The 44,713-nt window shown below is 36.1% G+C and carries 39 protein-coding genes (1 of these 39 cut by a window edge); 8 read left to right on the top strand and 31 right to left on the bottom strand.

All coding sequences use genetic code 11. The annotated features are described in order from the left end of the window. Positions 1-284: 284 nt before the first annotated feature. The gene (locus ACZIX2_RS06040) at positions 285-1,511 is read right to left on the bottom strand and encodes an ABC transporter permease (protein ID WP_463339188.1); all 1,227 of its coding nucleotides are present in this window, start codon (positions 1,509-1,511) and stop codon (positions 285-287) included. Between the two features lie 30 nt (positions 1,512-1,541). After that, the gene (locus tag ACZIX2_RS06035; RefSeq protein WP_463339187.1) at positions 1,542-2,036 is read right to left on the bottom strand and encodes a YkgJ family cysteine cluster protein; all 495 of its coding nucleotides are present in this window, start codon (positions 2,034-2,036) and stop codon (positions 1,542-1,544) included. A 56-nt stretch (positions 2,037-2,092) separates the two neighbouring features. On the opposite strand from ACZIX2_RS06035, the gene ACZIX2_RS06030 reads away from it, so the two are divergent. Further along, positions 2,093-2,806 carry an SAM-dependent methyltransferase gene (locus ACZIX2_RS06030; RefSeq protein WP_463339186.1) on the top strand — a complete coding sequence of 238 codons (714 nt, stop codon included), beginning with the start codon at positions 2,093-2,095 and terminating at the stop codon, positions 2,804-2,806. A 57-nt stretch (positions 2,807-2,863) separates the two neighbouring features. On the opposite strand, the gene ACZIX2_RS06025 is transcribed toward ACZIX2_RS06030, so the two are convergent. The 9 genes from ACZIX2_RS06025 to ACZIX2_RS05985 all read right to left on the bottom strand — a co-directional run bounded on the left by ACZIX2_RS06025 (position 2,864) and on the right by ACZIX2_RS05985 (position 10,326). After that, positions 2,864-3,259, bottom strand: coding sequence for an energy transducer TonB (locus ACZIX2_RS06025; RefSeq protein ID WP_463339185.1), 396 nt, complete (start codon positions 3,257-3,259; stop codon positions 2,864-2,866). Between the two features lie 163 nt (positions 3,260-3,422). Next, a complete protein-coding gene (locus ACZIX2_RS06020; protein WP_463339184.1) occupies positions 3,423-4,055 on the bottom strand; it encodes a 7-carboxy-7-deazaguanine synthase QueE in 633 nt (210 codons plus the stop codon). A gap of 404 nt (positions 4,056-4,459) precedes the next feature. Next, positions 4,460-6,121, bottom strand: coding sequence for a tetratricopeptide repeat protein (locus ACZIX2_RS06015; RefSeq protein WP_463339183.1), 1,662 nt, complete (start codon positions 6,119-6,121; stop codon positions 4,460-4,462). A gap of 22 nt (positions 6,122-6,143) precedes the next feature. Further along, complete coding sequence (locus ACZIX2_RS06010; protein WP_463339182.1) at positions 6,144-7,061, bottom strand: PstS family phosphate ABC transporter substrate-binding protein; 918 nt, start codon at positions 7,059-7,061, stop codon at positions 6,144-6,146. A gap of 99 nt (positions 7,062-7,160) precedes the next feature. Next, the gene (locus tag ACZIX2_RS06005; protein ID WP_463339181.1) at positions 7,161-7,388 is read right to left on the bottom strand and encodes a hypothetical protein; all 228 of its coding nucleotides are present in this window, start codon (positions 7,386-7,388) and stop codon (positions 7,161-7,163) included. Next, positions 7,388-8,188: an energy transducer TonB gene (locus tag ACZIX2_RS06000; protein ID WP_463339180.1), complete on the bottom strand. Its 801-nt coding sequence runs from the start codon at positions 8,186-8,188 to the stop codon at positions 7,388-7,390. Before ACZIX2_RS06000 ends, ACZIX2_RS06005 begins: the two co-directional genes overlap by 1 nt. 36 nt (positions 8,189-8,224) lie before the next feature. Then, positions 8,225-8,785: an ExbD/TolR family protein gene (locus tag ACZIX2_RS05995; RefSeq protein ID WP_463339179.1), complete on the bottom strand. Its 561-nt coding sequence runs from the start codon at positions 8,783-8,785 to the stop codon at positions 8,225-8,227. Between the two features lie 27 nt (positions 8,786-8,812). After that, positions 8,813-9,424, bottom strand: coding sequence for an ExbD/TolR family protein (locus ACZIX2_RS05990; protein ID WP_463339178.1), 612 nt, complete (start codon positions 9,422-9,424; stop codon positions 8,813-8,815). 65 nt (positions 9,425-9,489) lie between these two features. Next, on the bottom strand, positions 9,490-10,326 hold the full coding sequence (locus ACZIX2_RS05985; protein WP_463339177.1) for a MotA/TolQ/ExbB proton channel family protein: 837 nt from the start codon (positions 10,324-10,326) through the stop codon (positions 9,490-9,492). Between the two features lie 365 nt (positions 10,327-10,691). On the opposite strand from ACZIX2_RS05985, the gene ACZIX2_RS05980 reads away from it, so the two are divergent. The 4 genes from ACZIX2_RS05980 to ACZIX2_RS05965 all read left to right on the top strand — a co-directional run bounded on the left by ACZIX2_RS05980 (position 10,692) and on the right by ACZIX2_RS05965 (position 14,166). Continuing rightward, positions 10,692-12,206 carry a helicase HerA-like domain-containing protein gene (locus ACZIX2_RS05980; RefSeq protein ID WP_463339176.1) on the top strand — a complete coding sequence of 505 codons (1,515 nt, stop codon included), beginning with the start codon at positions 10,692-10,694 and terminating at the stop codon, positions 12,204-12,206. Positions 12,207-12,208: 2 nt separating this feature from the next. Further along, a complete protein-coding gene (locus ACZIX2_RS05975) occupies positions 12,209-12,577 on the top strand; it encodes a DMT family protein (RefSeq protein ID WP_463339175.1) in 369 nt (122 codons plus the stop codon). A 227-nt stretch (positions 12,578-12,804) separates the two neighbouring features. Then, positions 12,805-13,764 (top strand): quinone oxidoreductase family protein, encoded by a 960-nt coding sequence (locus ACZIX2_RS05970; RefSeq protein ID WP_463339174.1) that lies wholly within the window; start codon positions 12,805-12,807, stop codon positions 13,762-13,764. 42 nt (positions 13,765-13,806) lie between these two features. After that, a complete protein-coding gene (locus ACZIX2_RS05965) occupies positions 13,807-14,166 on the top strand; it encodes a cupin domain-containing protein (RefSeq protein WP_463339173.1) in 360 nt (119 codons plus the stop codon). 49 nt (positions 14,167-14,215) lie between these two features. On the opposite strand, the gene ACZIX2_RS05960 is transcribed toward ACZIX2_RS05965, so the two are convergent. Together ACZIX2_RS05960 and ACZIX2_RS05955 are read right to left on the bottom strand one after the other, a co-directional pair. Further along, complete coding sequence (locus tag ACZIX2_RS05960) at positions 14,216-15,559, bottom strand: FAD-dependent oxidoreductase (RefSeq protein WP_463339172.1); 1,344 nt, start codon at positions 15,557-15,559, stop codon at positions 14,216-14,218. Between the two features lie 60 nt (positions 15,560-15,619). Further along, positions 15,620-18,010 carry a penicillin acylase family protein gene (locus ACZIX2_RS05955; RefSeq protein WP_463339171.1) on the bottom strand — a complete coding sequence of 797 codons (2,391 nt, stop codon included), beginning with the start codon at positions 18,008-18,010 and terminating at the stop codon, positions 15,620-15,622. Positions 18,011-18,343: 333 nt separating this feature from the next. Here ACZIX2_RS05955 and ACZIX2_RS05950 point away from each other — a divergent pair, with 333 nt between their 5' ends. After that, on the top strand, positions 18,344-20,143 hold the full coding sequence (locus tag ACZIX2_RS05950) for a hypothetical protein (RefSeq protein WP_463339170.1): 1,800 nt from the start codon (positions 18,344-18,346) through the stop codon (positions 20,141-20,143). Between the two features lie 199 nt (positions 20,144-20,342). Here ACZIX2_RS05950 and kynU read toward each other — a convergent pair whose 3' ends face one another. Next, positions 20,343-21,620 (bottom strand): kynureninase, encoded by a 1,278-nt coding sequence (kynU, locus tag ACZIX2_RS05945; protein WP_463339169.1) that lies wholly within the window; start codon positions 21,618-21,620, stop codon positions 20,343-20,345. 219 nt (positions 21,621-21,839) lie between these two features. On the opposite strand from kynU, the gene ACZIX2_RS05940 reads away from it, so the two are divergent. Next, positions 21,840-22,625, top strand: coding sequence for a hypothetical protein (locus ACZIX2_RS05940; protein ID WP_463339168.1), 786 nt, complete (start codon positions 21,840-21,842; stop codon positions 22,623-22,625). Positions 22,626-22,849: 224 nt separating this feature from the next. Here the strand turns inward: ACZIX2_RS05940 and queA are convergent, their stop codons facing one another. From queA to ACZIX2_RS05870, 14 genes are all read right to left on the bottom strand, one after another. After that, positions 22,850-23,899, bottom strand: coding sequence for a tRNA preQ1(34) S-adenosylmethionine ribosyltransferase-isomerase QueA (queA, locus tag ACZIX2_RS05935; protein WP_463339167.1), 1,050 nt, complete (start codon positions 23,897-23,899; stop codon positions 22,850-22,852). Between the two features lie 191 nt (positions 23,900-24,090). Continuing rightward, positions 24,091-25,323: a 3-phosphoshikimate 1-carboxyvinyltransferase gene (locus ACZIX2_RS05930; RefSeq protein ID WP_463339166.1), complete on the bottom strand. Its 1,233-nt coding sequence runs from the start codon at positions 25,321-25,323 to the stop codon at positions 24,091-24,093. 86 nt (positions 25,324-25,409) lie between these two features. Next, complete coding sequence (locus ACZIX2_RS05925; protein ID WP_463339165.1) at positions 25,410-25,736, bottom strand: nucleotide pyrophosphohydrolase; 327 nt, start codon at positions 25,734-25,736, stop codon at positions 25,410-25,412. 61 nt (positions 25,737-25,797) lie between these two features. Further along, positions 25,798-27,786 carry a DUF3857 domain-containing protein gene (locus ACZIX2_RS05920; protein WP_463339164.1) on the bottom strand — a complete coding sequence of 663 codons (1,989 nt, stop codon included), beginning with the start codon at positions 27,784-27,786 and terminating at the stop codon, positions 25,798-25,800. 2 nt (positions 27,787-27,788) lie between these two features. Then, positions 27,789-29,804, bottom strand: coding sequence for a DUF3857 domain-containing protein (locus ACZIX2_RS05915; RefSeq protein WP_463339163.1), 2,016 nt, complete (start codon positions 29,802-29,804; stop codon positions 27,789-27,791). Positions 29,805-29,806: 2 nt separating this feature from the next. Further along, positions 29,807-31,720, bottom strand: a complete 1,914-nt coding sequence (locus tag ACZIX2_RS05910) for a DUF3857 domain-containing protein (protein WP_463339162.1) — start codon at positions 31,718-31,720, stop codon at positions 29,807-29,809. Positions 31,721-31,858: 138 nt separating this feature from the next. Continuing rightward, positions 31,859-32,311 carry a D-aminoacyl-tRNA deacylase gene (dtd, locus tag ACZIX2_RS05905; RefSeq protein ID WP_463339161.1) on the bottom strand — a complete coding sequence of 151 codons (453 nt, stop codon included), beginning with the start codon at positions 32,309-32,311 and terminating at the stop codon, positions 31,859-31,861. 135 nt (positions 32,312-32,446) lie between these two features. Next, positions 32,447-33,424, bottom strand: coding sequence for a ribosome small subunit-dependent GTPase A (gene rsgA / locus ACZIX2_RS05900; protein ID WP_463339160.1), 978 nt, complete (start codon positions 33,422-33,424; stop codon positions 32,447-32,449). A 118-nt stretch (positions 33,425-33,542) separates the two neighbouring features. Beyond that, the gene (locus tag ACZIX2_RS05895) at positions 33,543-34,625 is read right to left on the bottom strand and encodes a chorismate mutase (protein WP_463339159.1); all 1,083 of its coding nucleotides are present in this window, start codon (positions 34,623-34,625) and stop codon (positions 33,543-33,545) included. 33 nt (positions 34,626-34,658) lie between these two features. Further along, positions 34,659-35,537: a prephenate dehydrogenase gene (locus ACZIX2_RS05890; RefSeq protein ID WP_463339158.1), complete on the bottom strand. Its 879-nt coding sequence runs from the start codon at positions 35,535-35,537 to the stop codon at positions 34,659-34,661. A gap of 102 nt (positions 35,538-35,639) precedes the next feature. Further along, positions 35,640-36,785, bottom strand: a complete 1,146-nt coding sequence (locus ACZIX2_RS05885) for a pyridoxal phosphate-dependent aminotransferase (RefSeq protein WP_463339157.1) — start codon at positions 36,783-36,785, stop codon at positions 35,640-35,642. Positions 36,786-36,790: 5 nt separating this feature from the next. After that, a complete protein-coding gene (locus ACZIX2_RS05880) occupies positions 36,791-37,669 on the bottom strand; it encodes a prephenate dehydratase (RefSeq protein ID WP_463339156.1) in 879 nt (292 codons plus the stop codon). A 343-nt stretch (positions 37,670-38,012) separates the two neighbouring features. Continuing rightward, positions 38,013-38,939: a M28 family peptidase gene (locus ACZIX2_RS05875; protein ID WP_463339155.1), complete on the bottom strand. Its 927-nt coding sequence runs from the start codon at positions 38,937-38,939 to the stop codon at positions 38,013-38,015. 72 nt (positions 38,940-39,011) lie between these two features. Beyond that, a complete protein-coding gene (locus ACZIX2_RS05870) occupies positions 39,012-40,262 on the bottom strand; it encodes a dicarboxylate/amino acid:cation symporter (protein WP_463339154.1) in 1,251 nt (416 codons plus the stop codon). 193 nt (positions 40,263-40,455) lie between these two features. Between ACZIX2_RS05870 and gldA the strand changes: the two genes are divergently transcribed. Then, a complete protein-coding gene (gene gldA / locus ACZIX2_RS05865; protein ID WP_463339153.1) occupies positions 40,456-41,352 on the top strand; it encodes a gliding motility-associated ABC transporter ATP-binding subunit GldA in 897 nt (298 codons plus the stop codon). Positions 41,353-41,414: 62 nt separating this feature from the next. Here gldA and ACZIX2_RS05860 read toward each other — a convergent pair whose 3' ends face one another. The 3 genes from ACZIX2_RS05860 to metH form a co-directional block, all read right to left on the bottom strand. Next, positions 41,415-42,458, bottom strand: coding sequence for a glycosyltransferase family 9 protein (locus ACZIX2_RS05860; protein WP_463339152.1), 1,044 nt, complete (start codon positions 42,456-42,458; stop codon positions 41,415-41,417). A 150-nt stretch (positions 42,459-42,608) separates the two neighbouring features. After that, the gene (gene metF / locus ACZIX2_RS05855) at positions 42,609-43,565 is read right to left on the bottom strand and encodes a methylenetetrahydrofolate reductase [NAD(P)H] (protein ID WP_463339151.1); all 957 of its coding nucleotides are present in this window, start codon (positions 43,563-43,565) and stop codon (positions 42,609-42,611) included. 87 nt (positions 43,566-43,652) lie between these two features. Next, positions 43,653-44,713, bottom strand: partial view of a methionine synthase gene (gene metH / locus ACZIX2_RS05850; RefSeq protein ID WP_463339150.1) — the 3' end only. Its footprint extends 1,615 nt past the window's final position; only the last 1,061 of its 2,676 coding nucleotides appear in the window; its start codon lies off the right edge, out of view; its stop codon occupies positions 43,653-43,655.

Here is a 44,713-nt window from a genome sequence, read left to right as displayed (position 1 = left end):
TCTCCCCTTCAACACACCCACTCTATATTTATAAGTAACATCAAACACTACCTTTCTATACTCTATCCATACTCTAGCTATACTCTATCTATACTTATATATAGTATAGTAAACACTGTATTGATTCCAAAGACTAGGAACAGGAGAAATGAAACCATGACACACCAAACAACACTAATTCTCATTAATCAACAATAAAACTAGCGTCTTAGAAAAAAAGACCTCCATTACAACAGTAAAAAGAGAACAGAAAAACAACCAATCGCAAACGAATAGAAAACTAATTACTGGTAACGAATAGCACGAATTGGTGAAATTCGTGTTATTATAAAAGAAGGAATCAATAACACCAAAAAGCAAACCAAGGTAGTAACAAGATTAATCAACAACACATACCCCCAATTGAAACAGACAGGAGCATGATCTACATAATAATTCTCTGGATTAAGCTGCACTATATTGAAGAAATATTGACACGCCAACAAAGCTATCCCAATAAGGTTCCCCCAAAACAATCCACGCGCAATTAAATATAGAGCATTATATAAAAATATCTTTCGCACCGAAAAACTACTTGCCCCTAAAGCTTTGAGAATACCTATCAATTGTGTTCTCTCAAGAATAAGCACCAATAAAGCCACAACCATATTTATCGTCGCCACAAGAATCATTATCACTATAATGACCACAATATTTATATCAAACAATTTAAGCCAATCAAAAATATAGGTATACTTTTCATGAATAGTCTTACTATCCAAAGTTGGAGGCAATCCTTCGTAGATTGTTGCTCCTATTTCATCTATCCTATCGAAATCACTAACAAAAACTTCAAAAGCCCCCACTTGAGAAGGCAGCCACTTATTTAATTTCTGAAGATGTCTTAGATCACCAAAAATCATGGATTCATCAAATTCTTGAAAACCTGAGCTAAAAATACCAACCACTTTAAAATTACGAACATTATACCCATTTGACTTCATAAAATAAGTATGAAAACTATCTCCAAGGCGCAACCGCAATCGATCTGCTATAATTTTAGAAATCAACACCTCATTAACAACTGCTCCTTCCAAATTAGGCAAACGTCCTTGAATGAGATATTCATTCATGTATTTCCAATTATAATCTACACCCACACCTTTAAAGACCACACCTTCAAAATCAGTTGATGTTCGTATCACACCGGATTTGGTTCCCACAGCCTGAACATGTGCCACTTCGGGAAAGGACTTAAAAAAAGCAATTGTATTTTTATTTTTCTGAATTGGAACCAAAGTAGCCTCTCCTTCATTACTATCGTAATTGGTAACCAGTATATGCCCATTGAATGCCGCAATTTTTTCTCTTATTTTCTGTTGCAGACCAAGTCCTGTAGCCACCGCAACAAGCATCATAATGACTCCTATAGCTATTGCAGCAATAGCTATATTAACAATTGGAGTAGAAATAGTACTTTTTCTATCGGTAGTAACAATTAATCGTTTGGCAATAAAATACTCTAAATTCAAAATAGGATAGGATTTAATATAACTAGTAACTTACAAAGTTATTTTCTTTTTCATTTCTTCTACTATATTATACACAGCAGGACATATAGGTATATTTTTTAATGTTATATCGGTAATTTGATAAAACTTTTTTCGATCGGTATGCGGAAATTCTTTACATGCTTTTGGTCGGACTTCATAAATAAAACAAGTATTATCCGTATCCAAAAAAGAGCAAGGTAATTGCTGTAAAACATAATCATTATCCTCATCAATTTTCAAATACTGCTCGATAAAACGCTGGGGTTTCACTTTCAAATATTTAGCAATTCTTTCAATATCGGCTGCAGTAAAAAGAGGTCCAGTGGTTTTACAACAATTGGCACAATTCAAACAATTTGTTGATTTAAACTCGTTATCATGCAGTTTTTGCATTTCATAATCCAAATTCTTTGGAGGCTTCTTTTTTAGCTTATCAAAATACTTTTTGTTTTCGATATGCTTATCTTTGGCTAACTTTTGTAGGGCCGACACAGCTGGCTTCATGGGCTTTCCTTATTATGAAATACAAAAGTAAACTTTAATACACAAAAACCACCGATATGAAAGACCTTTTTGGACAAGCCATACATGATTACTTCACCAACAATGAGCCGGAAGACCTTTATACCGAGACTTCTATATCCGAAGAAGACATCATGGAAGTTTCCTATTTATTTAGATCTTTTGAAGAAATGCCTAAAATTGAACAACAAGCGCTAGAAGCTTGTACAGGAAAAACATTGGATATTGGATGTGGAGCTGGAAGTCACAGCTTATTTCTTCAAAAAGAAAGATCTTTGGATGTTACAGCTCTTGATATTTCAGAAAAAGCGCTTACTACATGCAGCGCAAGAGGAGTTAAACATACTCTACTTTGTGATGTTTTGGATTTAGATGAAACCACAAAATACGACACACTCTTGTTACTGATGAATGGTACAGGTATTTTTAAAACCTTAGACAAAACACCTCTGTATTTGAATAAACTAAAAAAAATACTAAACAAAAACGGTCAAATACTGATTGACTCTTCAGATATCATCTATATGTTTGACGAAGATGAAGATGGTGGACGTTGGATTCCTGGGATGCATTACTACGGAGAATTAACCTTTACACTTAAATACAAAAACGAAACCGAAGCCCCATTTCCATGGCTGTACTTAGATTTTGAAACTTTAAAAGACCTAGCTAATTCTTGCGGACTAAGTTGTGAACTAGTTGCAAACGGAAATCACTACGACTATTTGGCTTGTCTAAGATTAGAAGAATAACTCAGTCTTATTTCAAGAAGTAGAAGAAACTAATAGAGATTAACAAAATGATTTCCATTAACTATTCCCTATAAGCTTTATTGAAAACTCAAATAACACTCTTGCAGGTTTTCCATTGTGCTCTCCTGGTTTCCATGTTGGACATTTGGCTAAGACTTTTTTCATCTCATTTGAGGCAGTTGGATCAAGATTCTTAAGAATTTTTACGTTAGAAATTTTACCATTCGGCTCAATAATAAAGGCTACTTTTATAACTCCTGTAGGTCCATCATACTCAGGCAAGTTGAAGTTTTTACTAATATAATCCATAAAATTAGCAAATGTATTCGGGAATTCTGGCCTTAGATCAACACGATCATATTCTATAAGATCATCAGAAGCCATTTCCATGTCTTGCGCATTAGTTACTGCAACAAAAAAGATAAAAAAGAAAAGGAAAACGATTTTTTTCATAGTATTATTTTAACCAATATCAATTCGTAATAAATTTTGATTTTGGTAAAAATAGATAAAAAAAATACACTTTTAATAAATAGGAATAGAATAACTGAATATTCAACAAAAAAACAAAAGTGTTAAATAATTAAAAAAAAATTAACACACCTTATTAATGTATTTAAGGAATATTTAAGTATTTGTGCGTTTGCAAAGACACGCGCCATTTTGGATTATTCATAACATAATCAACAATTAAAGGCGTCATTTCTTCCTTTCTACTCCACTCTGGTTGAAGAAACAACAAGGTATTGCCTGATACCCTAGCAGCTTGTTCTTCTGCAAAAACAAAATCATGTTTATTATAGATAATAACTTTAAGTTCATTAGCATTATCATAAACAGTTTGTGTGGGTAGTTTATTCTTTTTGGGCGAAAGACAAATCCAATCCCAACTTCCAGAAAGCGGATAAGCACCCGAAGTTTCAATATGCACTTTTAAACCAGCATTTTTCAACTTAGAAGTTAAATAGGACATATCCCAGGTTAGAGGCTCCCCACCTGTAACTACAACGGTATCTGCGTATCGAATAGCATTTTGAACAATAGCATCTACACTTGTTGGCGGGTGTAACTCAGCATTCCAACTTTCTTTTACATCACACCAATGACAACCAACATCGCAACCACCTATACGGACGAAATACGCAGCAGTACCAGTATACCCTCCTTCTCCTTGAATTGTGTAAAACTCCTCCATTAGTGGCAACATCTCACCTTTATCTACAGCCAACTGTACTTCTTTTGATAGCATATTCAAAATAATTTTTGCAAAGATACTACTAAAACCTAGATTTTACATTAGAAATACACTACAACTGAAATACTTCCATAAAAAATAAAACACAACAGCTTTACATAAAACATCAAAAACCATCAAAGGAAAACCAATATACTTGCAAATACTAAAACTGTTAAACCTCAGGATTTGCAACATCTAATTACGACTACACCTTACCTTCGACCAAACCAAATATCGCGATGGTAAAACAAAACTTGATTCGTTATTCAACTACAGAAAAGAGCATTCAAAAAAATACTCCCCCTTACACTCCACGAACAACAGTACTAGAATCACTTTAAGACAGTAAACTATTAGTCAAAAAAAAAGCGATAACCTATTATGATTATCGCTTTTTCTTATCTGTATAACACTAATTACTTAAGTGTAGCAATAGATTTAGTAGCATACTCGTTTGTTGGATCCACAGCTAACGTTTTATTAAAAAACTCGATTGCTTTTGCTTTATCCTTATTAGCATAACTTGCAGCAAGGTTATTGTAGCTTTCAATTACTTTAGCTTTATGATTCGCATTAGCCAATTCATTCTTCTCCGTCAACTTTGCTAAATATGATTCATAATTTTTGATGATCATTTCTTCATTTTCAGCTAAACGACTTAAACGCGCTTTGTACAAAAAGGCATCTTGGTAAGAAGGTGCAGCAACTACAACCTTATCAAGAGCAACATTTGCAGTTTGTATTTCATCTAAGTTAGCCTTAACATCTTTTTTACTATTTCCGTAATATACAGCCAATGAGTAATAAATATTGTCATCCAGATAATTTTTATCTTCAGGATTTTTTGTTCCTAAATCAAATACAGGAGCAGCTTCTTTATAAAACTTCTTAGTAAATAACTTTTTACCAATTTCATTAAGATCTTCTGTTACTAGAGGCTCTAATTCAATTGCTTTTTTAAGATCTGCAATTGCCGCACTATGTAAGGCAGGATCCATCGTTAATCCATCTGCAGAAATTGCTTTTTTCAATTTGATTTCAGCCAAATACACATAATCTTTAGCAATAATTTTACTGTTAGGATTTTTCATAAAATCCTCTAAAGATTTTAACGCTACATCTACATTTCCGTTTTCAAAAGCAGAATAGGCAAGGTATCTGTAAATTCTTGGATTAATTTTGTCAGAAGCTACCATTTTATTTGCTTCCTTCTCTAATTCTGGCCAATCTTTTAACAACACCAAGAAATCTGCTCTTCTCATACGAGAAGCTAAAGAGTAATCCGTTAAGGACATGTATTTATCATAATTAGCCAAAGCTAATTTCATGTTTTCAGTAGCTTTTGAAGGCTTATTTCTTCCCCATTTATAATACGTTTCAGCCAATTCTCTATAAACTGGTCCGTAGTTCGGGTTTATGGCAATTACTTCATTGAAAGAATTAATCGCTAAATCATAAGACTTGGCACCTTTTAACAATACCCCTAATTGCATTTTAGCACGCAACATCGTAGGATCTATTTGAAAAGCACTTCTATACGCGGCATATGCTTCATTTTGTTTGTTATCCCCAAAATAAGCATCACCTAAAGCCAACATCAACTCTGCGCTAGCATTAGTTTCATTTTTCGCTTTTTCTAGAACAGCAATTGCCTTTTTAAAATCAGGTTTAGCGGCGTTCATATAAGCTCTCGCTATATATGTAGGTACCGTTGCGTCTTTTCTTTTTGCGTCTTTAATGGCTACATCAAAATTAGTTTGTGCAGCGGTGAAGTTATTAGCATCAAGATCCAATTGCCCTAATCCAATATTATTTAGTTTAGCACCTTCACTTCCAGCCAATCCTTTTTGATAAGCAATTTTGGCAGAATCAGCTTCTTTTTGCAACATGTACACATTTCCTAACAAAAATGAAGCAGTCCCATTGGTGCCTTTTGCTTGTAATGCTGATTTTAAAATGGATTTTGCTTTTTCAAATTGCTCAGCATCAATAGCTTTTTTTGCTTGATCTATGTCTTGTGCCGAAGCAAAAGTAAGGCCTCCTAAAAACACAATACTAAAAAATTTCAGTTTGTTCATTTTGTTTTCAATTAATTTGTAATTATTCTTTTTCATTTCCATTATCACTCTCAATAGCATTTCTAATGTTAAACTTTCTACCTGGGGTTCTTACGGGGTACAAACCAGATTTTAAAACTATTCTTTGACCAATATCACCGGCAATAAAGGAAGCAAAACCCATCCCTAGTCCCTGATAACCTTGACAATTAACAACATACAAATCCCGTGCCAAAGGATAGGTGTTTTCAGCTATATCATTTTGACTTGGAGAAACATACTTTTTCGATTGAATGCTTTTAACACTCAATATATTGATTTTATCAATATATTTGATCATGTTGGGCGAAGGTTGTGTTAACCAATTCATTCCAATGACACCAATCATTCCATCGTTTTCCGCAACAAACTTGATTACCTCGGCATTCGATTTGAAGGAATAAATATTTTTCTCAGGCAATGACGATAAATTAGCTAAACCTTTTAAATAAGATACCGTACTAGAATTAGGATTATCAAATACTAAACCTTTAAATTTCGTACTATTCCCTTCTTTCAAAAATTTTACAACATCGTTTATAGACAATAAAGTATCTTTTGAAGCTTTATTATTAATAAACGCAATAGCATCGGTCGCAAAATTAGTAATTTTAGGAATAATTTTCTTTTGAGAAAAGTTAATTTTTTCTTTTTCCGTTAAATTCCTAGTTAAAATCGCAATACCTGTTGTCCCATTATACAAATCATTCAATACTTCTGCTTCAGACTTAGCAATAACTTTAATCTTCGCATCATATTTACTTTGGAAAACTTCGACTTGGTCTTGGATTAAAGGCAACACCGTTTCATCAACCGTAATGGTGGCATTTCCTTTCAGAATAGTTTCTTCATTTCTGTCGTATTTGCATGCAGTTAAAAATAACATTACTACCATTACTATATAGCTACTATACCCTTTCATTTGCAGATATTAATTGTTTTAATTACTAGACAAGAGGTGTTCACTTGTTTCAAAAATGCGTATTGATAATACAAATATGGATCAAGTGATTTCATTATCTTACTTATTTGAGTGATAAAATCTAAAGAAACGTATTATGGCATAAACCACCAATAAAACGCCTAGAGCAATACGGTATTTGTATTCCATATCCAAAGGAAAATCTTTCCAAAAGATAACGGCCAAGCCTAAAAACAAATACAACAAAAAGAACAACAAGCCTATAACGAGAAGAAATCGCTCTTTAGGCGATTTCTTCTTTAAAATATCAACTAAATTCGTTGTCATTATTCTGCTGATTGAATAGTAATTGGTAAAGAGTACAATACCCTTACTTTTTTACCATTTTGTTCACCAGGAACCCATTTAGGGCATTTTTTAAGTACTCTAATTGCTTCTTTACCTGTTCCGTATCCGATATCTCTAAGTACTTTGATATCTGTTAACGAACCATCTTTTTCCACAACGAAAGTAACATAAACTTTCCCTTTCAACCCTTCTTCTTCAGGAGCTTGATAATTATTTCCTACGAATTTGTAGAATTTATCCATTCCTCCTGGGAATTCTGGTTTTACTTCGATACCTGCAGTGTTGTAAACTGTATTATCTTCCTCAACCACTTGAGAAACTGGTCCTGTACCTACTGGTTCTTCTACAGTCAATACAGCATTTGGATCTCCCTTGATTGTTTCAGAACCAATTTTTTTCTCTTTAAGGTCTTTCACCTCTACAATCTCTTCCACAACTTCTTCCGCTTTGGCCACAACAGGCTTCACGAACTTCACTTGATCCACTTTTGGTGGTGGTGGTGGTGGTGGAATATCTGGTTTTACCTCTTCTTGTTTCTTAGGAGGTAATTTAACCGTTTTAATCTTTACGTCAAGAACTTCTTCTTCGTCTGATGAATCAGGCAACAAACTTGCGATAAGTGGTGCACTAACTGCTAAACTGAATACAACTGCACCTAAAATAAGTGCTCTTACAGAAGTTTTGCGATTAGATTTTCTTAATTCATAAGCACCATATAGTTTGTTACGCCCTTCAAAGACGATCTCAAGCCATTGATTTTTTAATAGATCTAATTTCATTTTTTTCTAAATATTAGGTTATCAACTTATAGCGAACTATTTAGTTGCTAACAAATTTTTTTCTTCTGGAAGAAAGTCGTTAACAATAGCATACGTTTTTACATCAACAATTGCCATTTCATCAAGAATATCTACTAAGTTACGATAGGTAGACTTTTGAGTAGGTTTGATAATAACAATAATTCCATTCTTAGGTTTTCCTTTTGCTGCAGAATACTCCAATACTTGGGCTCTTCTTTTCAACAATTCTTGACGAATACCTTCTTTACCGTAAGCAAATGTTTTAGGTGCTACTAGAGGAGAGTTAATCAACCCCATGTAAGAAACTAATTTACCTTGCTCACCTATTAAGATTGTCATTGTACGATTTTCATCAACTTTGATATCCTCAGTCTTTTTGGTATCATCCCCTTTATCTGGCAACCCTAAGTCCATTGCTTTGGGTTTCGATAGTGTAGTTGTCAACATGAAGAAAGTGATGAGCAAGAAAGCCAAATCCACCATGGCAGTTAAATCTACCTTAGAGTTTTGTTTTTTACTTCTTACTTTAGCACTACCTTTTTTGCCGCCACCTCCACCGGTATTTAATTCAGCCATTTATAGTGTGTTTTTTATAATTTATAATTATTTACCTCTTAAACTAGTAATAAGACTAAAATTATTTACTTTCTGATCTTGCAAAATGTCCATAATCTTCTTAATAGTAGCATATTCCTCTTTTGCATCACCTTTGATAGCAATTTGCATTTCTTTGTCGTTTACATCAATGTTAGCACGTCTTGCTTTTAAAAGCCATTCTTTCAATTGATTGTCTAACGAGTCTTTCGGAATTCCAGGTTGGTTTGCTTTTACTCTATCTTCAGATTTCATGTTGATAATTTGCTTCAAGTTTTGGATTGGCACTCCAAAACCGTCCATAATCGCGAAATTAGTCTTATCGTCTTCTGAAAACTCTAATCCGTATTGTGCTCCCATAGCCTCAAGCGTTCTTTTACGAACCTCACGACCTTTTATATCAAAAAACACTTTTCCTTTTCCAATAGTAATCATTGCCAAGTTGTCTGATGGCAAAGGACTTTCTACTGTTGATTGTGGCGTATCCACAGGTAAAACCTCAGGTGCTTTAGCGGTAGCAGTCAAAATAAAGAATGTAAGCAAAAGGAAGGCCACATCACACATCGCGGTCATATCCGTCCCGGGTGATTTTTTTCCACCTTTAGTATTTAATTCTGCCATTTTTTAAATTTTTTATATTAATCAATTATTTTTTGAGCTCATTGGCTCGAATCAATTAATATGAATTATTGTTTTAAAGAACCTCTAAATTTTCTGTAAGTATTAACGATAGTAGTACCAGCCTCATCGATAGAGTAAGTCAATTCGTCAATTTTTGCAGTAAAGAAGTTGTAAGAGATAATTGCAATTACAGAAGTAGAGATACCTGTAGCAGTATTGATAAGTGCTTCAGAGATACCATTTGCAAGTGCAGCAGAGTCAGGAGAACCAGCAGTTGCAAGAGCCGCGAACGCTTTAATCATACCTGTTACTGTTCCTAATAATCCAGCAAGAGTTCCTAAAGATACTAAAGCAGAAATGATAGTCATGTTTTTCTCTAACATTGGCATTTCTAATGAAGTAGCCTCTTCAATTTCTTTGTGGATAGTTTCAGCAGCTTGCTCACTGTTGAATCCTTCTTTTTTAACGTCTTGGTATTTAACTAAAGCAGCTCTAATTGAGTTAGCCACAGAACCTTGTTGTTTGTCACAAGTAACGATAGCTTCGTCAATTTTACCTTCTTTAATTTCAGCTTGAATTTTAGCCATAAAAGTATCTAAATTTCCTTTTCCAGCTGCTTTTGAAATAAACATGAATCTTTCGAAAGAAAACACGATAGTCATTAATAATAATCCCATCAATACTGGTACTACAGCTCCACCTTTATAAACCATTGCTAAATAGTTTCCTGGTAGTGGGTGACCTGTATTAACTCCGCCTTCAAAGTTTGATCCATCCCCCATAATAAAGTTCCATACTAACCATCCTATGAAAATACAAGATGCGATAATAATACCTGAAACCATACCTCCGCTTTTTGAAGTACTTTTACTTTCTTTCTTTTGTGCTTTAACGTTTGCCATTTTTTTTGAATTTAAAAATTTTAATTAATTTATTTTGTTATAATAAACTTGTAGAAAGGCAAATTTATACCTTTCACTTTAATAAAAAAATTTTTTTAGCAGTAAAAATAGAATTTTCTACAACTTATGTAAGCAGTGAAGAATAATTGTTATATTTTTATCAAATAATTACCGTTTTTGTTGTATTTATTTTACATATATCTCAAAAAATACACTTCTTTAATGCAAATACATCAACAATAATCCATACGTTAAAAAAAACTAGACCCTTACAAAAATATGACAAAACCCATTTTTTTGGAGACAAACTACATCGATTTATTTCTAAAAAAGCAATATATTGCAGGGTTAAAACGATTGACGAAATGACAAAAAAAACTGACTTTAAATCTACACTTTCGGCTGGTTATTCCACTCAAGGCGATTACATTATCATTGGAGGCGCTATTTTTGAGAACGAGCCTCTTTCGGATGTTCAGGTAAAAATCCCGTTAAAAACGTTGAATCGGCACGGTTTAGTTGCAGGAGCTACCGGAACAGGCAAAACAAAGACCATCCAAGTGCTATCTGAGCAATTATCCTCCAAAGGCATCCCTGTTTTAATGATGGATATTAAGGGTGATTTCAGCGGAATTGCCCAAGCTGGTGAGGCAAAAACCTTCATAACAGAACGCCATGCCAAAATTGGACTACCTTATACACCGGAAAGTTTCCCTGTCGAATTACTCAGTCTTTCGCAACAAAACGGTGTTCGATTGCGAGCTACCGTTTCAGAGTTTGGCCCAGTATTGTTTTCTAGAATTTTGGAATTAAACGACACGCAAGCTGGGGTTATTTCGGTTATTTTTAAATATTGTGACGACCACCAAATGCCTTTATTAGACTTGAAAGACTTCAAAAAAGTTATTCAATACATTACCGATGAAGGAAAAGAAGCCATTAGCGCTGATTATGGAAAAATTTCCACTGCCACAACAGGAACAATTCTTAGAAAAATTATCGAATTAGAACAACAGGGAGCCGATTTGTTTTTTGGTGAAAAATCATTTGAAATCGATGATTTGATGCGAATAGACCCCAACGGAAAAGGATACATCAACATCTTGCGCCTGACAGACATACAAGATAAGCCTAAATTATTTTCAACTTTCATGTTAAGTTTACTGGCAGAAATCTACCAACAAATGCCAGAAAAAGGAGATGTAGACCAACCCGAACTAGTTGTATTTATTGATGAAGCCCATTTACTTTTTAAAGAAGCTAGCAAAACCCTTTTGGATCAAATTGAGACCATTATAAAACTAATCCGTTCTAAGGGCGTTGGTATCTATTTCATTACTCAAAACCCAATGGATGTGCCAAGTGGAGTACTTGCTCAACTTGGATTAAAAATACAACACGCCCTAAGAGCCTTTACTGCCAATGACAGAAAAGCCATTCAACAAACAGCAAACAACTATCCAACCTCTGAGTTTTACGACACCGAAACACTACTTACCAGTTTAGGAATTGGAGAAGCCTTAGTAACTGCTTTGAACGAAAAAGGAATTCCTACGCCTCTAGCTGCTACCATGATGCGTGCTCCTATGAGTAGAATGGATGTGTTAACGGAAGAAGAATTGGAAACCATAAACTCCAATTCTAAATTAGTCAAGAAATACCAAGACACTTTGGATCGAGAAAGTGCCTACGAGTTGTTGCATAAAAAAATCGAGGCTGCTCAAGAACAAGCCACAACGCTGGAACAAGAAGCTAATAAAAAATCAAATTCCGATTCGAGTACAGCAAACGAAGTTACCAAATCAGTCTTAAAAGTAGTCACCAGCGCCAGTTTCATTCGCGGAGCCTTTGGCATACTAACAAAATTGCTTAAAAAATAACCATGAAAAGCGTTATAACTATTGGACTTTTACTTTTATCTAATATATTCATGACTTTAGCATGGTATGGGCATTTGAAGTTTAAGGAACTCAAATGGTTCGAAAACGCGGGACTTGTTACCATTGTTTTTATTAGCTGGGGATTGGCCTTGTTTGAGTATTTCTTTCAAGTCCCCGCAAACAAAATAGGCTACCAAGGCAATGGCGGCCCCTTTAGTTTAATGCAATTAAAAGTCATACAAGAAGTGATTACTCTAATTGTCTTTGTAATATTTTCGATGCTGTTTTTCAAAAATGAAACTTTCAAATGGAATCATGCGGTGGGAATGCTGTTTCTAGTATTGGCCGTTTATTTTATGTTTAAAAAGTAATCTTTACTCTAAAATATAGAAACTATTATATATCACATAAAATTATGGTATCCGTTTTGTGTGCCATCCCAATCATTTCTCTTCGCAATAAAAATTAAAATCATCCTGAAAACCATCAAGGGAATTAGACTTTAAAAAAATTAAATTATAAGAATTCAAAAATTACAATACATTTACACGCTCAAAAAACCACTATATCCCTTAAAAAAACACCATACCATTAAATCATGAAAGCCTTAACATTTTCAAAATTCGGCAATTCTGATGTTTTAGAATATATCGAAATCCCCAATCCAATCCTCAAAGACCAGGAAGTACTCGTTGAGATGAAAGCCATTGGATTAAACTACGCAGACATTTACCGTAGAAAAGGCAACTATCACTTAAAAGGCAATCCCCCTTATATTGCAGGATATGAAGGTGCTGGCATTGTGGTCGCCTCAAATGTTCCTTCAGTTAAAATTGGAGACCGTGTAGCATTCACCGATGTTCCCTTTGCTAATGCTGAATTGGTAATTGTACCACAAGCTCATATTATACCATTACAAGACACGATAAGTTTTGAACTAGCTGCCACAGTATTGCTTCAAGGTTTGACGGCACAATATCTTGCAAATGACAGTTACCATATAAGCCATAAAGATACCGTATTAATTCATGCCGCTTCTGGAGGAGTAGGTCAACTTCTCACACAGATATGCAAAATGAAAGGAGCTACCGTTATTGGATTGTCTAGAAGTGAAAGTAAATTAGTAGTAATTTTAAATAATAAAGCTGATTATGCTATACCTCTTAACCAAAATTGGAAAGATAAACTATTTGAAATTACCTCTGGTAAAGGAGTAGATGTAGTTTTTGATAGTGTGGGTTCGACTTTACAACAAAGTTTTGAAGTCACCAAAGAATGTGGCACCGTAGTTTTCTATGGTATGAGCGGAGGCGACCCCGCCCCAGTAGATCCAAGAATGCTAATGGACACCAGCAAAACCTTAACTGGCGGAGACCTTTGGAGCTATATCAATTCACATGAAGAACGAATCACTAGATCAACACAATTATTTGATTGGATTTTAAATGGAGCTATTACAGTTGCTGAACCTGTTTGTTTTCGATTAGCTGAAGGAAAAAAAGCTCATGATTATTTAGAAAACGGAAAAAGCACTAGTAAAGTATTATTACTTCCTTAAATAAAAAAAATTAAGCTATTCCACAAACTATTCCTTACAACAATGAAAAAATACACTATACAAAAATCCCCTTTTATTGTTCCTACAACTGATGGAAAAATCATCAAAGAACACCACGGAATTCCGACGACTCAAAACAGCGCCTTATCTATTGCTCATATGATTGCGCCCCCTAAATGGAGTGAGCCCTTTCAAACTCCAGAGTTTGACGAATACACGTTTATTATTAAAGGTAAAAAACAATTTATCATTGAAGGAGAAACCGTAATTTTAGAGGCAGGACAATCCATTCATATTCAAAAGAACACTCGAGTTCAATATTCGAATCCTTTTGATGAAGCTTGCGAATATTTGGCCATTTGCAGTCCAGCCTTTGATTTCAACAAAGTACATAGAGAATAAAAAAGGTCCCAAATAGTGGTAATTTCAACTATTTGGGACCTTTATGCCTTTATTGTGATTCTAGTAATTGTATCATTTTTGCTTCGACTTCTACACTATCCCATTTTTGATGAATATTCGGCATTTGCATGATCTCCTCCATAATTTGGTTTTGAAAATCACCTATAGCCAGGGCTTCGGTGTAAGGACGATTACTAAAGGTAACTCGACTGTACAATGGAATCCATTTTTCGGGATATTTGTCGGAAAAATGTTTTTCGATTCTCTTTTGTAAGAGAAATTTCTCGTCAGCGGTTTTGGTACTCATTTCAACAAAATTCCGATAAGAAAGCTCAGCTATAGCATCGGCATTTGGTTTCCGAGCTAATTCGTATGCTTTAAAAATCGCTTTCCAATCCTGGCCGTATTGAACCATCAATTCATTTAAAACGGTAATATCTTCAAATCCGGCATTCATTCCTTGTCCGTAAAACGGTACAATCGCATGACAAGCGTCTCCAATAAGAGCTACGGTATTTTGATAAGTCCAAGGAAAACATTTCATGGTAACCAAAGTACTTGTTGGGTTTTTAAAAAAATCCTCGGTAAGTTTTGGAATTACTTCTATGGCATCGGGAAAATTCTTCTCGAAAAAAGCAGCCACTTCCTTTTTGGTTTGTAAAGCATCAAAAGCATTATCCCCTTCAAAAGGCATAAACAAAGTACAAGTAAAACTACCATCCAAATTTGGCAATGCGATTAACATAAATGATCCGCGAGGCCAAATATGAAAGGAATTTTTATCTAATTTGTGTGATCCATCTGCATTTGGAGGAATGTTTAATTCTTTGTAGCCAACATTTAAAAATTCTTGAGAATAGTTGAACATACTTTGGCGTTGCATGCGATGGCGAATTCTAGAAAAGGCACCGTCAGCACCAAAAACAACGTCATATTTTTTTTCGTCCCAAGCCCCACGTTCCGATTCACCGATGTGTAAAGTTGCATCCTCTAATGAAACATCCCAAACTTTTTGTTCGAAATAAAAATGCGCGCCAGCTTTTTCAGCCAAATCAATCATTTTTCGATTTAATGCGCCACGAGAAATGGAGTAGATAGCTTCGCCTTCTTGTCCATAATTTTGAAAATTCAACTTATCCACCAAATGAATCGCCCTTTTATCCATCGGGATAGCAATGGCTCTCACGTCATCTCCAACACCTACAGTGTCTAAGGCGTGCCAACCTCTAGTTGACATGGCCAAATTTATGGAGCGTCCAGAGAATTCGATATTCCTAATGTCGGGACTTCGATCATAAACGTGTACTTCATGACCAAATTTCCGCAAATAAATTGCTAATAATGAGCCTACCAAACCCGATCCAACAATAGCAATTTTTTGAGTAGTTTGCATTATATCTATATAAAAGTTGGGCAAAATTACATATTAAAACGGTTTAGTTGTGTTTAAATATTAATTTTTAGTGGTAGAAAATATCAATTGTGTGGACGAAGCCACTATTTCCTTTTTATTCAATTTCATTTTTCTGAATTTTCCAGCATTGTAAAGTTCCGCTTGATCTTTGTAATGTTTGCTCATTGGGTTTCCTGATTGTCCCGTAGGCAAAATACTCCAACTGTTTTCAATATCCGAAAAGTCAATGATTCGTCTTGTAGAAGGTCCTGCAGATACGTTGTATTTACCTGTTTCGTTGAGACTAAAAATCATGTTGTTAATCACTTCGTTATTGCCTGACACCTCAAAAGGTCCTACATTAAAGAAAGGGCGCAGCAATTTGACTTTGCCCAAAGGATGCTGGTGTTCTAAAGTATGTACTTGGCTCCAAGTCCATGTGGCCACCTTATTGCCTAATTGTTGTTCCAAAGCCTTTATTGCTTCTTGATATGATTGTTGCAAAATAAAAGCTTGTAATTCCTTAACACCTTTCGTTTTCACATTATCCCACCAAATTGAATTTGAATGGTAGACAATTTTACGGGCCACTTGTTTCCCGATGTGTGTTTCTATAAACACTTTAAATTTTTCTGTTCCTAACTCGTCTTCAAATGTGTTTTTCAAGATACAGTACTGCCATTTATTGAAAATGGTTGGCGCAACATCCTTAAGATTACTACTACCGTTCCAAGATGTAAGTAGTGCAAAGCTCTCTTTCTCATTTTTAGTCATTGTATTCGGACGAAGCGATTGCAACATTACTTTCAATGCCTCGGTCGCTGTGGAAGAAGTATTGTCGACTATCATTTTACTTACTGCAAGTTTATCCCATTTAGGGCGAGTTTCCAAAAGAGACGTTATACGTTTGGCTCTATCTTCGGGAAGGTAATACCCTGGATACAAAAATCCATCAATAGCTTCCGGTTGATTATTGGCTGAGTACACATAATTCCATGCAGGATTCATAGCTGACGGGTTTTGGTCAAAATCCAAATATTCTTGTATATCCTCTTTTCCTGTGGCACCATTTAAAATAAAATTAGGATTGACGCCTGGTTGATGTTTGTATAACTTACCCGTGGCCCACCATGCGATAGTACCCACCGCATCGCCATACATGACATTCAGTCCAGGGGCAGCAATTAAAGAGACTCCTTTTTGAAAATCGTTACTGTTTTTAGCATGTGACAGCATATACACTGCTTTCAGAATTTGAATAGGTTGTTGGGTATAAATCCAAGAAAGAGCTATTGGTTTTGTTGTTTGTAACCCTTTTAAAACCTTATTGAGAACAGGACCATGTCGACTAATTTTCACATGCAGCGGTATAGGCGTGGAATCTTTAACTTGTATGGTTTTGAAATGCCTTTCATAATTGCGATATCCGTTTGGCGTGCGATACCTATTAGAGTCGTTGGGATGATTCTCTTCTTGATACAAATCCATATCATCATTTTCAAACATAGTCAAACCGTATGCATAATTACGATTATGACCTAATAATGGATAGGGGGTTCCGGCCAAATAGTATCCGTACATTTCATAATCAGGGGTAACAATATGGGCTTCATACCAGGTTGCAGGTTGCGAAAAGCCAATGTGCGGATCGTTGGCAAAAATTACCTTATTCTTTTGGGTCTTTTCTGGAGCAATTACCCAACTATTACTTCCAATAAATGGAGGAACCGGAGATTGACCAAGCAAATCCGCAACTGATTTTGCTATGGCTGACAAGTCCTTATTGCTCTTTTTTGCATTCTTGATTCTTGTGGTACATAATGCTCCGTCTAAACCAAAATCCTTTAGGTATTCCATTCCCAATTGGTCTCTAATATCGGTTAACAAAGGATCCGTTTTTTGGGCCATGGCAAAACTAAAAGACATATAACCAAATATATTATACACATCTTTTAGGGTAAACTTTTGCTGCTTTACCCCAAGTATAGTAAATTCTAATGGCAGTTTCCCTTTCACTACAAATTGGTTGATGCCGTCAAGATATGCCGTAGCTAATACATACTCTGGGCTGCTTTTGTCCAAGCGCTGAATTGCTTGTTCTGAGGCTTCTTCTATACCAAGGCTCGCAAAAAAAAGATCATTCTCTAGTGTCACCTTCCCAAAAATTTCCGACAATCTCCCTGGTGCTATTCGACGCATGACTTCCATTTGCCACAAACGATCTTGAGCATGTACATATCCTAAGGCTACCATCGCATCCTTTTGACTTTCGGCATAAATATGAGGCACCCCAAAATCATCAAAATAAACCGTGGTTTTTTGATCTATGTTGGATAGAGAAATCGTCCCTTCGTAAGTAGGCTTCGTGTAAAAAGCATAACTCACTATTGCTACAATTACGATCAGCAAAATCAATAGTAGAATCCCAATAATTTTTTTAGCTATTTTCATAGTTCACATTTTATTTTTTGCAGCAACATGTTTTATTCACAAGCAATTCTACTTGTGTAACAACACTACGCTTTAATAAGGTACAGTTCTCTTTTTTACTTTTGAAAGAAACAAATATATCAAACGATATAGAATAAATACTACAATATAAGCACAATAATGGAAATGCTTTTTTAGCACGAAACATGAAATTCCCATAAAAGTAAAATTTTACCCTGATGATTCTAAGCTTCTTAATTGAATAAAAAATGACCTAGCAATAGAAGCATATGACAAATATCAGGTTCCAAGCCGATTAATTAACTGATATTTGACAGATATAAATGACAATAGATGACACAAAAAAAATCACCTCATACGTTCCATATTCCCGTTATGGGATTGGCGTACACCATAGATAGTCCTATACGAGTGGCGCAATATGGTATTTCGTCTGTCATTGCTTTAGCTGACGATGAATTAATTGAAAAAATGAACGCTTTTTATAGTGAAAAATTTGAAATCCCGTATAAAGAGATTACGCAAAAAATTCATGATTACAGAGCCAAACGCATTACTTCTTACCTGAATTTGGTAGACGGCATCGTAAAGAAAAAATTTGCCGAATTCAAAACCGAATTGGCAGAAAACAAACAAGCTTTAGAAAACTATATTGCTCAATTGCCCAACACCTCTGATTTGAAAAAAAGTTTATCCGATATATTAGAAGACGGGATAACTTTTAAAGAAAATGCCAAAAAATTCATTGAAAGTCATTTAACTCCAGGGACAATTGATGTCAATATCATGACCAAATTGGACAAAGACAACAAGCAAGGCAAGGAATCGCTACCTGTTGAATTCAATGATGCTCATGCTGCTTTACGAGGGTTTGCAAATAGTTCCTTGGAATCTTCGGTGGTACTAAGCGCTGGAATGAATCCTAGATTATATAGTTATTTTGAAAATTTCGATTGTTTTTACCCTGATGCTCAGCTTCGTCTCAAAAAGAAAATTACGTTGAAAGTAAGCGATTTTCGTTCAGCTATGATTCAAGGAAATTTTCTAGCCAAGAAAGGACTTTGGGTTTCGGAATACCGCATTGAATCGGGGTTGAATTGTGGTGGACACGCCTTTGCCACAGAAGGACATTTATTAGGGCCAATACTGGAAGAATTCAGGTTAAAGAAAGACCAACTTATCCAATCTGCACATGAACTAATGGTCAAAGCACTAGCACAAAAAGGCAAAACAATACCCGAACATCCGCTAGATTTACAAGTTACAGTACAAGGGGGCGTTGGCACCGCTTCAGAACATGAGTTTTTGCTAGATCATTATCAAGTCGATTCTGTAGGATGGGGTTCGCCTTTTTTATTAGTCCCTGAAGCCACCTCTGTAGACCACAACACGAGAAAACTGCTAGCAAACGCAAAAGAAAAAGACTTTTATTTGAGTCATATTTCCCCCTTAGGCGTTCCATTCAACACCTTACACGGCACTAGCAACGAAGCTGTTAAAAAAAGACGAATTCAAGAGAACAAAGCTGGTAGTTCCTGTCCGAAAAAATTCTTGGCCTTACAAAAAGACGCCGATGGCAATGGAATATGTACGGCTTCCAAAAAATACCAAGACCAACAATTAGAGGCTTTAGAAAACCAAAAGAACCAACTTACTCCTGAACAGTATGAAAAACAGCACACAAGCATTACTGAAAAATCTTGTTTATGTGTAGGTTTGGCCAATGCGTCTTATTTAGAAAACAACATTCCCATCAAAGGACAAGATCAAGGCATTGTCATCTGTCCGGGGCCAAATTTAGCCTACTTTGATCAAGAAGTTAGCTTGAAAAAAATGATACAACATATCTATGGCAATGACAATGTGTTGCGCATTTCCAATCGTCCAAATGTATTCATTAAAGAATTGAAAATGTATTTGGATTATTTCAAAAACGAATGGAAAGCCGTAGCTAATGAAGCCACTACAGCTCAAGTAAAAAAATGGCAATCGTTTAAACAAAACATGATAGACGGCATTAGTTATTATGAAAATCTATTGCCCACAACTAATTATTTTACCTCAATCGCCCATGAGTTAAGTTTGCAATTGAATGCTTTCAAACAAGAACTGCTTTTTATTGAAGTAAAATAACCTTTGAATTAGTACCCATTTACGACAATGGCTGTTGGTCTTTATTTTGTTTTGTACCTGAAAAATGAAGTCCAAAACAGCGTTGAAAGTTAGTAATAAAACTCACCCATAATTGTCGTTTTGAGCGTTTTATTGCTAAAAAAGTCGGTTAGATGCCATTCTAACCGACTTTGTTTTTTACTTACTTGATGCTCCGCTTTTATTTTTCAAGAATTCCTTTTTTGAGAATTTGACCAAAACGATACATATCTTCATAAGAGGTGTATAATGGCACCGGTGCCAATCGGATTACATTGGGTTCTCTCCAATCTGTAATTACGCCGTTTTTCATTAAATAATCAAATAAACTGCGGCCCTCTCCATGTAGAAAAACAGAAAGTTGCGAAGCGCGTTCTTTTGGGTTTGAGGGCGTGATTACTTCAAAAGTACTTTCGACTTCTTTGTCGATTTCATTCAAGATGAATTCTAAATAGGCTGTAATATGATCGCGTTTGGCTATCAAGGCCTCCATTCCTACTTCGGCAAAAAGGTGTACCGAAGCTAAATAAGGAGCTAATGACAGAATGGGCAAATTACTTACTTGCCAACCATCCGCTCCATGAACGGGGTCAAACTGAGGTTCCATTTTGAAACGACGTTCTTTATTGTGTCCCCACCAACCGGCGAATCGTGGCAAACTACTGTCATTATGATGTTTTTGATGTACAAAACAACCGGAAGCATTTCCTGGTCCTGAGTTCATATACTTATAACTACACCAAGCGGCAAAATCTACATTCCAATCGTGCAGTTCAAGTTTGATATTACCGGCTGCGTGGGCCAAATCCCATCCTACTTTGGCTCCTACACGATGTCCAGCCGCAGTGATGATTTTCATATCAAAGACTTGGCCGGTATAATAATTTACACCTCCCATTAACACCAAGGCCAACTCCTCACCTACTTCATCTATTGTACTGATAATATCTTCGAGGCGAATGTTGTGCTCTCCTTCCCTACGTTTGATTTCGACTATGGCCTCCTTAGGATCAAATCCGTGAAACTGCACCTGACTTTGCAATAGGTATTGGTCTGAAGGGAAAGCTTTTTCCTCGCAGATGATTTTAAATCTTTTGGAGGTAGGCTTATAAAACGAAACCATCAACAAATGAAGGTTCACCGTTAGGGTATTCATTACTGTAACTTCGCTGGGCAAGGCGCCCACAATTTTACTTAGCGGCTCTGCAAAGCGCTCATGATAATCCCACCAAGGTTTATCGGCATAAAAATGACCTTCTACAGCCAAATTTGCCCAATCGTTCATTACTTCCTCTACATATTTCTGGGCTCTTTTGGGTTGTAACCCAAGAGAATTTCCGGTAAAATAAATAACTTTTTGGTCATTGACTTTAGGAAAAATAAACTCTTTTTGATAGTCTTTTAACGGATCTTGTGCATCTAATTGCTGAGCAAATTCGAGCGTATTTTTAAAATTCATACTAGTTGTTTTGAGGGGTAAATGTAATAAAAAAAGACTTGCTACAAATAGCGGTAACATGCATCGCATTTTTTTTTGAATTCTAAAGTGTTTCCAGAAAAAGTAGCGCATATGCATATATCATTTTCATGCTATCGAAAGAAAAACTAACACTATTCAACTAATTTTCTTACATTAGCCTTTCAATACTTAATAATCACAAATCTTAACTAGTAAAAAATGAAACCCTCAATCTGTTTTTTGTTCTTCTTTTTTGGTTTGCTTGGTTGCTCTTCTTCCGAAGAGAATACCGTAACGCCCAAAGTAATGACTGTTAACTTGCAAGCCTCCAAAACATCGGTAACGGTAGATGAAGCTTTTTCGGTGGTGGTTTCGAGTGACCAAGTTATCAAAACGATAGGGGTAACCACAGACGGGAGCGATCCTGTAGATTTTACTATGACCAATTTTGGCACTTCTACTACCTTGCATTTTAGCTTTGACACCCTAGGTTCCAAAACTATAAAAGTAAAGGTGCAAAATGAGAAAGAGGAAACGGTTATAAAAACCATTGCAATTAATGTAGAGCGAGGCTCAGCGGTAAAGATAACGGGACTACAAGTAAAATCTTTTTACAATAAAGATCAAACATGGGATACAGAGTTTGCCGCTACAGACAATAATCGATTGGCAGATGTTTTTTTTGGTATCGGAAAATTAAAAGTAAAAGACCCTTTTTCTAGTAATCCAGCGCTTTTAGGAACTTGGTACCGATCTGCCACCAAAGAAAATCAAGGAGATCTGACTTGGGATTTAACGGCGGCGAACTTATATGTTCAACCCTCTTCCAATTTGTATTTTTCATTAGTGGATCAAGATGGGCAGGTGGGTCAAAATTTACTGTTAGGCTTTCCTGATTACAAACAATTTAGTTTTTCTTCTTTTGCAACTAGTAAAACTAAAACCATGACCTATTCTTTTCCTGAAGTTAATTTAGAATTTACCATTACGGTTGAATGGCCATAAATTTCAAATCGTTGTTTGAAAAACCAGATGCGTTAGGGATGGCAATGAAAATACAGGGGTGTTGCGCCTAAGACGATGCCCTAACGAGGAAGCGACCAACGGAAGCTCCCGCAGTAGGAGCAACGACTCGGCGCAACACCCTTGTATTGTAATGTACAGCCCGTAATACGCCCAAAAAAAATCTCGCCAAGACTGACGAGATTTTACTTCTATATTTACTGCTTTTATAGAATTAGCATTGCATCACCATAAGAGTAGAATTTGTATCCTTCTTTGATGGCCTCATCGTAGGCTTTACGCATTAAGTCATGACCACAAAATGCCGAAATCATCATTAACAAGGTTGATTTTGGCGTATGAAAATTGGTAATCATACATGTAGCAATACTAAAATCGTATGGAGGAAAGATAAATTTATTAGTCCATCCATTATAAGGATTAAGCGTATTTTGAGAAGAAACAGAACTTTCAATTGCGCGCATTGAGGTAGTTCCAACAGCACACACTTGCCTTCTCTTTTCTTTGGCTGCATTTACAATATCGCAAGCTTCTTGAGTGATTTTCAACTCTTCGGAATCCATTTTATGCTTGGACAAATCTTCCACTTCTACAGGGTTGAACGTTCCTAAACCAACGTGAAGTGTTACCTCTGCAAAGTTTACTCCTTTAATTTCAAGGCGTTTCAACAAGTGTTTTGAAAAGTGCAATCCAGCAGTAGGTGCCGCAACCGCTCCTTCTTCTTTGGCGTAAATTGTTTGGTAACGTTCTTCATCTTCGGGAGTTACCTCTCTGTTGATGTATTTTGGGATTGGCGTTTCACCAAGTTCAGTTAATTTATTACGGAATTCTTCGTATGAACCATCATACAAGAAACGCAAAGTTCTTCCACGAGAAGTAGTATTGTCTATTACCTCAGCCACTAATGAATCGTCGTCGCCAAAATATAATTTGTTTCCAATTCTAATTTTTCGAGCAGGATCTACTAAAACATCCCATAAACGTTGCTCAGCGTTCAATTCTCTCAACAAGAAAACCTCGATACGCGCTCCTGTTTTCTCTTTATTTCCATACAAACGAGCAGGAAACACTTTGGTATTGTTTAGGATGAGTACATCGCCATCGTCAAAATAATCTATTAAATCTTTGAACATACGGTGTTCGATGGTTTGTTTTTTACGATCAATTACCATCAAACGAGACTCATCTCTATTTTCAGCAGGAAATTCAGCAAGAAGTTCTTTGGGTAAGTTAAAATTAAAGTTGGATAATTTCATTTGAAAAAATTAGAAGGTTATACGTTTGTTATTAAAAGGCTATTTACTTTCAATTTTAAACAGCTGCAAATATACGTTCGCAAGATAGGCGTTGTCAAGTATTTTGCCCTTTATTTTACTTATTACAAGAAAATCACGGCTTTAGCAGGCATAAAAAAACCTTCTTGAGAGAAGGTTTGTAAGTTTTCGGTTTATATTTTGGAATGTTGAAATCCTAAAGTAGTCCAATCGGTCCAAAAATCAGGAAAAGATTTCGAAACCACCTCAGCATCATTAATTTGGATTGGAACGCGGAGTGCCAAAGGGGCAAATGCCATGGCCATACGGTGATCGTTGTAGGTATCTATGGCAATGTTTGGAGCTATTGAAGTGGATGGTTCAAGTGTCAACGTTTCATTGGTTACTTGTATGCTTGCACCTAATTTGGTGAGTTCGATACGCAAGGCTTCCAATCTGTCGGTTTCTTTGATTTTGAGCGTATGCAATCCGGTGAGATGGCACCCTATTCCTAAACCTAAACAAGTTACTGCTATAGTTTGAGCAATATCTGGCGAAGCATTAAGATTGGCCTCAAACGTACTGCGTTGTTCTGTAGTTTCTTTTCTTAAGGTCATGCTATCCTTTTCGAATTTGGTAACCACTCCAAAGTGTTTGTACAAGTCTACTAAGGCAGAATCCCCTTGCAAACTGTTGGGTTTATAACTAGATAATTGGATTTCGGTTCCTGGCTCTGATAGTGCCACTACACTATAAAAATAGGAAGCAGAACTCCAATCGGATTCAACCAGCCCCCTAGCCCCTGAAGGAGAAACCTCTTTTAATGGCTTAACTACTATTGTATTTCCTTCAAAACTTGTTTCTGCGCCAATTTGATTGAGCAAAGCTAACGTCATTTTGATGTAGGGCACCGAGGTTATTTCTCCTACTAAAGTCAATTCGATTCCGTTTTCGAGTTTGGGAGCGATTAGTAACAAAGCCGAAATGTACTGACTGCTCACATTGGCCGGTATTTCTACCTTATTTGCGGTTAATTTGCGTCCTTGAATTCGGATTGGCGGATACCCCTCGGCTTTCTCATAGGTGATTTGTGCACCTAATTGTTGCAAAGCCTCTACCAACACTTTAATCGGACGCTCGGTCATACGCTTTGAGCCGGTTAATACGACTTCTCTTCCTTCATTCACAGAGAAAAAAGCAGTTAAAAATCGCATGGCGGTACCTGCATGATGAATGTCTACTATCGTACTATTTCCATCTAATGCTTTTTGCATCACTTCGGAATCATCGGAATTGGACGTATTAGCTAAAACTATATTCGGATACAAAGCTTGCAATAACAATAAACGATTGGTTTCACTTTTGGAACCTGTAATTGCAATGGAAGACTTTGTATGACAAGTAGACTGATGTAATAGTAAATTCATAGTAGTTTTTTAGGCGCTTTACTCAAATAATTTAAGTGCGCAATTTACCATTACTACTTCACAATTCATAACTCAAAACTCTTAATTTATTGCAATTTTTCGTTGTTTTTGTGACGATCTTTGTCTCTAATTGATTTTAAGTCCATTTTTTTATCAAAAGCGGCTTGCAAATCTATACCGGTTTGGTTTGCCAAACAGAGCACTACAAAAACCACATCGGCAAGCTCCTCACCTAAATCTTTGGCTTTATCACTTTCTTTTTCGGATTGTTCTCCATAACGACGGGCAATGATTCGAGCCACTTCGCCTACTTCTTCGGTAAGTTGTGCCATATTGGTCAATTCATTGAAATAACGAACACCGTGTTCTTTGATCCAATTGTCTACGTCGAGTTGTGCGTTTTTTAGATTCATGGTTTAAAATTTTATGAATGACAAAGGTAGCCAAGTCCTCTTAAAATTGCCTATAGTTGCCTTATGATTTGACTTTTGCAATCACAATATTTTCATTCAATTTTTCGAGAGATTGCTGAAAAAAGCTTTTAACTACCTCATAATAATCACTCTCTACTTTTACTTTATTTATTTGATTAGTGATAATGATTTGTAGTGTATTCCCCTCTTGTTTGGAAAGATAAGAGAACGAAGCTAGGTTGTCCTGAGCATTAATCTTAATTGACTGAGGCAAACTTTCCAAAGTATAACCTTCAGGAATTTCCATATTAATAATGAAACGCTCCGTTTCTGTAGGACCAAAATAGATGGGTAATTTTCGTTCTTGTTCTGTAAACGGATTTTTTAATGATCTTAAAAACAGTAACGGTTTTACATACCACTTCCCTTGGATGACATCAAAAGCATTTTCGAATTCAAAACCATAACTTTCGGTTACCGGCTTAGTATTATCCCCTTTAGCATTGGTCAACACATAATTGTTGATAGTAATACCTTTTAATCGACTTTCAATACGATCGATATTCGCTTCGTGAGTCAAGTCGGCATATCTTTCTCTAAAGTCAAGTGCTGCAAAATCTGTTATTTGACTTTTATAGTTTCCCTGTAGCTTTCCTTCAGGCTCAAGCCTCACTGAGACTGCTATTAAATTTTTAGATTGAGGAATATCGGTCATTTGCACCTCTTCTGAGTTACCATCTTCTTTGATTAATCTCCCGGTCCAATTCAATAATTTGGTCGAAAAAACAGTAGTCGTCGTGAATTTATTAGCAGCATCTAGCAAATAGCGTTTTCCATCGATATTTACCAAAGCAATCACATAATTAAAGCCCGTGCGACCAGGATAATATGGGATGCCATGACCGATAGTACTTACCAAAACTGGATTGGCATTCAACCCTACTGTTTTGAGCATGTTCAACAAGACCAAATTGATTTCGGCTGCATTTCCGGTAGCCGATTCATAGGCTTTTTCCACGGTTTGATCCGTATATACTCCATTTTCTCCATTCCAATTCATCCGATCTTGCACATGTTTGAAAATGGCTTCCATTCTTTCGACCTCGTTGGTTTTGCCTTCTACGCAAGTGCGCACCATAGGAATAAAGTATTTCCCCTTTTGCAATTCCGCTCCAAACTCCTTTTCCTTATAAATCGTCTTAGCTACTCCTTCCCAAGTGATGGAATAATCTTTGTCGGGCTTATCCGTATAACGAATGCGCTCGAGTTCTTGCTGAATTTTGGAAGTATAATTACTCAGATTATCTACAAAATTTTCTTCTTTGATCGCAGGAATATCTTTCGCTGTATAAGTTGTGATGAATTCCCTGTATGAAATGCTTCGATATTGTAAAGAAAAAGCAGAATAAGAGGCAACAGCTTTAGCAAGTCTACTATTTGATTCTACTTCATGATACCCTCTTAAGATCGTCTTATAGATATACATCTCTGGAATGTGAGTTACATATTCAAAAGAATTTAATGGAATATCATATTGTAACTCCATATCAGGCAGTTTAAAAATATTATCCGAGATGTGCACGTATTTAAACTCAATTACAGCACCAACCGCTACGTTGGGCAAAGTAATTTTACCCACTTTCCAATTTTTATCTACTTTCTGTACAAAGGTACCCTCACTTTCCAATTTTGTTTTTACAATTTTGCCGTCTTTCAAATTGTAGGTAGCAGCATCCGAAAATTTCAATTTATCCGGATTCAATTCTTCATAACCGATATAATACGGCACTTCAAAATTGGCCCATTTGAGTCCTTCTTTTTTATAAATTTTGATGCGATAAGTCACTTCGTGTACTGCAAAAAAACCTGTTTCTTTATAATCGAAAGATGTTTTGGCTTTTTTATATAAAATGGCAGCCACAGCAGCCGTATCTTTGGGATGTTGTACTTCTTTCAGTTCAGCAAGGGACACTTTCCCCAATTGAAATTCTTGTGCAAAGCCGATGGCTAAGCAATATAAAAGAAGAAATACAGTTAAATATTTTTTCATTCCTAAGCTTTTTTCAAAACGATTTTTTCATTTTGCTTGTCAATCATTTTTTGATAATAATCTTTAATCATATCATAATAATCTGCTCCTATGATGGAAGTTTTAATTTGATGTTGAGCCGAAATTTGTATTGTATTGCCCGCAACATTGGTCAAGAATTTAAACCCTCCTAGATCCTCTTCCATATTTAAATTTATTGATGAAGGAATGGATTCTACTACATAACCTTCGGGTATTTGAATATTTATAGAAAATTTGTCCATAAATGGGAAACTATAATCTATAGGAAACGCTCTTGACTCTTGTTTGAATGGATTCTCTTTGAAAGTAAAAAACAATAAAGGATTGAAATAAATTTTGTCCTGAATCACTTCGCACAAATCGTTACCTACAAAAGAAAAAACTTCGGTAAAAGGCAATTGCAATTCTTTTTCATTTTTTCGGTTATATTCCTCAACTTCGATCTTGTTATGTTCGTTTTCGAATCGTTCCAAATAAGCGTCTTGATTTTCTTTTTCTAATTCATTACGCTGCAACATGGCATAATGATTATTCATTTGTCGTTGAAATTTACCTTTCACTTTTCCTGAATTTTCGATTGCATATTGCATTGAAATCAATTCATTAGACATCGATTTTGGCATTAAATCAACCTCTGAAGACGTTCCATCTTTGCGTATCAAACGTCCTAGCCAATTCAAATCGCGAATAGGAAGAATATTAGGCATTGCATTTTTGCTTGTTGCATCCAATAGAATCAGTCCCTCTGGTATTTCTACAGCAGCAATCACATAATTGAATGCCGTTCTTGAAGGAAACAATGCAATACCATTAGCACGCGTACTAACCAAAACTGGATTCGCATTCATACCCACGTAACGCAACATGGCAGTTAACATCAAATTGATTTCGGCCACGTTGCCCGTTTTATTTTTGAAGGCCGTTTTTACACCATCATTACAAGAATAGCCTGTAAATTCATTCCAATTAATAGTAGTTTTTACATAATTAAAAATAGCGTTTAGCTTTTCTTCATTGGTCGTTAAATTGGCCACAAGAGCTTTTACCTCCTCCTCAAAGTATCCTGTTTTATTTAATTCAGGGCCAAAATTGGCGTTCTCATAAATTGCCTTTGCCACCGATTCCCAATTGGTAGATAAGTTCTTGTATGGTTGATTGGGATAAAGAATAGAGGACAACTCAAGATTCAAACTCATGATGTAATTATTAATATTATTCACATAAGCTTCTTCTTTCAATGCAGGAACATCTTTTGCAAAATAAGTTGTTCTAGTTTCATTAAACTCTAACTTCTCCTGCGAACTAGAGCCATTTACTACTTGATCTCGACCTAGAGAATTCCGATAAGTATAAGAAATTGATTTTCTGGATTGTTCTACTTTGGTTTGAGGCATGAAATACCCCTTCATATTTGGTTTATAAACGAAATATTCAGGCACGTAGGTTTTAAACTCAGAATAATTTACGGGTATACTGGTTTGAAAAGCCCAATCACTCAACTCTGCCAACCTGGGACTTCTCACTCGATAAGTATATTCTATAATCGAACCTTCTTTAACATTAGGCATAGCGATTTTTTTGCTATTCCAATATTTATTGATTTTTTCAACAAACGTCCCATCGCTTTTCAATTTGGTTTTCTCAATTTTTCCATTCACCAAATTATAGGTAACGGCATCAGAAAAAATAACATCTTCCCTTGGACTACAATCGACGTAATAATGAATGGTTTTATTGGCCCAGTCGTAGCCTTCTTTTTTATATATTTTAATTCGGGTCGTCACTTCGGTGGTCATCACAAAACCGTTGTCTTGCGAATAATCAAAATCTACTTTCCCTTTTTCAAACAATATAGCAGCAACAGCGGCCGTATCTTTGGGGTGGTGCTTTTCTTGTAATTCAGCTATGCTCACTTTTCCGATTTCGAATTCTTGAGAAAAGGTGACACTACTCCATAAAAGTAAAGCAGTAAGCAGCAAGGTAAATTGAAATTTCATGGTTAAAGAGGTTTGGTTAAAATTAGTTTGGCATTGTCATTTTGGTTTACTTTCTCTAAAAAAAGTCGGTATTCATCGTATTCTTTTGCAGTATACGATCCGGAGTTTACTTTAAACACTCTTTTGTAAACCAAGGTTTTATTATCTTTCTTCTCACAAGTATAGCGGTAAGAGCCAAATTTTGTGTTATTCTCAAAAGCGGGTGGCACAAATTCTAATACTAAGCCCTCAGGCAATTGTATCGTAATCTCGTCCTCATCAATAAATCCTCTTTCAATTTCAAAAGGCGTTTTACGATTTCGAATTCTTTTCACTCCACCACCGTATTTATTGAAGGCATTGAGTGGAACCATCATTTTATTCCCAACAAAGGAGCCGTATTTTTGAGCGGCTATTTTGGCTTTTTCAGTAAATTGAATGCTGTTTTTATCGTTTTCAAAAGTGATATTGTCTAGCTTCAAGTTGTTGATGTTATCCCAATATTCTTTGTAATGTTTCTCCTTTTCATCGGGCTGCATCCGAGCGATTGAGGCCTTTCTTTCGTATTGTATCCCCCCTGAAACAATTTGAATTTCTCCTTGAAAATCCCCTTCTGCCGAAATACGAAAAACACCTTTACTAAGTTGTGTGTTCTCCTTTTCAGTATAAACCTTAGTATGTACGATTTCGCCACCTTCGGGTTTAATAATCAAAACGTCTCTATCATCTGTAAAATAAGCTTGAAATCCAAAAGGATCGGTTTGACTGGTACATTCTAACCAAGTGTATTGATCTCCATTGGGAATAGCTAATATGATATGATTGCCTTGCTGAGAAACAAAATCGCCAGTAATGTTTGTTCTTTGTCGATCACCAAAGACTTTGGTATAATAGGAAGTAACTCCAACCGCATTTAACAAAGCCTGAGTATAATTAGTCAAGGCTTTACAATCGCCATACCCTAAACGATCCACATCGGAGGCCAACATGGGTCTCCAACCTCCAATACCTTCTTGGATACTAATGTATCTCACTTTTTGCTGCACAAAATCGTAAATTATTTTGGCTTTTTTGATGGGATCCGTTTCGTTACCTACCAAGTCTCTTACCTTTTGTTGTGTTGTTTCAGGAATCTCATGAGTACCTACTAATATTTTATCGGACCACCATTTACCAAATTCTTCCCAAGTTTTGGCAGAACCATCCACGCCTTCTAGATGAAACGACTCAAGGGCCATCATTACATTGGGTACAATACGATCAAATGCAGGACTTAAATCTTCGTGTTTCTTGGGAACCAAATTGGTGGCTACATAACTTAGTTTAGTATCCGAATCTTCTATTTTCTGAATGTTTTTATCACCAAAATTGTTCTCTTTTTTCTTAAACCCTAAGTGGTTGGGATAAGTTACATTCAATACACTTTTTTCCACTCCTACCAGATAGGCATCTATTGGAAACCATCTAGGAATAAAGGCAGTAGTCGAAGTTTCCGTTTCGCATTCAAAAGTGATGGTAAACGGATAATTTATGGGAGTATACTCTAAATACAATACACGACTGTCCGAAAAAATTGAAAATCCATCAGCGGCGCTATGATCTTTAAAATCCTTTCTTTTGATTTTTTTGATTTCGTTTCCTGCTGCATCCCGAACAATCGCCTGTATGTTTACAATGCTTTTGGACTTATCATAATGTGCATAGGCATCAACGGCACTCATTCCGCTTTCATTCAAAACCGTTACAATACGTTTTTGCTTGACATTCATTTTTCGTTGTGATGTAATCTCAATATCTAATTGATCGAGTCGAACGACCGCATTCGCATTGTATTTCAAACTATCTGGAATGGTGTTCACATTGTAGTTTATCTCTTGGGCAGCCGAAGAATAGCCGAAAAAAGCACCCAAAAGAAGGAGAATATATTTAATTTTCATAAAGAATATAGGGTTAAAAAAAACCTAAATTAACTAAAAAAACTCCAACCGTTTCTTGTTGAAGTTATTCGTAAATTTTTGTTTTTATTTCATTTACGATAATCAAATATATCCTATTTTTTTTAATAAAAAAACTATTTATTCTTTATTTTTAGAGTCTATTTGTATTGTTACTGGCCCATCATTTAACAGTAACACTTTCATATCCGCACCAAAAACACCCGTACCCACTTTTTTACCTAATACTGTTTCCAATTGTTGCACAAAGTACTCATACATCGGAATGGCTTTTTCTGGTCTTGCGGCTTTAATATAGGAAGGGCGATTCCCCTTTTTGGTCATGGCATGCAAGGTAAATTGAGATACCGCAATAATATCTCCTTCAACCTCTTGAATTGATAGATTCATGAGGCCGTTTTCATCGCTAAAAATGCGAAGGTTTACAATTTTCTGACTTAGCCAATCGGCGTCATCTTTGGTATCAGCGTCTTCAATACCTACTAAAACTAAAAGTCCTTTTTGGATTTCGGCTACTATCTCGTCCTCAACAGTTACTGAGGCTTGGGATACTCTTTGGATTACAACTCTCATAGCCCCCTAACCCCCCAAGGGGGAATTACAACGTGAATAAATATTAACAATCATATTTAAAAAGATTTAAAAAGCTACATAACAAATAATCAAACACTCTATTTGAGTTCCCCGCCAAGGCGGGAATAGGGGGCTTTACTCCCTCGTTTTATCACTTGCCTTGCGATCTTCGTCATAAATATCAGTGCGGTAATGTTCGTCGTCTCCTTCTAAGATTTTGAGATAACTATTGTATCGTGTCCAAGCAATTTCGTCATTATCTAAGGCAGCTTTTATAGCACAATGTGGCTCTTCTTTGTGCAAACAATTATTGAACTTGCATTGTTCCTTTAATCGGAAAAATTCAGGGAAGTAATCGCTAATTTCTTGCGGATCCATATCCACAATTCCAAAACCTTTTATACCAGGCGTATCAATAATTCGAGCATCAAAAGACAAATCAAACATTTCGGCAAAAGTGGTGGTATGTTGCCCTTGTTTACTTTGTTCGGAGATGTTTTTGGTTTTCAAATCCAAACTTGGCTCTAAGGCATTTACCAAAGTAGATTTTCCCACCCCTGAATGCCCAGAAAACATACTAGTTTTACCAAGCATTAATGCTTTCAATGCGTCTAGTCCTTTTCCTTCAGCAGCTGACACTCTTAAGCATTGATAGCCTATTTCTTGATAAACGTGTTGTCTATATAACTGCTCATCGAGAGTTTCCTCGTTCAAGGTGTCTATTTTATTAAAAACTAAAATGGTTTCAATGCCATAGGCCTCTGCAGTTACCAAAAAACGATCAATAAAAGCATACGTAGTTGGTGGATTATCTATCGTAATCAACAAGAATACAAGGTCGATATTTGATGCAATAATGTGTTTTTGATGTGATAAATTAACCGATTTACGAACGATATAATTTTTACGGTCATGAATCGCATGAATGGTTCCGGTTATAGTATCCGAAGTTTGATCCAACTCAAAATCTACTACATCGCCTACCGCAATGGGATTGGTACTTTTAATGCCTTTGATACGGAATTTCCCCTTGATTCTACACTCAACAAAATTTCCTTCTTCCGATTTTACGGTGTACCAACTTCCTGTAGATTTGTATACGGTTCCTGTCATATTAGGATTTAACTTTAAAAAATTGCAGCAGTAATGCTTTTGCAAAGATAACTGATTTTGGATGACTTCTTAACCTAATAAAAAATCCCAAAACTTTCGTCTTGGGATTTTAATGGTTTTAAGCATTCAATACTTTATCTTGTTTGTTGATACTTTCTTGGTGAATCGCTTTGAACATTTTTAAAACAAACTCTTCCGAAAGGCCTCGTTTTTCTCCTTCCAATATCATTCTACCTAAAATTTCATTCCAACGGTTGTTTTGTAATACCGCCACGTTAGCCTCTTTTTTCACTTTCCCAATTTCGACAGCCACTTCCATACGTTTTCCTAATAAGTCTAGTAGGTTTGAATCCAACATGTCGATATTAGCTCTTAATTGACCCATTTTTTTGGTAAACTCGTCGGACACGTCATTGTGTTTTCTCACCTTTAAATCTTTGAAGATCTGTTTTAATGCCGCCGGAGTCACTTGTTGAGCCGCATCACTCCAAGCATTATCTGGATCAATATGCGTTTCGATGATCATCCCGTCATAGTTCAAATCCAAAGCTTCTTGGGTTACTTCAAGAATCATTTTACGATCTCCAGTAATGTGAGATGGATCAATAATCAAAGGCAAATCTGGGAATTTGTTTTGCAATTCGATTGCAATTTGCCATTCTGGAATGTTGCGGTATTTGGTTTTTTGGTAAGTAGAAAACCCACGGTGAATCACCCCTAGTTTTTCGATTCCTGCCATATGCAAACGCTCTACACCACCCAACCACAAGGCTAAATCAGGGTTCACTGGGTTTTTGATCAAAACGATTTTATCTGTTCCTTTTAAGGTATCAGCAATTTCTTGAACCGCAAACGGATTGGCCGTAGTACGTGCCCCAACCCATAATACATCAATGTCATTTTCTAAAGCCAATTTGCAGTGTGCTGCAGTAGCTACTTCAGTTCCCATTAACAAACCTGTTTCGGCTTTGGCTTTTTTCAACCATTTTAATCCAATCTCGCCTACCCCTTCAAAACCACCTGGACGCGTTCTTGGCTTCCAAATTCCGGCTCTAAATACACTTACATCAGAATCTTTCAATTCGTGTGCAATTTTTAATACTTGCTCTTCGGTTTCAGCGCTACAAGGACCTGCTATCACTAATGGATGCGTTAAATTGAACGCCTCCAACCAATTTCTCATTTCTTTTTTATTTTCCATCTTATTTTTTATTTACCGTTTTATGATCGTTAATTATTGTTTTTTGTTTGCACTATTACTTGGTGAACTCATCCCATTTAAAATTTCTTTAATTCGATTCACACTTTGCATTTCATTGTAAATCGCCTCGTATTCTTCACTTTGTAATAAATCTTTGAATTGCGTTAAGTTGGCAATATACTCCTCCAAACTTTTCACTACCTGCTTCTTATTTTGTTTAAAAATGGGCGTCCACATGGCTGGTGAACTTTTGGCCAATCGCACCGTACTTTCGAACCCCGAACCCGCCATGTCAAAAATATCTTGTTCGTCTTTTTCTTTATTGATAACCGTTTTACCCAACATAAATGAACTGATATGCGACAAATGCGACACATACGCAATGTGTTTATCGTGCGATTTGGGTTCCATATACCGAATGCGCATTCCTAAACTTTTGAACAACTCTATAGCACGTTCTTGCAATTTGAACGAAGTTTTCTCCACCTCGCATATGATATTGGTTTTCCCTTGAAACAAGCCTTTGATTGCTGCAGAGGGGCCAGAAAATTCAGTACCTGCGATAGGATGTGTGGCAATATAATTTCTTCTTTTAGGATGATATTCTAAGGCTTCGCAAATTGGTTTTTTGGTTGAACCTACTTCAAAAACAATGGTGTTTTCGCCAATATGATTTAAGATTTCTGGCACCACATTCAAGGCAACATCAACCGGTACAGATACAATCACAAAGTCAGCATATTCCAAATCTTGAAGACTTCCTTCTTGGTCTATAACACCCAATGCCAATGCTTCTTTCAAATGATGCTCGTTGGTGTCCATACCGTAAATAGTAGCTTCGGGATACACCTCTTTTATATCCAAAACCATTGAACCTCCTATCAAACCTATTCCTATTACGTGTACATTCATTAAATTCCAAATTTTTAAATTCCAAATTCCAATCGATAACGGGAGCCAAAACGTAAAGCTCAAATACCTGTTATCAAGAACTATCTATTCCCTCTTTAGAGGCTAAAAACGACGAATCGCTTCTTCAATTTTTTCTTCTTTCACACACAAAGCAAATCGGATGTAGCCTTCGCCATTGGAACCAAAAATGGTTCCCGGTGTAATAAAGATGTATTTTTCATATAATATCTTATCAATAAAATCTTCCGCGGATGTGATGCCTGCTGGAAGCTTTGCCCAAACAAACAAGCCAACGCCATCTTTATACACCTCACAACCTAATTTCTCGGCCAACTGTTCGGTCAACACTCTTCGTTTGGCGTAAATCGCATTCATTTCGCCGAACCAAGAAGCGTCGCTTTGCAAAGCCGCAACAGCCCCTTTTTGAATGCCGTAAAACATACCACTATCCATATTACTTTTTACTTTCAATACCGCATCTATTAAAGTGGCATTTCCAGAAACCATTCCTACGCGCCAACCTGCCATATTGAAAGTTTTGGACAATGAATTCAGCTCTAAGGCTACTTCTTTCGCTCCTTCCACTTGCAACAAACTCATTGGTTGGTCGTTCAAAACAAAACTGTATGGATTATCATTAACCAATAAAATGTTGTGTTTTTTGGCAAATGCCACTAGTTTTTCAAACAAATTCAAATTACCTCTGGCTCCTGTTGGCATATGCGGATAGCCAATCCACATCAATTTTACTTTAGTTAAATCCATTTTTTCCAAAGCCTCAAAATCAGGTTCCCAATTGGTACTATCTTTCAAGTCATAATATAGTGGCACCGCACCTACTAAATTGGTCACCGAAGTATAGGTTGGATAGCCTGGATTTGGAATCAAAACGCCATCACCTTCATTCAAAAAAGCCATAGAAATATGCATAATTCCTTCTTTGGACCCCATCAAAGGCAAAATTTCGGTGGCACTCTTTAAGGCAACTTGAAAATTCCTTTGGTAAAAATCGGCCATAGCTTGTCTTAATTCTGGCAAGCCTTGATAGCTCTGGTACTGATGTGCATTTTCATCATTCATACCAGCAATCATGGCATCGACAACTGCAGGAGCAGGCTTTAAATCAGGACTACCAATTCCCATATTGATGATGGGTTTTCCTTCACTAGCCAATTGACGTACTTCACGCAATTTTGAGGAAAAGTAATATTCTTCTACAATAGCTAGTCTTTGGGCTGTATTTATCATTTCTATTAACTTAATTCTAAATTGGAATTCTTTACTTTTTCAGATTGTAACTCGATCAATGGTTTCGTATTAGGATACTCACCCAACACTTTAAAATAATCGGCCATAATATTTACTAGGGCTTTTGCCTTGGCATAGTCCTCATATTTTTCAAAAGTCACGTCTACAAAAAAAGAGTATTTCCAAGGGGTTTCAATTTTTGGTAAAGATTGTATTTTGGTCAAATTCAACTTGCAATCACTCATCACATTCAGAACTGCTGCCAAGCTGCCTCGTTTATGATCCAATTCAAATTTTAATGAGGCCCTATTGATCTTATCTTCAGAAACAAATGAATTTTCTTTTTTAAGAATCACAAATCGCGTCATGTTGTTTTTTATGGTCTGAATAGACGGCGCAATAATCTCCAATTGATACATTTCGGCTGCGGCCACACTGGCTATGGCGGCAATGCCTCGGATTTGATTTTGCTGAATTCGACGTGCTGTTTCGGCCGTATCCTTATCCTCAACCAACTTGATGTTGGGATATTGTTTCAAAAAATCCATACATTGTAACAAGGCCATCGGATGAGAATGCACTTCTTGAATTTCTTCAATTTTTTGACCGGGCAAAGCCATCAGGTTTTGATGTATATCTAGGTAATGTTCACCTATGATATGCAAATTATTTTTATCGATTAAGGCGTAATTTGGAATAATGGAACCAGCAATGGAATTCTCTATAGCCATGACCGCTTGATCACTCCTTCCTTTGAGTAAACTATCTACCAATTCTTCAAAAGACAAACACTCGTCTACTTCGATATTTTGGTAAAAATAATCCTGGGCCACTTGATGGTGAAATGATCCTTTAATTCCTTGTATTCCTATTTTTGTTCTCATATAATCAAAAAAAAAATCCTGATTTTCATCAGGATTGTATCGTAGTTTAATTAGTTTTCTTTTACTTTCAAATAACTATAGCACAATCCCTACTTCTCAAAGAAGAAATAAAAAGTGTAGCTAAAGTAAAAACGGTTGTTCAACATTTTGTTATTTGTTTTTTCTGAATGATCTCTTGGCAAAGATAAAAACTTAATCCAAAATTCTAAATAAAAATTACACTAATCGCTAACAAAAATGAATTTCTTTGCCAAATTAACTTTCAATTAACAATTACAAAAAAAAAGCATTAAATCAGGAAGGTTTTTTAACAATTTTATTGCAATAAAAGACTCGCTAATGATTATTTTTTCAATTTTGGTATTCGTGAAGGGGTATCTTTTCCACTAATTATAGTTTGTGAACTGATGGCAATCGACTTAATAATCTCGGTCATATTATCCATATCCAAAGTACTTATTTCGTCACTTAATTTATGATAATTTGGTTCGACATCCATTTTAGAGGTAGAAATGGTATGAGCAGGAACTCCCAAAGCCGCTAATCTTGCGTTATCTGAACGGTAAAATAATTGTTCCTCAGGATAAGGGTCTTGATAAAAATTGAATCCTGAACCCACTAAATTCTTTTGCAAAATAGTTCCAAAATCAGAGCGCTCGAATCCTGTAATGTAAGCAGAATTTTTGCCCCATTTACTATCGGTCCCAATCATTTCTATATTGAACATCGCTACCACTTCATCAGCATTGATAGAATTTGAGAAAAAAGCAGAACCGTAACCTCCCGTTTCTTCACCCGTAAATGCCACAAAAATAAGTGTTCGTGCGTTATCGTTTTTCTTTTTAAAATATTCAGCCAAAGTTATTACAGCTGTAATTCCAGAAGCGTCATCATTTGCGCCATTATAAATTTTATCGTCTCCCGAGGTTTTCATTCCTAAATGATCGTAATGCCCTGAGAAAATCACATATTCATTAGGTCTAGATATACCAGGTAGTATCCCTATAACGTTGTTAGCCTGCTTTCCTTCAATTAAAAAATCCTGACGATACGAGCTCAAATCTTTATAAAAAGACAATCCCATCTTTTTGAATTCATTTTCAATAAAAACTGAAGCTTTCTCGATACCAGGCGTAAACAACCCGCGTCCTTGCATAGCATCCGAAGCCAATTCAGTTTCGATTCGAGTCACTTCTTTGAGTTCAATATCATTTTGAGCTTGAGCAATAGAACTACACAACACCCATAATCCTAAAGCAATTTTTTTCATCCTTGACTATTTTTATTAAATGATGGAACGCCTATAATTACATCTCTACTTAATACGGCATTTCATCTCAGTTTATATTTTTTCTATCTGATTTACCAGCCAATCTTTACCTTCCACTACGCGGGTGGTCATCATTGCGGCAACAATATCTCCATTTGCATTCAATAACGTAGCGATTGGATCCACCAAAGTCCCAATAATCATAGCCGCAGGCAACGCTTGCTCCATTGGAAAACCATAAACAGTAATGGCCAAAATTTCTCCGATGTACCCTCCGTTAGGGATACCCCCTTCTACGACCGACACAATTACCGTAATACCAATCATGGAAAGTATCGTATAAGGGTCGGTAAAATCCTTTCCAAAAATGGCGAACATGACCACAATTTTCACAATCGAAGACATACTGGAACCGTCTTTGTGGATGGGGGCTCCTAAAGGAATTACCAGATTGCGAATATAGGCAGGGATTTTCATTTGTTCTGCCGCCTTCAAATTGGCTGGCATGGTAGCAATACTACTACAAGTGCCCAATGCCGTAAACGAAGCCGTTACATTATTTTTCCAAAAAGTGTGCACTGCCAATTTTCCTCCGGACATATAAGCATAAATAGAGAAAAAAATAGCAAAGTACAACACACAAACTCCATAATAGACAGCCAAAGGCTTGGCATAGGCTCCAAAAAGTTGCGGACCAAAAATCCCCACTTGATACGCAAAATAGGCTCCAAGACCAATAGGGGCTGCCTTCATGATTAAATTCAGCACTTCTTTCATCACTTCGTTTGAAGCATCCAAAAAACGGGCAAACTCTTTACCTTTTTCGCCTGCTCTCAAAGTTGCAAAACCTATTAATAAAGAGAAAAAGATAAGCGCCAACATGTTTTTACGAGAGAGAATTTCAAAAAAGTCATTTACGGTAAACAATAAGGCTATTGGCGATTCGCCACTAGAATGTGTCGAAGTATCGGGTTTGAGTTGAGAGGCAAAAGCAGAAGTATCTATAGGGAAAGCCATCATGGCAAAAACCATAATGATAGCCGAAACAACCACTGTAAACAAAAAGACCAAAAACACCACCCGAAATAATTTTCCTAACTTGTCTGATTTTTGCAAATTCGCGATGGCACTGGCAATAGTAAAAATCACTAACGGAATAATTGCTGTAAATAACAAATTTAAAAAAATGTCACCCAAAGGCTTGATAACCTCAACGTCTTTCCCAAAAACTAGTCCTGCTATGCTTCCTATTACAATACCAGTAATTAGTTTAAGGATACTACTGTAATTTTTTAAAAAACTGCTTGAATGATTGTATTCCATTGTTGTATTCTTTTTTGTAAATATATTGATTCTCCTTACAATACACTTTTTTTAGGTTAAAATTTTAAAATGTTTCTCATCAAAATCGCGTTATCTCCCGTAAAAATTGGTTTTGCACGAACTACTTTTAAATTCCAGAATGCTAAAAACAAATGGTTTTTCTGTTTACTTTTGCAACAAATAGTTTAGAGGTATGTCCATAGAAGTAAAAAACATTTCAAAAAGTTATGGTGCACAAAAAGCACTTGACGGTATTTCATTTTCCATAAAAAAAGGAGAAATCGTAGGTTTCTTAGGGCCAAATGGCGCAGGAAAATCAACGTTGATGAAAATATTGACCACCTATCTCACGGCAGATGAAGGCGAAGCTTTTGTCAATGAAAAATCTATTGACCAACAACCAAAAGAAGTTCAAAAAATCATTGGGTATTTACCCGAACACAATCCACTCTATTTGGATTTGTATGTTAGAGAATATTTAGCCTTTAATGCCGCGGTTTATCAAGTACCAAAAGACCGCATACAAGAAGTAATTGAATTGACGGGGCTAACTCCCGAAAGTCATAAAAAAATAGGACAACTCTCTAAAGGATATCGTCAGCGTGTGGGATTAGCCAATGCGCTGCTTCATCATCCCGAAGTCTTAATATTGGACGAACCTACCACAGGATTAGACCCCAATCAATTAGCAGAAATCCGAAATGTAATTAAAACTGTAGGCAAAGACAAAACCATCTTCCTTTCTACTCACATCATGCAAGAAGTAGAAGCAATCTGTGATCGTGTCATCATTATTGACAAAGGAAAAATTGTAGCGGATAAAAAACTCGAAGTTTTGATAGCTGCCGATAAACAACAAGTTATCGAAGTAGAATTTGATTTAAAAGTAACTGAAGACCAAATTAATGCCATTCCACATTTAAAATCATTCATCAAAAACAGTGATTATCTATGGGAACTGACTTTTTTATCGAGCCAAGATATGCGTCCAACCGTATTCGATTTCGCTCACGACAACGGATTAAAAACCCTACAACTCAACCAGAAAAACAAAAACTTAGAAGCAGTATTTAGGGAGATTACGAAATAGTGATTAGCCATTAGTGAATAGCAAAAAAAGCTAACGACCAATGGCTAATCACTATTCACTAATTACTTCAAACTATCTTTTATCGCTTGAATCCAATCTTCGATGGTAGTTTCATTGGTATCAATCGCAACACTTTTTGCTCCATAAGGCGCATATTTATCGGGTTTAGTAACCGAAAACAACCCAATTACAGGTATCTGAGCTGCTGAAGCCAAATGCATCATACCGCTATCGGCACCCACAAAAATTTCGGTGTTTTTGAAGAAAGCTGTAATCTCACGAATGTCTTTACTATAATAGGTTGGCGCTTTAAAATCGATTTGAGAGACATTTTCAACCGGCAACACTTCTAGCACGTTGTAATCTGGAAATTCTTTTAGGATACGATCGTAAAACACTCCCCACCAATCTTTGGAATAACATTTGGCCCCAGTAGCAAAAGTGAAAATACAGATTGTTTTTTTAGATGAGGGAACAATTGCGTCCAGAAGTGCTTTGCCTTTGGCTATTTCTTCAGGACTTAATTGCAAAAGCAAATTAGGAATTGGTGTGTTCGGCACTTTCATTCCTACCGAAGCAAGAAAATGACGCAAATCATACACAGGGTATTTTGCAATATGAGTATAGTCGGAGAATTGACTGGAAAGATCAGTTTCTAGCTCCCCAAAACATTTGAACTTTGCATTCACCAATTGAATAGATAAGCGTCCAGAGGAAGAATTTTTATCTGCATTGATGGCTAAATCATAGCTATTTGAATTGAGTTGCCACCACGCTTTTAAATAATTTCGCTTTTCATCAAAATGTTTTTTAGGTAACCGAATAATTTGATCAACACTAGAATAATTTTCAAAAACAATAGGACCTAGATTCCCTTTAATAAAAACATCAATTGTTGCCTTCGGAAAAAGGGTTTGTACTTCTTGTACCAATGGCGTAATCAATAATAAATTCCCTAAACGGTGATTAGGTCTCGAAATCAAAACGCTTTTTACTTCTGCTGGATTAATGATGCCTTGATTGGTTGAAGAAGATTTTCCGATACCACTAGTAAGTGATCTCATCATCGTTCTTCTTACTTGATTTATCTTTGCTTTAAGAGTCATTTAGGATTTTTTTATTGTTTTATTTGCAAATGTAAAACACTTGATCAAACATTGGGTATTATTATCGAAATAATACCTTTTACCATAAAAAAACTCGACAAACCAACGTTCATCGAGTTCATTACAATTGAAATAATACTAACTTTTATATTAAAAAACCTGACTAGCGATTTGTCTGATGTTTTCTGATTTCCCCATAGAATAATAATGTAAAACGGGAACACCAGCGGCTTTTAATTCAATAGATTGTTGGATTGCCCATTCGATTCCAACTTGGCGGATTTCGGCATTGTTTTTACATTTCTCAACCGCATCAATTAAATCCTCTGGCAAATCGATACGGAAAATTTGTGGCAGCACTTGCAAATGTCTTTCTACCGCAATAGGTTTTATCCCAGGAATAATCGGAACTGTAATGCCCATTTCTCTGGCTTTGGCAACGAATTCGAAATACTTTGCATTATCAAAAAACATTTGAGTCACGACATAATCCGCGCCTGCATCTACTTTTTCTTTAAGACGTTTCAAATCGGTTTGCAAAGAAGGTGCTTCCAAATGCTTCTCAGGATAACCCGCCACCCCAATACAGAAATCGGCTTTGTTATCAATGTCCATTACTTCGTGCAAATACTTCCCTTGGTTCAATTGATAAATTTGGCTTACTAAATCGGAAGCATATTTATTACCTCCTTTGGTGGGCACAAACGATTGCTCGTCTTTCATCGCATCACCACGCAAAGCCATCACATTATCAATACCTAAGTAATGACAATCCACCAACAAATATTCTGTTTCTTCTTTGGTAAAACCTCCACAAAGCACGTGCGGCACGGTATCCACGTTGTATTTATGTTTGATTGATGCGCAAATTCCCAAAGTTCCGGGACGCATTCTTGTCAACTTCTTTTCTAATAATCCATTCCCTTTATCAACGTAAATAAACTCCTCACGAGAAGTGGTCACATCAATAAATGGCGGTTTGAACTCCATCAACGGATCGATGTTGTCATATAATTCCTGAATGCTTTTGCCTTTTTGTGGCGGAATAATTTCAAAAGAAAACAAGGTTTCTCCTTTGGCGTTTTCTATATGTTGTGTTACTTTCATACTACAAGTTTATTGTTCATTGTTTGTTGTTGTTGTTAGTTCTGATTCCAAAACCATAAACTATAAACCAACAACTATAAACATTTTTTAATCAGCTATATTCGGATTCAACCATTTCATGGCTACATCTGTCGAAACATTTCTTCGTTTGGCGTAATCAATTACTTGGTCTTCTTTGATTTTTCCGAGTCCGAAATACTTACTTTCTGGATTCCCAAAATAGTACCCAGAAACGGATGAAGCGGGCCACATCGCCATACTCTCGGTCAAAGTCACACCAATTTCTTCTTCAACGTTCAATAATTTCCAAATCGTCGGTTTCTCTAAATGGTCTGGACAAGCTGGATAACCTGGTGCTGGTCGAATTCCTTTATACGATTCTTCAATCAAGTCTTCTTTACTCAACACCTCATCAGCAGCATAGCCCCAAATTTCTTTTCGGACTTTCTCGTGTAAATATTCGGCAAATGCTTCTGCAAAACGATCGGCCAACGCCTTCACCATAATTGAATTATAATCGTCTAATGCTGTCTCATACTCGGCCGCCCATTCATCGACACCAAAACCAGTGGTTACACAAAACGCTCCCATATAATCCACTTTACCACTTTCTTTTGGCGCAATAAAATCAGACAAAGCAATGTTTGGCGCACCTTTGGTTTTTTGAGCTTGTTGACGCAAAGTCAAGAATGTTTGCAATGGATTTCCTTTTTCATCTTTCAATTCGATATCATCATCATTGATTTGATTCGCAGGAAAAACTCCGTAAACGCCTTTTGCCGTTAACTTTTTCTCCTCCAAAATCACTTTCAACATCGCTTGTGCATCCGCAAAAACCGAAGTAGCTTGTTCACCCACTACTTCATCAGTTAAAATGGCTGGATACTTGCCGAATAATTCCCAAGTTCTGAAAAAAGGCGTCCAATCGATATAGGGTACCAAAGTCTCCAAATCCAATTCTACAATTTGTTTGCCAATTACTTTTGGTTGTACTGGTGTAAAATTATCCCAATCCAATTGCAATTTGTTTTTTCTAGCATCCTCGATAGACAAGAAATTTTTATCTCGTGAACGATTCAAGAATGTTTTTCTAAAGGCATCGTATTCTGCACGAATATCCGCTGCATATATTTTACGATTATGGTCCA

The organism is Flavobacterium riviphilum (assembly GCF_055231795.1).
Note: the sequence above shows the minus strand (reverse complement) of the source record. Positions and strands in the feature narration are given on the sequence as shown.

Coding starts and splice junctions, on each gene's coding strand:
- kynU (WP_463339169.1), bottom strand. CDS start 21,620: ATGAATTTTAAAAATACGCTCGAATTTGCTCAGCAATTAGATGCACAA.
- ACZIX2_RS05885 (WP_463339157.1), bottom strand. CDS start 36,785: ATGATAAATACAGCCCAAAGACTAGCTATTGTAGAAGAATATTACTTT.
- ACZIX2_RS06005 (WP_463339181.1), bottom strand. CDS start 7,388: ATGACAACGAATTTAGTTGATATTTTAAAGAAGAAATCGCCTAAAGAG.
- dtd (WP_463339161.1), bottom strand. CDS start 32,311: ATGAGAGTTGTAATCCAAAGAGTATCCCAAGCCTCAGTAACTGTTGAG.
- ACZIX2_RS05990 (WP_463339178.1), bottom strand. CDS start 9,424: ATGGCAGAATTAAATACTAAAGGTGGAAAAAAATCACCCGGGACGGAT.
- ACZIX2_RS05870 (WP_463339154.1), bottom strand. CDS start 40,262: ATGGAATACAATCATTCAAGCAGTTTTTTAAAAAATTACAGTAGTATC.
- ACZIX2_RS05940 (WP_463339168.1), top strand. CDS start 21,840: ATGAAACCCTCAATCTGTTTTTTGTTCTTCTTTTTTGGTTTGCTTGGT.
- rsgA (WP_463339160.1), bottom strand. CDS start 33,424: ATGACAGGAACCGTATACAAATCTACAGGAAGTTGGTACACCGTAAAA.
- ACZIX2_RS05960 (WP_463339172.1), bottom strand. CDS start 15,559: ATGCAAACTACTCAAAAAATTGCTATTGTTGGATCGGGTTTGGTAGGC.
- ACZIX2_RS05980 (WP_463339176.1), top strand. CDS start 10,692: ATGACAAAAAAAACTGACTTTAAATCTACACTTTCGGCTGGTTATTCC.
- gldA (WP_463339153.1), top strand. CDS start 40,456: ATGTCCATAGAAGTAAAAAACATTTCAAAAAGTTATGGTGCACAAAAA.
- queA (WP_463339167.1), bottom strand. CDS start 23,899: ATGAAATTATCCAACTTTAATTTTAACTTACCCAAAGAACTTCTTGCT.
- ACZIX2_RS06000 (WP_463339180.1), bottom strand. CDS start 8,188: ATGAAATTAGATCTATTAAAAAATCAATGGCTTGAGATCGTCTTTGAA.
- ACZIX2_RS05910 (WP_463339162.1), bottom strand. CDS start 31,720: ATGAAAATTAAATATATTCTCCTTCTTTTGGGTGCTTTTTTCGGCTAT.
- ACZIX2_RS06035 (WP_463339187.1), bottom strand. CDS start 2,036: ATGAAGCCAGCTGTGTCGGCCCTACAAAAGTTAGCCAAAGATAAGCAT.
- ACZIX2_RS05995 (WP_463339179.1), bottom strand. CDS start 8,785: ATGGCTGAATTAAATACCGGTGGAGGTGGCGGCAAAAAAGGTAGTGCT.
- ACZIX2_RS05930 (WP_463339166.1), bottom strand. CDS start 25,323: ATGAATTTACTATTACATCAGTCTACTTGTCATACAAAGTCTTCCATT.
- metF (WP_463339151.1), bottom strand. CDS start 43,565: ATGAAAGTAACACAACATATAGAAAACGCCAAAGGAGAAACCTTGTTT.
- ACZIX2_RS05950 (WP_463339170.1), top strand. CDS start 18,344: ATGACACAAAAAAAATCACCTCATACGTTCCATATTCCCGTTATGGGA.
- ACZIX2_RS05875 (WP_463339155.1), bottom strand. CDS start 38,939: ATGAAAAAAATTGCTTTAGGATTATGGGTGTTGTGTAGTTCTATTGCT.
- ACZIX2_RS05975 (WP_463339175.1), top strand. CDS start 12,209: ATGAAAAGCGTTATAACTATTGGACTTTTACTTTTATCTAATATATTC.
- ACZIX2_RS06025 (WP_463339185.1), bottom strand. CDS start 3,259: ATGAAAAAAATCGTTTTCCTTTTCTTTTTTATCTTTTTTGTTGCAGTA.
- ACZIX2_RS05955 (WP_463339171.1), bottom strand. CDS start 18,010: ATGAAAATAGCTAAAAAAATTATTGGGATTCTACTATTGATTTTGCTG.
- ACZIX2_RS06030 (WP_463339186.1), top strand. CDS start 2,093: ATGAAAGACCTTTTTGGACAAGCCATACATGATTACTTCACCAACAAT.
- ACZIX2_RS05925 (WP_463339165.1), bottom strand. CDS start 25,736: ATGAATCTAAAAAACGCACAACTCGACGTAGACAATTGGATCAAAGAA.
- ACZIX2_RS05860 (WP_463339152.1), bottom strand. CDS start 42,458: ATGACTCTTAAAGCAAAGATAAATCAAGTAAGAAGAACGATGATGAGA.
- ACZIX2_RS05920 (WP_463339164.1), bottom strand. CDS start 27,786: ATGAAAAAATATTTAACTGTATTTCTTCTTTTATATTGCTTAGCCATC.
- ACZIX2_RS06020 (WP_463339184.1), bottom strand. CDS start 4,055: ATGCTATCAAAAGAAGTACAGTTGGCTGTAGATAAAGGTGAGATGTTG.
- ACZIX2_RS06015 (WP_463339183.1), bottom strand. CDS start 6,121: ATGAACAAACTGAAATTTTTTAGTATTGTGTTTTTAGGAGGCCTTACT.
- ACZIX2_RS05895 (WP_463339159.1), bottom strand. CDS start 34,625: ATGGAAAATAAAAAAGAAATGAGAAATTGGTTGGAGGCGTTCAATTTA.
- ACZIX2_RS05965 (WP_463339173.1), top strand. CDS start 13,807: ATGAAAAAATACACTATACAAAAATCCCCTTTTATTGTTCCTACAACT.
- ACZIX2_RS05890 (WP_463339158.1), bottom strand. CDS start 35,537: ATGAATGTACACGTAATAGGAATAGGTTTGATAGGAGGTTCAATGGTT.
- ACZIX2_RS05880 (WP_463339156.1), bottom strand. CDS start 37,669: ATGAGAACAAAAATAGGAATACAAGGAATTAAAGGATCATTTCACCAT.
- ACZIX2_RS05970 (WP_463339174.1), top strand. CDS start 12,805: ATGAAAGCCTTAACATTTTCAAAATTCGGCAATTCTGATGTTTTAGAA.
- ACZIX2_RS05915 (WP_463339163.1), bottom strand. CDS start 29,804: ATGAAATTTCAATTTACCTTGCTGCTTACTGCTTTACTTTTATGGAGT.
- ACZIX2_RS05985 (WP_463339177.1), bottom strand. CDS start 10,326: ATGGCAAACGTTAAAGCACAAAAGAAAGAAAGTAAAAGTACTTCAAAA.
- ACZIX2_RS06010 (WP_463339182.1), bottom strand. CDS start 7,061: ATGAAAGGGTATAGTAGCTATATAGTAATGGTAGTAATGTTATTTTTA.